Origin of the sequence: Paenibacillus allorhizoplanae (assembly GCF_927798215.1) — a bacterium.
GTDB classification, from domain to species: Bacteria; Bacillota; Bacilli; order Paenibacillales; family NBRC-103111; genus Paenibacillus_E; species Paenibacillus_E allorhizoplanae.
Genome location: NZ_CAKMMW010000008.1, coordinates 1 through 56,169 on the forward strand (window position 1 = coordinate 1; position 56,169 = coordinate 56,169).

Here is a 56,169-nt window from a genome sequence, read left to right on the forward strand (position 1 = left end):
GGTTGGTGGGTTGGTGGGGAGCTGGTTGAGGTTGGGTTAGGACTAGATTAGGCGGCTGGAAGGAAACTCACATCGAAACCCCCCAGTGTCACAAGGCACTGGGGGGCTCAACTATATTTACTTCAACAAAGCTCCGTCCTTCTCAAGGACAGCTTGCAGCTCGGCGACGTCAATCTCCGCTGGCAGCACGCCGTGCTTCACAGCGAGTCCCGCTGCGGAGCCTGCCGCTTGCCCCGTGGCCATGCAGCTAGGCGTGAGGCGCGTCGTAGCGAGTGCTTCATGCGTGGTCGAGATGCAGCGACCTGCGGTGAGCAGGTTTTCGATTTTTCGCGGCAGCAGGCAACGGTACGGGATGTCGTAGGCGCCGTCCCCTTTGACCCACGCTGCGGTTACACCTTTGCCAGACGGATCGTGGATGTCGATCGGATAGCCACTGCGTGCGATAACGTCATCAAAATGACGGCCTTGCACGACATCTTCCACTTGCAGCGCATATTGACCATCGATACGGCGCGTTTCACGGATGCCAATTTGTGCGCCAACATTGGAGATGGAGGCTTTTTCGAAGCCTGGCAAGTTATTGCGCATAAATTCAGCAACCATCAACACCTGTTTGCGCCCAAGCTCCTCGGCCTCTGTCAAGTCCTCTACATTGGTGCCATCCAGCCCCTGCACACGCGTAGTATTGACCAGTACTTCGTCATCTTCAGGACCTGTGAAGAACAGCACTTGATCGCGATTAATCGGAAGATTCGCTTCCTTCCAGTGTTTGAAATAGCCGAGTACACCAGAAAGAGGGAGATCAGCGAGCTCGGAGAAAGGCGTCTTTTTATAAAACTCATCTGGGTGGTCAATCATGTATTGTTTCACGGCAGGCAGATTCACACCGCGCATTCTGAATTTCATCGTCATTGGCTGTGTTGCTTTATCCCCATCACGCCCTTTGAGGCACGGCGCACCAGACAGATACGCGAGATCAGCGTCACCTGTTGTATCGATAAACACTTTGCCACTTACATCAATTCGGCCGGATTTGGACGTCAACTGCACCGATTGTATGCGATTGTCCACGGTCTCCACATGATCGACAAAACTATGGAAAAGCAGCTTAACGCCTGCTTCTTTGAGCATATCGACGGCAAGAACTTTATAGATTTCAGGGTGGTAAGGTGTGATCGTATTCACGAACCCAACCGTATCCCGAAGATGGCCTGGGGATGCATTCATCGCCATGAGGCGGTCAATAATTTCTTGCGCGAGCCCTGCAATAACTTGTTTGCCATCCGTTGTATGAAACGTCATCCAAGGATACACAAGCGCCGCCGTCGACATGCCGCCAATAAAGCCGTATTTCTCTATCAAAACGGTTTTGGCCCCACTTCTCCCTGCTGCAATCGCCGCATTGACACCCGCTGGTCCTCCCCCTACTACAACCACATCTGCTTCTATCTGTTTGATCATCTGACTTCGCTCCCTTAGCTTAATTGTTGGTAAGTCACTTGCCTGTCAGTTGCTTGCTTCTCTCTTAGTGTAGTTTAAAATTAACCTTCTTTTTAGTTTAAATTTAGTTTAAAATTGGAGGTACAGAAGGCAATCAGAAAAGGGGCATCTCAGACCTATGCGAAAAAGAATTACACTCCACGATTTAGCCGCTCAGCTCGGCTTAACGATACAAACGGTATCCAAAGCGCTGCGCGGACTGCCTGGTATGTCAGAGCAGACACGAAGTGAAGTTTTCAAGCTCGCACGCGAGCTTGGCTACATGACCAAAGATCAGAAACAAACACTTCAGCAAGATCTCATCTCACCATATCCCGTTGTACAACGCAGATTCGTACTCGTCCAGAACAAGCAATCCTTGAACTTTAACCGCTTGTTGCTGCAAGGCTTGCATGAACGCTTCATGGAGTTTGGCCACACGGTTCAGCCACTTCTCATTCCGCCTAAATTAAAGCCCTCGCAATTTGACGACTGGGCCGAGGAAGAAGGTTTGTTATATGCGGAGGGGGTGTTTATCGCACCAAGGATGAATTGGGATCTCTTGGAGCAAAAACTGTTAGAACTGCAGCTCCCACGAATTTTGTTGAATTTTCCGCCACCGGAGTCCAAGGTCGATAGTGTCATTTGGGATGTGTACGAGGCTGTTTATCAGGCGGTTCGAAGGCTCGTCCGAATGGGCCACAGGAACATCCTTTATGTAGGAGATACGAAGGATCAACGCGGATTCGTCATCCGGTGGCAGGCTTTTGCCGAGGCGATGAAAGAGGCTGGGGTGGCAGTGGATCCTGGTGAACACGCGATAGAGCGAGATGGATCGGAGGGGTGGTTGGTGGATTTCCAGCAGAAATATCAGCTGCGCCAGCCAACGGCTGTCATTTGTGGCATTGATGAAGAAGCTGCACCTGTGTATCACACCCTTCGTCGATTAGGGGTTAACGTGCCTCAGCAATGCTCGCTGGTTGCGCTTTTGAATGAGCAAAGCGACACGCTGCCGCTCTGCTCTCGCCCTCAGCTGCCGATTCGAGAGGCCGGCTACCGCGCAGCGGATCGCATGCTATGGCGGATTGCCAATCCGCATTTACCTTTTGAGCATGTGCGGCTGCAGGGGGATTTTTTCACAGGAAGTACGATTCAAAAGCTGCAGGGTTAAGTGATAGTTAGATTAGTGGGATAGAATCACCGTTGAATTTTAAAGGTCGATCATTTCATTTGCTTTTATGAACGTGGTATATTGGAGGTCGAATGATCTGACCGGAAGGTAAGCCATCGTACTAGGAGGTATTTATAATATGCAAAAGAAACAAGGTTCACGTCCAAAATCTAACCCCAGCCATAAACCCAAATTCGGTACTCATAAAGCACAAAGCCAGTCATTGCAAGCAGGAGCAGCCAAAGGTGGTCAGGAGTCGAGTACTCGCCAGTATACAGTGAAGGAATCTGCTGAGCTTCTACCCTTTTTGTTGGAAAAGCTATCGAGCCTAGGTCGAAATGCGGTCAAAGCTATCCTTGCTCGTGGACAAGTCGCCGTGAATGGCAAAGCGGTAACGGCTTATAATTTCCCCTTGCAACCGGAAATGACGGTCACGATCAACAAGGATAAAGTCGTGGAGGATATTCCACTAGCAGGCATGACGATTTTGCACGAAGATAACGATGTTATTGTGATTCAAAAGGATGCAGGTCTCCTATCCATAGCCACGGATACGCAGGAAAATCAAATCACAGCCTACCGCCAGCTTACGGCGCATGTACGGAATCATGATCCGAAGGCGCGGATTTTTGTCGTTCATCGCCTAGATCGGGATACATCGGGTGTGATGATGTTTGCCAAAAACGAACAAGCGCAGCAGCACCTACAAAACACGTGGCAAGAGAGCGTCAAGGAGCGGACGTATGTGGCGTTAGTGGAAGGTATGGTGCGCAAGCCTGAAGGAACGATTTCTTCCTGGCTCAAGGAGCACGCGAAATCGCTCAAGATGTTCTCCACACCGTACCCGAACGACGGACAGCATGCGGTCACGCATTACAAAACGCTGCAAGCGAACAAGAGCTTCTCCCTGCTTGAGGTGAACTTGGAGACCGGCCGCAAAAACCAGATTCGCGTTCATATGCAGGATATCGGACACCCCGTTGCTGGGGATAAAAAGTATGGCTCCAAATCGAAGGAGATCAATCGACTTGGTCTGCATGCGCGTGTGCTCGCCTTTTTGCACCCGACGACAGGTAAGTTAATGCGTTTCGAGACGCATATCCCGAAGGTGTTTTTGAACCCTTTTAAAGAGCCTGGTGTGAAGAAGTAAATTGTGCGAGGGAACACCAAGCAAACCGACTGAAGGAGTAGAGAGATTGAAAATACTCTAACCAAACCGACCGAAGGAGTAGAGAGATGAACATTGTTGTACTTGATGGTTATACGTTAAATCCAGGCGATTTGGACTGGAGTGGTTTACAAGCGCTAGGCGAGTTGACGGTATACGAGCGTTCTTCTGAGTCCGAGATTGTAGAACGCGCCGCACAGGCAGACATGGTGCTAACGAACAAAACGCCTCTCTCCGCGCAAACACTGGAGCAGTTGCCTAAACTGAGATATGTCGGTGTTTTGGCGACTGGCTACAATATTGTGGATGTCCAAGCTGCGAAAGAGCGCGGTGTTGTGGTGACCAATGTTCCTGCGTATAGTACGCATTCGGTTGCACAGTTGGTTTTTGCACTCGTATTGGAATTCTGCCATCGGGTGCAGCGTCATAGTGACAGTGTGCTTCAAGGAGATTGGGCTGGGTCGGTTGATTTCAGCTATAGTGTATCCCCACTCGTAGAGTTAAACAATCAAACAATGGGACTGATTGGGTTAGGTCAGATCGGCAAGCAAACGGCTCTGATTGCCCTGGCGATGGGCATGAAGGTCATTGCAACTGGCAGTGGTCGCACAGTGCCTCAACCCGTGGATGGTATTGAATGGGTATCACTTGAAGAGCTGCTGCAGCGTGCTGATGTGATTAGTCTACATTGTCCATTGACACCTGCAACGAATGAGCTGATCAATGCGGAACGGATTGCTAGGATGAAACCGTCGGCTATTCTGATTAATACGGCCAGAGGTGGATTGCTTAACGAAGCGGATGTCGCGCAAGCTTTGAACGAAGGTCGCCTCGCTGGTGCGGGGCTTGACGTACTGACTGTTGAACCGCCAAAGCCAGATAATCCCTTGCTGCATGCGCAAAATGTGATTATTACGCCGCACATCGCATGGGCAACGAAGGAAGCTAGAGCTAGGTTGATGGCTGTTGCGAGCAGTAACGCGCGGAGTTTTGTGGAGGGTCGGCCGGTGAATGTGATCGGGTAGCTAGATAATCAAATCTGGCTTTCTGAACGCCATAGTGATGTTTTTCATCACTATGGCGAGGAAGCTCAGGAATGATAGAAAAACACAAAAAAGGCTGTCATTTCAAGTAGATTTCGTCTACGGGAAGACAGCCTTTTTGTACGTATTGGAGATTACACGCCAATGCTATTTCAATAAAGCCGCATAATCCATCTGCGGCACAAGACCTGTCTCCGCTGCACGCTGGAGCAAGGTTAAGACAGCGCCATAGCCGCTATCTCCGAGATCAGCGGTGAACTCGTTGACGTACAGGTCGATATGCTGCTGCGCGACCTGCGGATCCATCTCCTGCGCGTGCTGCATGACGTAGTCGCGCGAAGCTTCCGGATGCGCCCACGCGTACTCTACGGATGCGCGAGCCCAACCCGCGAGCGCCTGCAAATCCATGGTGCGCCGAGCGATGATGGCGCCCAGTGGGATTGGCAACCCGGTGTCGGACTCCCACCAGCTGCCCAAATCTGTTAGAAGCGCTAACCCGTACGACGGGTAAGTGAACCGCGCTTCGTGAATGACGAGGCCGGCATCGATGAGGCCGTCCCGCACGGCGGGCATGATCTCGTGAAACGGCATGACCACGATTTCGCCAACGCCGCCAGGCACGTTCTGTTCTGCCCACAGGCGGAACAGTAAGTACGCCGTCGAGCGCTCGCTCGGCACGGCAACTCGGCGGCCGCTAAGGGCAGCCGGGTCAGCCGCTCCTTCGCTTGGCTGCGTCAGCACAAGCGGGCCGCAGCCTCTGCCCAAGGCGCCGCCGCAGGGCAGCAGGGCGTAATCCTGCAGCACCCACGGGAGTGCTGCGTAGGAGATTTTGAGCACGTCGGGGCCTGTGCCTTCGGCAGCCAGACGGTTCGTAATATCGATGTCCGCGTAGAGGACATCGAGCTCTGGTGCGCCTGGGATTAACCCATGCGCCCAGGCATGGAAAACAAAGGTATCGTTTGGACAAGGTGAGAACGCTATTTTCATTATTAAAGCACCTCCGCTAAGACTGAACCTGCTGCTTCTAAAGCTTTCAAGGCATCACCGATCCGCCAGGCGTCTCGGTCTCGCGGCCCGACCGCGTTGGAGATCGCACGGATCTCCAGCACGGGCACCCCGCGCTGCTGCGCAGCTGTCGCTATGCCGAAGCCTTCCATGGCTTCGGCGGCAGCGCCAGGCACGCGCGCAGCCAACGCAGCGGCGGTTGCCGCTGTTCCGGTGGCTGTTGCCACCGTCAGCACCGGCGCCGCTTGCGCTTGCAGGCCGGCGGCTTGCAGCGCCGCCGTCACGCGCTGGGCCAGTTCGGCATTCGCGCTGATGCGCGTAGTGCCGAAGCCCAGCTCGTCCAAGCTGCTGAAGCCATCCAGCAGCTCAACACCAAGATCGGCGGCGATGATTTCGCTCGCAATAACAAGCGAGCCAATGTCCGCTTGACCTACGAAGCCGCCTGCAATACCGGCGATAACCAATAGGTCATAATCGGCTTTGGCAAGCTCAAGGGCACCATTCACCGCCGCCGCGGCAAGCCCCACACCGGCTAACGCATATTCAAATCTGCTATCCTGACCAAGACCCCGCTGTATGGCATCTCGTTCAGGAGCGACTGCTGTCATGACGAGTATTCGCATCGTTCTTCCCCTTTAAGCTTTGACTTCTATGCTTCTTTCAATCTTCTCGGTGCTGAAAACCGGACTTTTTGAACACGCACTATATGTGTATTTTACATGACCCCTGTCCAGAAGGAAACTTTCACGCTTGACACGCCAAACTAATTTAATTATCATCTAATTAGATTAATGTCTAATTAGATTGTTAGGAGTTGTTCTCATATGCAATTGGATAAAATCCTCACCTATCACAAAGCAATGTCAGATGCTACGCGTATTCGCATGCTTATTTTGTTAGCGGACGGCGAATCCAATGGGCAAACTCTCGCAGAGAAGCTGAGCGTAACTCCCGCGACCGTTACCCACCATGCCTCAAAACTTCGCGAAGCCAACTTGATTCATGAGCGTCGTGATAAAAACACAATTTATTTCACCTTGAATGACGCTTCCATTCGCAGCTACGGTCAGACGACAGCTGACCTGGTTTTCAAAAACAAAAAGGAGGCTCCCGCATCCATGGAAACGGAAGACAAAAATTCAAACCTTCAGAAGTCTGTTTTACGGAACTTTTTCACGTTAGATGGTAAGCTCAAACATATTCCAGCCCAGCTCAAGAAAAAGCTGATAGTCCTGGAGCATCTAGTTGCTGAACTAGAAAAAGGCCGATCCTACACCGAAAAAGAGCTTAACCTCTACCTCAAAAACTATCATCCAGATTTCGCAACCTTGCGCCGCGAGTTGATTATGCACCAGTTTATGTTTCGGGAAAATGAGGTTTACGAGTTGAACCCTAGGGAAATGTGGGCGAAGTGGGAAACTTTATCTTAATTCGTAACATACTGTTCCCCCTCCACTCACCCTCCTGCAACTTTAACTGTAAAAACTCCAGCTATTTTTGACACTATTCCATTCTTTTGGTATTTAAATGGAAAAACTCCAGTTAATTTTGCCTATTTCTCACCTGAAGAAGGAAATGGCCAATATTAACTGGAGAAAATACAGTTATTTCATAAATTTGCCCAAATGCTCCTCAATTAAATGGAGAAAATCCAGCTGTTTTCCTAAAGGGCCACCTGAAGTCAAGTGTTTCTGCAAAGTCAGATAGATCGAGGGGGGCGAGGTATCGGTTTGCTCAATTCTGGCGGTTGCGGCCATTTGTAAAGCTGTTCCGAACTGTTTCGCTAGTGTCCGCTGTGTCGGTATCTGTTGATCAACTAGTTAACCATCAACGCACCACCCCAAGCCCCAACAACCACTTCTTATACGCCGTCGGTGTAACTCCAAGACATCTCTTAAATTCCTTGGAAAAGTGCGCGAAATCATGATAACCGAACTGGCCCATACAGCTCGCGATATCAATCGTCGGATTGAAGAATATCTGAAGTCGAGCCAAGTTAAAACGGGATACGGCATTTAATCGCTTGGGTGACATGCCAACGAGCTCTGAACAAATCCGTTCAAAATGCCGCTGAGAGTATCCACTCTCGACGACGCTGATGGGAACATCCTGCTCCATTGGGGTTCGATATAGTTTGGACAATATATTAATCATCGCGGTATGCTTGGTTTCTGGTTGGAAATGACGATAGAGATAAGCCGTCAGCAAAGCGATTCCTTCGTCCAAATCTGCCTCCGCCAACTGCGGAACTAGTTCAGCAAGTTCATGTTCGGGAAATAAATCAGAGAGTGGCAGAAATTTATCGATCAACGCACGATGATCCATCTCTTTGAAGGCGCGCAATCCCCATGGCAGCAATCGCACGCCAAATAGACGGATGGGACCTTCTGCGGTAAGCGGATGATAGCGTGAAAGTGCTCCGATAAAAAATGCCCTTGGCAGAACTTGCCCACCGATTGAATAATCGGCTCCATAATGAAAGATCAACTCTTGGCAGCCATCTGGCCACAGAGTTTCCTCCTCTTCCGCCGCGCTATAATCCCGCTCCAAATACCAATAACACTTAATATAGCGCTGCAATGTCTCATCCGGTTGACGTTCTTCGTAACGCATGCGCCTCACTGCCTCCTTTCTCGTTCATGTACCCTCATCACATTTTTGTTCGTTGCCTACCCCCATTCGATATTCCCTTTCCTTTCCTTACCTCCTCAATTATCCTTTTTTCTCCTCCTCCCTACTTTAGGTACATGTCCCCTACCAGTCCCACAAAATGGACACGTTGCCCAATTATTTATTCCGCATCCGGGTCATTCATCCATACACCTTCTAGTCAGATGACATATAGTAATTTTGTGAAGGGAGGGATTGACATGAGTTGTGGTTGCGGAACTGGCGGCGTAGGTTATTCAAGCACTGCAGTAGTCCTCGTTCTATACGTCCTCTTGGTTATCGTTCTTAGTACGTTCGGGTTTGGCTGGTAATATAAATTGTAAGACAGCGGCTGGGACGGTGATTCCGTTCCAGCCGCTTACTTTTTCTAGTCCTTTTAGCTATAATAAAAGCTTAAGCATGAATTTCATCTATTCCCTATTTAGGACGGAGACGAGGTACTGTGTCTAAACCGATTTTGACCATTGTGGTCCCTTGTTATAACGAAGAAGAAGTCCTCCCCGAAACTGTTTTTCAACTCAGTGAAATATTAGATTCTCTCATTACAGATCAATTAGTTGCCTTAGGTAGTACGGTATTATTTGTAGATGATGGCAGTAAAGATGCAACATGGTCGCTAATCGAGCGATTCCACCTTTCCAATCCATTCATTACTGGGCTTAAGCTGGCCAAAAATGCCGGTCATCAAAGCGCTTTACTCGCCGGACTTCTGAAAGCGAAAGCGTATTCCGACTGTGTCGTTTCCATCGATGCGGACCTGCAGGATGATACTTCTGTCATTCGTGAATTTCTAGTGAAATTCCATGAAGGCTACGATATTGTCTATGGGATCCGTCAGGATCGTTCAGCTGATACCTTTTTCAAGCGAGCTACTGCGCAAGGCTTTTATAAACTCATGACCTCACTAGGTGTTAAAATTCAATACAATCATGCGGATTTCCGCTTAATGAGCAAGCGTACGCTTGATAATTTGGAGAAGTTTCAAGAGGTTAATTTATTCCTCCGCGGCTTAGTCCCTCTGCTAGGATTTCCCTCTACACAGGTCTATTATGACCGGAAGGAACGATTTGCTGGTGAATCCAAATATCCGCTGCGCAAAATGCTCGCTTTTGCCTTCGATGGCATCACTTCCTTCAGTGTAACTCCCATCCGTTTGGTTACGGTGATGGGCTTTCTGCTCTTCGCACTTAGTGTAGTTGCTGCTATTTATGCGATTGTAGGCAAATTACTTGGCGAGAATGTTACGGGTTGGACTTCCCTTATTCTCTCTGTCTGGTTCATCGGCGGTGTACAACTTCTTGCGATTGGTTTGATCGGCGAATACATAGGTAAAATTTATAAAGAAGTAAAGCAGCGCCCGCTTTTCGTTATCGAAAAGGAATTAACCGAGCAAGCTCAGGGGCAGGCAACCGTCACTTCGCAGGCGAGCCAACCTGCATCTGCAAGGCGGTAATTGGATGACCTCCACTTCACTCAAATCCTTACTAACAGGCAGCTTTGCACGTTTTTTACTCGTTGGTGTGTTGAATACGTTGGTGGGTTTATCCGCCAGCTTTGCTCTTTTTAACCTACTAAATCTGAATTATTGGTTATCAACCTTTGGCGGCAATACGATTGGTGCGGTAGTGAGTTATCTGCTTAACCGTACGTTTACCTTTCGCTCCAAAGCCAGCATCGGCAGCAGTTGGTGGAAATTTGCACTTGTCATACTCATCTGCTACGGGTTTTCGTATGGGATCAGCTGGCTGCTTGCCGAAGCGATCAGTTCCTATCTCCCTAATGCCAGCACGAACTGGCTCCATAACGGTGCGATACTTGTAGGGAATGGCTTGTACACGATTGGCAATTATATCGGGCATAAATATTTCACCTTCCGTACTCATGATTCGAAAAAAGGCAGGGCATCCTAACACCCAAGAGGTGATTGACGATGTCACGAAGAAGAAGAAACCGGGCTATGGTACCTGGATCCGAACATGGCTTAGGGCTGCTCAAAGCCCACGTTATGCAAAATCAAGGGTATGCCGTAAATCCTGAACGACCAGATCTTGTCAAATACGAGGTTGCCCGTACACTTGGTGTTCCCTTGCAACAAGGCTATAATGGGAACCTCAGCTCAGAAGATGCCGGCAGAGTAGGTGGTCCAATCGGCGGCGCGATGGTGCGAGAACTCGTTCGCATGGCACAGCAGCAGATGGCGAATCAGCGTCCTCCTGGGCAATAAACATGTCCCGCATTTAGATGCCAGCCATAATCCGACGCATCCCCACATAAACTAGTAGCAAGCTGCTTGCAGCTCTACTTTTAATGGTGAAGTCAGGTGATGATGGCAGATGAATCCTCCAGGCAATCGTTCGTCAAAACCCGATTGGAAGGGACTGTCGGCGCAAGCCGGCGATGTGCTAGGCCCCGAGTTCTGGCAGGACATTGCCAGTATTATTCCGCTAACCGGACCCCGAGTTGATATGTATGAAACGCCCCAGGAACTCGTTGTGGTCGCTGAGGTTCCAGGGTTGTCATCCCAAGAGAACATCCAGCTATCCTTCCGCGACCAGTCCCTCTTAATCAGAGGGATGCTCGTCCGCCCTTATCAGGTAAGTGATGAGCAAATGCGGCTGTCTGAGCGCTATTTTGGCACATTTGAGCGAGCGATCCGCTTACCTGGCAGGGCTTTGACCGATCAGATGCGAGCACAGTATCATAATGGGTTGCTGATCATCCGTATTCCGCTTGCTCCACCCGATGGCGAGAAGGTTATTCCCATACAGTTTACTTGAGACAACGGTTAAAGAAAGATTACCGATTCCTTGTATGAAGGAGGAGCCACGGTGATCTTTTTGTTTTGCAAAAAAAGAAATGATTCTGCGTTTGTCCCCATATACATGGGAAGGAGACGCTAAAATTAAGGATTTGGAGGGAATGACCATGGTTCGGATCCAATTTCAATCCATTCATATTGATGACATAACGGAAAATTCTAGCGTTAACAAGGGCAGCAATCGGATCAGTGGAAGGCGGCATTCAGCCAAGACGAATCAAGGGATCGGTGAATTGACAGGCGATCACAATGTGGTGTTAGGCGGGAAGCACACAGTCCTGGATAATGATACATTTGATGTTAAACCGAATACACGAAAGAGCTGACCTAACCTATGTGGTTTCAAAAAAAGAAAACGTCGCCGCCTCCAACTGGACCCTCTAACGCCACTCCCAAACCTTCAATAAGAAACGAGGCTATTCCAAGCCCACAAACGCAATCCATTCACTTATTGGAACAGCGGCTGCGAAAATTGGAGGAACAGTTAGCCGACCTCTCTGCCAAGCATCCGCGCATTCATATCGATAATCTGCACGTCCATCAGCCAGTTCTCGAAAACTTAACGTTTCGACTCGATCATCTCGACATTAAGGAGCTTAGCGGTTCGTTGAACTTGGGCAACAATTTCGGTGCTAAACCGAATGGGAAAGCGCAGGATGAGGCCGTGGATAAGGCATTCCAGCGTTCTCATGTCACCAAAGAACCTCGACAGGAGCGTGCGTCAGACGGTCACTCGCATTCGTCGCCAATGCAAGAGGGTTCCGGTCCTGAGCGAACCTCAACCGGCTACCGCTACACCCCTCCCCAGTCGTCAAAAGTATAAAGATGAGGTGATTGACTGTGTCATCATTCATGTCTCCAACCTTTATCATCGGTTCGATCCGGATTGGATCTGTGGAAAGTGCATCCTGCATCAACATGGGAAATAATTGGCCAACTGATTTTCAAAGTAATCAAAAAACGGTTCAAGGCTTTGGCGCGGTCGAAGGCGACCATAACCAATTGGTCGGTACCCGTTCGATGCTGAACGATTCCGACTTCCTCGATATGCTCAATGTCGGCGATAACGATACGCCAGAGTGGCTGCAAGAGATGATAACGGTGCAAGCGCAAGCGTCGGGCTACACCACAGCAGCTGCCTCTCCACCTTCAACAGATGAAACGACGAAAGCTCCGCAAACGGCCGAGTAAGGCTGCCTGCGGAGCTTTATTTTCAAACACGGCCAATAATCAAATCACCCTTGGTATATGGTGCATCAATAATATCGTTATCGTACACGGTGTTAATATTGTTCCACACCATGTTATGTTCACCACTCACTTCACCAAGTCCACTATTGCTTTTACTGCTCGTTGACCAATTCACTTGTGCGTTCGTACCAATGAATATGCCAGAAGCATCGGCAATCGAATTAACATGAATCGAATCAAATTGAATTAATGGTGGGTCTAACGGTCCGGGCAGATTCAGCATCGCTTACAACCACCCTTCATTTAAACTTGATTCGTTATGGCTGGTTTAAAGTCTTGATCATTAATAGGTGCATCAATAAAGTCATTATCAAAGATGGTATTGACGAAGTTGCAGGCGATCGAATTACCGATGAATTCACCGGTGCCGTAATTGTTTTTGCTATGGGAATCCCAGCTGGATTGTGCATTCTCACCAATCCCGATCGTTGCATTCGTATTCTGATTATTAATATTGATCATGTTAAACACGATGGAACTCGGCATGCTGCTCACTCCCTGTCCGCGATTGGTTCTAGGGCCACTCCCTCATGCACGGGATCCTGCCGTAAACCTGTATCTTAGCCTATTCAGTGAGTAGGGAAATGGTGCCGCCTTTCGTAGATACCTCTCCAAATGAGAAAAGACTCTCCCCAGAAGGAAAGAGTCTTTCATTTCGATCATTCTCAGAACCAGAGTCCTGGACCACCGAAACCGCCAAAGCCAAAGCCAGGGCCAAAGCCACCACCAAAGCCGCCACCATAACCAAAGCCACCGCCGAATCCACCATATGCGTAAGGTGCTGTACCGATTGCTAATAGGTCAAATAAAACCAATGGAATAATCGCTTTTACTTGCACTTTTTTTCCACTTTGTGGAGAAACCATCAACGTGTTACCGCTGATCCGCACCAATTTGCCAGTTACCTGTGTACCATCTTTCTTAACAGCCACTATTTCTTTCCCGATCAATTTACGCACTTCATCTTTACGAATTCTGGATGCCACGAACATCCACCTCCTTCACCCAACAGAGATACATTGCTCTACAGTGTATGGCTTATGGGGTAACATCGCATGGATAGCTGTCCATTTTTATGCAAAAATACGCTCATGTCCTGAAGGGGCTAGTTACTCTACGGTCAGTTTGGTAAGCGCCTTTTTGGCAGGTCCTTCAATCACATCACCTTGAAAGGAATATCTAGAGCCGTGACATGGGCAATCCCATGTTCGCTCCGCTTCATTCCAATCGACTTCACACCCCAAATGGGTACAAGTCGTATCGACCACGTGCAGTTCTCCATTCGGTTCTCTGTACGCACCAGCTCTCTTCCCCTTCACGCTGACGACGGCCCCTTCATCAGGTGACAGTTCTTCAGGTTGCTTATGCAGCAAATCAAACTTACCAGCAACAAACTCTTTGGCGACGTTGGCATTCTGCATGACAAATGTTTTAATACTCGGATCGGCATGGAAACGATGCGGTGTAAATACTTCTTCGTAGGGACTCTTCTCCCCTAGAACAATCTTCGTATTTAGCAGCGCCGCTACCATGCTGGTCGTCATTCCCCATTTGCGAAAGCCAGTCGCCATGAGGAGGTGAGGAGCATCGGAAAATTGCTGTCCAATATAGGGCATTTTATCCAGCGTGAACACATCTTGGGCTGACCAACGATACAAAATCTCCTGTAGACCGAATATGTCCTCACCGAACTTCTGGAGATTTTCATAATACTGATGCGTACATAGACCTTGCCCTGTCTTATGACCCTCACCGCCGATAAGAACCGCAGGTTCTCCATGGATGGTGACAGCACGAAGAGAGCGACTTGGTTGCTCCACGTTGATGTACATCCCCCCAGGGAAAGCTTTCTTCGTGCGCGCTGCAATCACATACGATTTCTCCGCATGCAGGCGAGTGAAATACGCTCCCTTGATGTCGTTAAACGGATAATGGGAGGCTGTGACCACATAATTGCAAGTAACTTGATGCCCTTGCTTTGTTTTGACAATGGATGGCTGCTCATGGGTCGCACCTACGACGGTTGTTCCCTCATAAATATGACCACCCAGCTTCGTAATCTCCTGAAGGAGTCTGATCAGGTAAGGCACAGGATTGAACCTAGCTTGCCCCTTTAGTCGAATGGCTGCTTTCGTCGCGAAAGGCAGAGGCGTTGATTCCAGATAATCACCACCGATTTGCAGTTGCCCATAGGCCATATATTCGTCCTGTAGTTGGTTTAAATAATCATCATCACTCGTATAGAGATAAGCGTCTTCATCAGTAAGCTGACAGTCGATGTCTAGCTCAGTAATCGTTTGTTTAATCAGTATCAGCGCTTCTTGATTCGCCTCATAATAAAGACGAGTCTTCTCCTCTCCAAAATGGGAAAGAAACTCATGATATATAAGTCCATGTTGCGTTGTAATTTTGGCGGTCGTGTGTCCCGTCGTTCCTTCTAGGATTGGACCGGCATTCAGTACAACAACCTTAACTCCTCGCTTTGCGAGTAAATACGCCGTTGTGATTCCAGTAATACCTGCGCCAATGACGACTACATCGGTCTTCAAATCAGCAGCCAGTGAGGGAAACTGAGGGAGCTTGTCGACAGAATCGAGCCAGAATGACTTGGGGAATTGCGGTAAAGTAGCGGCGGAAGCCTCTCCATGATGCATCAATGTTACGTCTCCTTATGTGCCAATTTCTACCTATTTTGTCCTTGGCGGAGGGATTGTATGTATGTGAATTGGATGATGACTTGCCACGGAACATACGTTCCAATATGATGGAGATAACAGCAGAACTCAATTGCTAGATTACTAGGTATGTTAGGAGTGAGAAAATGTCAGAGAAAGTATCACAGGTTAGTATCGTTCCTTGGTCTGAATCGGATCTTGAACTTCTGCGGCTTATCAATGCTCCTGAGATGATGGAACATCTGGGGGGGCCGGAAACAGAGGAGCAGCTGGCAATTCGCCACAAACGCTATCTGGAAATCAGCGGCAAAGGCAAGGGTCACATGTTTAGCATCGTACTGCTGCCTGATCGTGAAGCCGTGGGTAGTATTGGATACTGGGACAGCCATTGGCAAGGGGAATATGTCTACGAAGTCGGTTGGAGTGTGCTTCCCGGATTTCAAGGGCGAGGACTAGCCAGTAGCGCCTTACAGGCAGCTATTTCCCATGCGAGTTCCGAGGCTAAATTTCGGTGGATGCATGCTTTCCCCTCGATTCACAATCCAGCATCGAATGCTGTGTGTCGCAAGCTTAACTTTACGCTGATGAGCGAGTGTGAATTTGAGTATCCACCAGGGCATTTCATGCAATGCAACGATTGGCGGTTGGAGCTCGCTGAATCCACGAGTGCCGATTGATGGGATTAAGCTGTTATAATTAACATTTGGCAGTCACTAGCATCACTGAAAATAGAAGTCGACCTCAGTTGGAACTCGTGGGATCATGCTGGGGTTTGTTGGATCGATTAACTGGATTTCCTACAACTAATTTCGGGGATATCTAGCATTGCTGGAGTTTAACTGGATTTCCTACAGCTAATTTTGCTAAGTATGAGTAGTTCGATAAGATTGTATGAGTAGTTCGATAAGATTTGCTGATATTTACCGGAGAGAATCCAGTTATTTTCCAAAAATCGGAGATTTGGCTTGAAATAGATGGAGAGAATCCAGTTAATCAAGGATGACTGGCGACCGACAAGGGGGGGGGACAGGAAGTAAAGAGAGTAACTAAAGGGTAACTGGAGAGTAGTGAGGATAAGAGAACCTGCCAAAATGCAAAAGAGCACTTGTTAGAATAGGTTTCCCCACCGTAATTGGAAATTGATGCAAATAGGCATCAATTTGGAGTGATTTCAGGAAATTATCCTTAAACACGTTAAAAAAGTTGCCTTTTTGCACGCATTCACCAATTTCAACCATAATTTAGTGATAAAGGTTGTATTTTTGCATTTTTGAGAAAGGTGAGCGATGAGTGAGCGTGATCAATCCAACCCCCGCGCTGTCCCTAGTAGTTCCAAGTTCGAGCTTGGGGCTTCATGCGAAATCACAACAAAAAACCGCTCCTCCAACACAAGGTCAGAAACAGCGGCAGGCTTATGGGGTAAGTTTTTATCTACTAGGCTTTGCGAATTTTCCCAAGTTCAGTTGTAATCGCATCAATCTCGCTAATGCTGAAACGATCCTTGCTCGTGACCATATCGTAAAGATCCTTCAAATCCTCGTACATTTCTTCTTTCACGTTGGAGGCTTTAATAGATCCTCCTGTTGCCATGCGCAGCTTTCTTGTAATACCTTCAAACATAAATTCAACGTTCTCTTCCGACCATACATTCAAATCCAATGTAATCATCCTTCCATCGCTGTCTTTTCATCATTTTAAAGCACATACAGGGTAATGTAAAATACAGTTTGTCCCCTTATGCAAAAAAAGAAGCAAAGACAGATCGTCTCGCTCCCTTATTTCTTCTATATCACGATTGATTTAAGTACATTCGGCCCAACCATTTTGACTAGCGGACGTTGCAATTCAGCTGAATCGACATCCAGGCTAACGCAGATAAGGCGAATATGCTCGTCAGCCAATTTACGTGCATCCTCGTATGATAGCTTAAACTGAATACAATAGGAAATAAAGCCATGTAAAGACATGAACAAATTCCAAGGAAGTGTAAACTTCCGGCTCTCAGCTCCTGGCTGATCTGCCATCACTTCACGAATCACAATGGCAAACATGTCCAAGCACTGCGCTTGTTCGGTACGCGAGTACTGCTGTAGTTCTGGCTCGTTAATCATAAACATCATTTCGTAGTGATTCGGATTACTTAAACCAAACCAGACGAATTCCATCATTAACTTTTGAAGCAAATTCACGCTAAACCCATGCTCACGAACAATCATTTCCCGCTGACGCTGCAGCAGTAAGGCAAAATCGTCTTTAATTAGTGCATAAAATAATTCAGCTTTTTCATTAAAATGGTAATATAACGCACCATGACTGTACCCCATTGCTTTAGCAATGCTTCGCATCGTTAAAGCGCGATAGCCGAAAGTAGCGAATAATTCCCGCGCCTCTGTAAGAATTCGTTCTCTGCTAAGCTCTTGCGCGACTGCTTTCCTAGCCATTCCTATCCCTCCGCATCCTCAGCTCATATGAAATTTGTTGGGTCTTCTGGGAGCCTGCCTATTCAGGCAAGCTCTCGTGAACGATGTATTCGTTCCTACCCGCGACGATCAAGCTTTGACCTTGTGTAACATCAGTTGCCCAATTCATGAATGCTTCCGCTTCAGCAGCTAAAGGATAACAAGGAACGGTTACTTTGTCCGTAAACCCAATATCCCCTAGCAACATCCCTTGATTTCTCAGTTCGTTTTCCAGCTTGCCATACCATGTATAATCGACTTCAATCAGCACGAGCTGATGATTTACTTTATAAATCGGCTTTCCTGCTTCTATGCCTGCCACAGCCCCATCCGTATAAGCGCGAATAAGTCCGCCAGCACCTAACATGATGCCACCAAAATAACGAGTAACTACGACAACGGTATTCTTGAGCCCTTGATGCTTCATCACTTCCAGAATCGGCTTCCCTGCGGTACCGCTGGGTTCTCCATCATCGGATTGCTTCTGGATTTGATCCCGCTCACCAATGATATACGCACTGCAATTATGCGTCGCCGCTCTGTGTTCTTTCTTGATCGCTTCAATAAACTGGATTGCTTCTTCTTCTGACTCTACGGGTTTAGCATGACCGATGAAACGTGACTTCTTGATGATAATCTCAGACGAACCATACGAATGGATTGTGCGATAATGTGCTAGCATAGCCAACCTTTCTCGGTAGAAGGAAACAACTGTTTCACTATATTCTACACACAACATAAGACTTCGACAATATAGAAAGAAAATTTACCACATAAATAATGGAAAAAAAGGTGCAAAAAAACGACCTATCCGATAGGATTGATCGTTTTTATTGTGAGTTGCTAATTACTGCTGCAAACGAGCTTCAAGTTCCGCCTTTTCTTTCTCATAGCCAGGCTTGCCTAAGAGAGCAAACATGTTCTTTTTGTATGCTTCAACACCTGGTTGATCGAACGGATTCACACCCATCAAATAACCACTGATGCCGCATGCTTTTTCAAAGAAATAGACCATGTATCCGAAAGAGTAAGGCGTCATATCCGGCAATGTTACGATTAGGTTCGGTACTTGACCGTCTGTGTGCGCAAGCATCGTGCCTTGGAATGCCTTCTTGTTCACGAAATCCATCGTTTTGCCGCTAAGGAAATTCAGACCATCCAGATCATCTGCATCTGTACCGATTGTGATATGATCAGCGACTTGGTCAACTTGGATAACCGTTTCGAACAAAATGCGATTACCATCTTGAACGAACTGTCCCATCGAGTGAAGATCCGTTGAGAAGTCTACCGAAGCAGGATAAATCCCTTTGTAGTCCTTCCCTTCGCTCTCACCGAACAATTGCTTCCACCACTCCGAAACGAAGTGCAAGGATGGTTCATAATTGACGAGGATTTCGATCGTTTTCCCTTTACGATACAAGGAGTTACGAACAGCTGCATATTGGTAAGCTTGGTTCTCGCTCAGCTTCGGATTCGAGAACTCTTGCTGCGCATCTGCCGCACCTTTCATGATCGCTTCAACGTCAATGCCTGCAGTCGCAATTGGCAGTAAGCCAACCGCTGTTAGCACGGAGTAACGTCCACCAACATCATCCGGAATAACGAAAGTTTCGTAGCCTTCTGCTGTTGCCAAAGTTTTGAGCGCGCCCTTCTCTTGATCCGTTGTTGCGTAGATCCGTTTGCGAGCGGCTTCCTTACCGTACTTCTTCTCCAATAGTTCGCGGAAAATACGGAAAGCAATCGCTGGCTCAGTTGTCGTACCGGATTTGGAAATCACGTTCACGGAGAAATCTTTGCCCTCAAGCAATTGAAGCAAATGTGTTACATATGTGGAGGAAATGTTATTTCCAACGAAATAAATTTCAGGTGTTTTACGCTTATCTTTTGGCAAAATGTTATAAAAAGAATGAGACAACATTTCTAGTGCAGCACGTGCACCTAGATAGGAGCCACCAATACCGATCACGACAAGCACGTCGGAATCCGATTGAATTTGTTTCGCAGATGCCCCAATGCGGGCAAACTCTTCACGATTGTAGTTCTCAGGAAGATCTACCCACCCTAAATAATCAGAGCCTGCACCTGTTTTGTTATGCAGTTGGTCATGGGCTAGCTCCACTTGAGCCGACAAGTAATCGACCTCATGCTGGGATAAGAAGGATAATGCCTTGCTGTAATCAAATTGTAGTTTTTTACTCAATAGGTTCGCCTCCATCTCTATTTTTTACCTTTTCCTAGCATACTTATTTGCTTGTCTAAAAGCAAGCGAGAAAGGAATTCACAGGTATTAATTCCCATGCTAAAATGAAGTCAGAGGTGAGGACATGAAACGTATCGGCTTTATTGGACTTGGCACAATGGGTAGACCCATGGCTGCTAACCTTATTCAAAAAGGGTTTATGGTAACTGTATATAATCGGACTGCTGGAAAAGCGGACGAGCTTGGGCAAATGGGGGCTGAGGTTGGCCTCACACCTGCGGAAGTCGCTCGCAGCTCAGATGTCCTATTTACGATGCTCAGCAATGATGCTGCGCTTCTCGAAACATTTTACAGTGAGCAAGGTATTCTGAGCGGTATCCACCCGGCACTCACGATTATTGACACCAGTACCGTATCTCCCCAAACAAGTCAAAAGCTCGCGGAAGAGCTCTCAGCGCATTTCGTCGACTTCATCGACGCGCCTGTTACAGGTACGAAGCCCGCTGCTGAAGCAGGAACGCTTACGTTCATGGTTGGCGGCAGCCGAGAAGTATTCGAGGAGCAGCTAGAATTGTTCCACGTTCTAGGCAGCAAAGCTCTTTACCTAGGGCCGAGCGGTTCTGGTTCCTATGCCAAGCTCGCTCACAATACCATGGTCGGGATTAATCTTGCAGGACTTGCCGAAGGCTTATCTATTGCAACAAAAGCTGGTATTCATCCTAGCCAATTCTTAGAAATCGTCCGCTCTGGCGGAGCCAATAGCAAGCAAGTCGAGCTCAAAGGCGATAAAATTCTCGATCGCGATTTCAGCAATCAATTCTCCTTGAAGCTGATGCTGAAAGATTTGCTGCTCGCGCAAGAAATAACGGGTAAATTTCAACTACCGACGCCAATGCTGCAGTCCGCCACCAATCTGTTCCAGATCGGCCTAAGCAAAGGCTTAGGTGAAGAAGATCTTAGCGCTGTCATTAAGTGCTACGAGGAATGGATGGGGCAAGAGGTTGTTAAGCCTAGTGAGCTTGTTGTTACGGAATCGGTGAAAGCCGCTTCTCCTCTCTCTGGTCGCGAACGTCGTAAAAATACACGTGTGCAGCTGGATATTAACTTGAAGCTGTCCATTTACCAATGGGAGCAAGAAGGTTCTTTCTCCGGGCAAAATATTGACGGAACTCTGTTCGATTTATCCGAAAGCGGGCTTCAGATCACAACGGATGTGCTGCTTGCACCAGATATGTTCGTCGTCATCCACTTCCCTCAGGAAGCTGGATTACCTCCGATCACGGGTCGTGTCATTCGCATCGTGACCGAAGGACGCAGCTTCCGCTATGGTTGTATGCTATCAGGCTTGCCGCCGTATGTGCGGATTAAGTTGGAGCAGTATATTGAGGATCATATTGCGAGTGCGGTATAAGGGATCAAAGCGTCACTCCATATAACGTATGTCACAAAACGTCTTTCCCCATTAAGGGGAGAGGCGTTTTTTAGCGTTAACCTGCCAAAGAGCCGTCCTAAAGGGACAGCTTTTGGGGAAACCGTTATTTCTTCTTCGCTTTTGCATAAGACTCTTTGAATTCTTGGATCACTTTGTCTCCGCCAGCTGTTCGCCACTTCTGAATCTCAGCCTTCCAGCCCGCTTCGTCAATTTTACCCATAATGAATTTCGTTTCGGCATCTGTAATCATTTGATCCAGCTCTTTGCCCTTCTCTGAGATCGTAGCCGAATCTAGCGTAAGCGCTGGGTTTACCACGATATACTTCTCATTTTCTAGACCAATCTTTTTGTTCTTATTGAACAGATCTGGCTGTTTCATAGGCTTCGCTATATTGTAGGCCTCGCTACGTTGAGGCAAGTTATCACGATAAGGCTTCACTTCTTTGGCATCCGCATCACGATCAAGCGGCTCAGTAAATTCGCCTTTATCCGCCCAATGCTTTCCTTCAATCCCTTTTACCAATAGCATTGCCATCGTCGGATCCATGAGCTTATCCACAAAGGTTAATACCTTCTTCATCTCAGCTTCGGTCTTAACGGATGACTTTGGAATCGCCAAGAAACCGTTGTTCCCACTCTCGCTCGGCAATTTGATGCCGTTCGGGCCCTCTAGAGGTCCTGCATCAATAACCGCTGTCGGCACAACTTTAATGAGTTTATCATACCAAGACTGCGCATTGCCTCCGCTAATCGTGATACCTCCGCGTCCTGATTGATATTGTTTATCAACTTCTGTCACGTCGACTACTGCAAAGTCTTGGTTAATCAACTTCTCTTCGTACAGCCGCTTAAACAACTTCATCGTTTCGAAGAATGGCTCCGTGACAAATTCTGGTGTAAAGCTGCCGTCCACGACTTGCCATTTGTTCGGCCCGCCTTGGGAAACGGTAATTCGCGTTAACAAGGAATCCGCGTCTTGATTATATCTTTTGGATAAAATGAGTCCGTACGTATCGTTCTTGCCATTTTTATCAGGGTCACCTGTGGTCATCCCTTTGGCAACGTTATACCAGTCTTCCAACGTTTTCGGTGCTTTAAGACCTAGTGCATCCATCCAATCTTTGCGGAAATGAACAACAGACCGTCCTAAATCACGAAATAAAGGAACACCATACACCTTACCGTTAACCGCAATATTGTCATAGAACTGCTGATTTTGAGCAGCCAGGTTTTTGTAATCTTTGAGATAGGGCCCGATTTCCCAGAACAAATCCGATTTGACGGAGCTAATGATACTCGGGTTATTGTAGTTTAGTTTGATCAACTTAGGCAGCTCATTCGAAGCAATCATGACATTAACCTTTTCATCATAGGCAGCCTGAGGTATCCATTGTATTTGCAGATCCGTGTTCGTATAGGCTCTAATCGACTTCTCCATTTCACTGTCTTTCGAAGGCACTTCACCAACCTGGTTCACCACAAGTGAAAGTGGAAAAGGCGTGTTGTCCGGAACCTTCGTCGTGCTTGCCGAGCCTGTATCTCCCGTACTCGAACAAGCTGTTAATACGGTCGTTGTCAACAAAGCTGTTCCCATAAGCGTCGCAATCTGTTTTCTTCTGTTCATGCTAGTTACCCCTCCAATGAATGATTATACGCTAAATGAAGCTTAAGCCGTTACTTGTTGGCTGAAGATCAATTCGTATCGAGCTCAACGTACTCAAAATAATCAAAATCCGCTTGGTTCTTGCACTGTCCGCCATTACTCTCCGCAAACAGGCCGATGTATGCGCCAACAAATCCACCAGCTTTATCCGCGCTCAAAATGGTAGCGTCGACATGATCACATAACAGCGTCCAAGCTTCCGCTATTTCAGCGTAGTCAAAGCGCAAGCTCTGTTCGAGCGCCTCCACCTTCAGATAGACGCGATCGGCATGGAGCTTACAAGAGGCAAGCACAGTCTCGATGCCATTCTCCCTTCTGACGAGTCGCAGGATCGTTTGGGAACTTTCATTCATGCTGATTTCCAGCCTGAATTGGAAGTCATTGTTCTGCAGCAGCACTAAACCTGCGGCTTCATGAGGGCTTCCCGGCGTGAACGCCACCGAAGTTCGCACGGCAAATGAGAAATGCTGCTGGCGCCGCCCTACGAAGCTTGGATTCTCAAACTTCGTGATGGAATCCGGCTTAAGCCGCAGCCTGAGATGCCCAGGCCGCTCCGTGAGGCTCCAGAAATCACCTCGCGGTGTCCGCAGGAAGCTCCACCGTTGATCCAACTCAGGTGCGTCGAAGTGATCGCACGCTGGCTTCGAAGACCAACGATGTTGTGGTAAATCTGGCCGACGCAGTTCCAATTCCACGATGCCTTTGCCTGGATTGACAACCGGCCAACCTTCTTCCCATATAAACGGAACTAGGAACGTTTCACGCCCCATATTCCGGTAATGCCCTCCATAAGGCCGGGAGGCTAGACAAACCATCCACCACTCCCCGTTTTGCGTTTCTACAATATCCGCATGCCCGACATTTACAATCCCGTAGGCTTGCCCTAAATGGCGATGCGTCAGTATGGGATTCGTTTTGCCGACCTCGTAAGGTCCCGTCAATGTCTCAGATCGAGCAATTGTCACGGAATGTGTATGACCAGTTCCACCCTCTGCGATGATTAAGTAGTAATAGCCGTTGATGCGGTACAAATGCGGCCCTTCCTGCGCATGAATGCCCTTCAATGCGCCATCCCATAAGCTGAAGGTTGGACCGACGAGTTGTTTCGTCTCCAGATCAAGCTCCTGCAGCCATATTTCCATATGCTTCGGATACTGCTGCCCAGCAGGCGGCATACGGTTACCGGTGTAATACGCCTTGCCGTCTTCATCGAAAAACAACGATGGATCTATTCCTGGCGCACCTTGAAGCCAGAAGGGGTCCGACCAAGGACCTGCTGGATTGTCGGCCGTAACGAAGAAATTCCTGCGCTCGCCTGTCGCACTCACCACGAATGTCGTGATCATATAGAAGACACCATTCGCATAGCGAATCGTAGGCGCATAAATTCCTCTGGAGCATGGCGTTCCGTCTAAGTTCAGCTGAGAGGGACGATCCAACACATGCCCTAACTGCTGCCAATGAACAAGGTCCTTACTGTGGAAAATAGGAACCCCTGGGTAATACTCAAACGTAGACGTCACCATGTAATAGTCATCCCCGACCCTACAAATTGAAGGATCAGGATAAAAACCAGGCAATATCGGATTACGAAATGTAGACATGTGTACGCTCCTCCTCTTCATAAAAGGGCTAATTATCGTGTGTTATCGCACCTAGCACCTAGCATCTAGCTCTAACCTTTAACCGAGCCTAACATAACGCCTTTTGTGAAATGCTTTTGCAAGAACGGATACACAATCAAGATTGGCAATGTTGCAAATACAATGACCGCCATGCGGATCGTCAAAGGTTGAATTTCCGTCTCATCGAATCCCGTGTCGCCAATCCGGCTTTGAGCCAGCATAATAATCTCTCGTAGGAGCACTTGAATCGGCCACTTCGCATTATCATTGATATAAATAATCGCATTGAAGAATTGATTCCAGTGTGCCACCGCATAAAATAAACCAAAGGTAGCCATGGCTGGCATGGAGAGCGGCAGCACGATTCGGAACAAGACACCGAGGTCTGTACAGCCATCAATTTTAGCTGAATCTTCTAACCCGTCCGGAATCTCTTGGAAGAAATTTTTCAAAACGATAAGATTAAAGGCACTAATGGCACTTGGAATCATCAGCGACCATAACGTATTCGTCAGATGCAAGTCCTTGACTACAAAATACGTGGGAATCATACCACCGCTAAACAACATGGTGATCAGAACGCCAAGTAAAATCGTTTGTCGTCCTCTTAGCTTCTTTTTCGCTAATGGATAGGCCATAAGGGCTGTGAATAATAAGTTGATAAACGTCCCGACGACCGTAATATAAATGGAAACCATCATGCTGCGAATCAAGGTATTCGTGGATAAAATATAGGTATAAGCAGAGAGCGACCATTCCTTGGGAAATAAGAGGATGCCGCCCTTGGCCACCTCGGATGGGCTTGTAAACGAAATGGCTAATACATATACAAATGGCAAGACACAGACAAGTGCGACAATGAGCAGCACCGTATAGTTAATTGCGTCAAAGATGCGGTTTCCAAGCGTTTTATCATAAGACATTGCAGTCATTCCTCCATTTATGAGCTATGATCAGTAGACGCCCTCTTGCCCAAATCGTTTGGCGAGCCAATTAGAGCCTAGAACAAGAAATAATCCAACTGTAGACTTGAATAAACCGACAGCCGCGCTGTATCCGAACTGCCCTTGCTCCAAGCCTTTCATATACACGTACGTATCAAACACTTCGCCAACCTCGCGGTTTGTCGGTGCAAGCATCAAGAAGATATGCTCGAAGCCCGCATCGAGAAAGTTACCTAGACGAAGGATGAAGAGAATCACAATCGTAGAGCTGATCGCTGGCAGTGTAATGTGCCACACTTGCCGCCACCGAGAAGCACCATCCATTCTTGCAGCTTCATATAATTGCATATCAACGCCAGCAAGCGCTGCCAAGAAGATGATGGTCCCCCAGCCAACTTCCTTCCAAATCGATTGCGTGACGATCATCGTTCGGAACCATTCTGGCTCCATGAGGAAGGCAATCTTTTCACCGGTCAACTTAAACAATAATTCGTTGAGTATACCGTTCTCTGTCGTAAGCAGAATGTAAAAGATACCAACGACCACGACCCAAGAAACAAAATGGGGGATATAGACTAACGTTTGTACAAACCGTTTGAACTTCTCCCTGCGTATCTCATTCATCATTAAGGAAAGTACGATCGGTAAGGGGAAGAAGAAAGCAATATTGTATAGGGCAAGTAATACTGTATTCCGGAATAATCCCCAAAACTGCGGTTCATTAAAGAAACGATGAAAATGCTTTAAGCCTACCCATGGGCTCCCCATATATCCCAAATGAGGCTTGTAATCCTGAAAAGCCATTAGGATGCCATACATCGGAATATATTTGAAAATAATGAAATACGCGACGCCAGGCAACAACATATAGTAAAGCCATTTGTCACGAATAAAATCTTGCATCCATATCGCCTTGCGCTGTTTGATTTTCGCTTTTTTGATTGGAGCCGCCTTCAATCCTGTATCTAGCTTCATGTCCATTCTCTCCTTCTGCTATCCATCCGATATGGGATATGACTCGAGTATGTTTGATCCCCCTATGTAAGGAAATACCTTGCAGATAACTTGATTGAAAGTTAGGAAGAGAACCATCTATCTATGGCCAATTACGGTATAACATAGCTTTCACACAACTTGGCGTATGCCGTAAGAAACCTCCATGTAACACGGCAAAAGGAAAAAGACTACCTCATTTACCGGTATCTAACCGTTATGAGATAGCCTTTATGATCTTAGGTGGTATCTACTTCTGATCGAGCAGCTCCCTATAGCTGCCTGGTGTCATACCGAAGGTTTTGCGGAAGGTTCGGATGAAGGCACTAATATTTTTATACTGCAATTTCTCCCCGATTTCTGAAATCTTCAGGTTCGTTGTCTCTAGCATCACTTTCGCCATGTTCATGCGGTACTCCGACAAATAATCGCTGAACGACACGCCAATTTCTTTCTTGAAAACACGACTTAAATAAACAGGATGGAAATTTAGGGCAGATGCACACGATTCCAACGTCATTTCCTGATCGTACTGCTCATGAATCATTCGCATTAGACGATCAGCAATATTTAGGAACTGAGTATCCGCCTTTTCCGTGAGAATACGGACAACCGGCGCGAATAACCGCGATTGAAACCATAAGGAAATTTCCTCGCGCGTCTGCAGTTTGAGGAAGCGCTCAATATCCCCATCTCCGTCCAATACCTTTTTCACAGATACGCCTCGGTCCTGCACAATTAATAAGATACGAGCCATCACCTGCATTAATAAAATATGATGCTCATGTAGAAACCCATCTTTATGCAGAATGGAAGATAAGTATTGGTTAAAGATGTCTACCGCCTTGGGTAACTGAACATCCTTCAACGCCTGAATTAACTGATCTTCAACGACCTTCAGATGCGCATATACGGCGGTTTCCGTATTCCCGTTCTGCTCCATGTCCTCATAATGAACAATGATATCGGGCCCCAGACTAATCCGAGATTTCAACGCCGTTAAACTTTCGCCATAGGCCTTAACCGTATAGGAAAGCTTATCGAACGACGCGCTAATGCCAATGCTCACTTGCAGTTGAAGGTACTGTTCCACAGTCGATTTAATCAACTCAGCGGTTTGGTAGAAATACGTTTTCAGATCCTGTGTTTGATCCGTAGACACTGCCAGCAACGTAACTTGGGATTCATTCAATAGAATGGGACTAAACCTGGATTGCTGTGGAAGAAGCTCCCCAACAATGTTATTAATAGCGAATAGCAGCAGTTCTCGATCCTGCTCCTGATAACGTGTATCCTGAAGATTATCGATTTGTACCGTAAGAACACCCAGATGATCCCACTCTATCGGAAACCCATACATTCTAGAACGGTACAAGAAATCACTATCGGAGATTTGACCCGTAAATAGCTTCAGCACAAAAAATTCCTTCAAATGAGCCGACTGCCCCTGCATTTGTTTCTCGAGCCGGCCTCTTGATACGAATAAAGATTGCAAGCTTTCCTTGATATAACTCCATTCATCTGTACCCAAACGTTCTGGATTGGCATCGGTATCCATCTTCTTCATAAATTCAAGCAGGCTGCGGATCGGTGTATACATGCGTCGGCTTCCATAGAAAGCAAAGATAAGCACAAGTAGTAAGATGAACCCACACACACCGGCAGTGAGTATGGCAATTTTCTTGCTTCCCTTCGTAATTTCCTCGATCGAAACAACATTTACAAAGGTCCAGCTATTGTTCCCAGAGGAAAGATACGATACTCCCATGTTCTTATCACCGATTTTCGCTTTGAAAAAGCCTTGCTTTTGCAGTTGATTACTCACACGATCCTGAATGATATGATTAATTTCACTGTTAGCTTCTTTGTCACTAGCTGTTGATAGGAAAGCCATTCCCGTTTTATCTAGGACATAATTGTTTCCTAGTGTGTTTTTGGCTGTCAACCCGCCATGGATTTCAGAGGTCGATATTTGTACGACGAGCAGTCCCTTAGGTGTATTTGTCTTTGGAGCAAGCGGGATTTTGTACACGAGACTGATTGTTTCGCTAGGGGCAGAAGTAAGTTCCGATGTCGTATCACTCTCAAGTGCCGTATTAACACTCCCTATATCCCTTGTATTCCAAAAAATACTTTCTGGTTGCTTCGCATAGGCTAGAAATTCCTTCTTATTGTCCATACTGTCTGCTAGCTTCAGCCCATTCAAAGAAACCGCCCAATCTTTCTCAATATTCATGAGATAGGCTTGCTTAACGACGGCTTTGGACTGCATATTATATAATCCTGTCATGAGTTCTCGAACTTGTATGAAGTCTTCACCGGTCAATGATTCATTCATACTCCCTTTAACGAGTGAGGAATTGACGAACTGTAAGGCGGACAGTTCCATCGATCTTAAAGTTTGTTCTACACGCATTTGCGTTTGCTGCAATAGCTGCAGATTACCCTCATTAACCTTTTCTTCGATATCTTGTGTGGCAATATAGTAAGAAGCAATACCAATGATGACTGTTGGAAGCGCACCGAGGATAAGAGTGAAACCGAGTAATCGAAGTAAGTATTTTTGCATGCCAGCACGATTCCCTTCCTAAGTATTGAAGACCAGCATGCGGAATCCTCGACGCCTCCACCAGTCTTAGTTACTCCACATGAAACCAGTCAATATCCACATACCCTTGGCTTGCAGCTTCACCTTTGGTAAGACAAAATAATCCAAGCTTGGCACCTACCCAGCCGCCGGGGACAGCTTCGAAACCCCTGCCAATTGGCAAGTAATTCGCCCCATCCCAACTATAGCTAAACGTGCAGGATGCCTCTAATTCTACGTCCACACGCAAACAGATCTCGTGAACGCCATGCGGTACAGCTACACTTTCCGTCATCTCTTCACTAGAGGATTCCTTATTCCCGCTGCCTTCACCAAAAACTAGCTTAAACCCTGTATCCGTTTTTTGCAACGCTGTGTAACGGTACGAATGCCCAAAAACAGTTAATCCCGCCAGATTTTGTTCATCGATGTGCTGGAAGGAAACCTTGGCTGTAGCTGCAAATACAGGCGCAGGAAACTTCTGACAGAGCACATTCGGAGCCTCATATAGCGTTGCTGCGTGCTCAGGGAGCCGTTGGGCGTAGAGGCGTAGGCTCCCTGGATTCACTGTGAGTGAATACCATTCACTTCTGCCATTGCAGCCCTAAGGATGGATCATCGAATTCGTCGCTGGTTTCCGGCACTGCAAGTGGATAGTCCCTGCCTACGTTAGGCTTAGCGTGAATAAGAACAGGCTCGCCAATGCCATCGCCGTTCGTATCTATGCCCATAACTGGCCAATCCTTCTCCCAGCTCATTGGCTGTAGATGCACAATTCTTCCGTATGCTTCGCGATCCTGAAAATGAAGAAACCAAGCCTCACCTGAATCCAGTTCAATAAATCCGCCTTGATGAGGCCCGTTGATCGGAGAATCTCCTTGATGCAGGACTATCTTATCCTCATAAGGGCCCATAATCTGTTTGGAACGTAGAATCGTCTGCCAACCAATCGGCACGCCTCCGGCAGGGGCAAAGATATAGTAATAGCCATTTCGTTTATATAGCTTAGGGCCCTCAATCGTTGGGTGATGCTCTGTTCCGTCAAAGATAATCTCACCATCACCTAGAAGTGCTGTTCCATCAGGACGCATTGGGCAAATTTTCAGCTTACTCTTAATACCCGTACGACTCTTTGCAAAAGCATGAACCAAATAGGCATTGCCATCTACATCCCACAATGGACATGGATCTATCCAACCCTTCACCTCTTTGACCAGATGCAAAGGTGACCAAGGACCCGCCGCATTCTCGGCAGTTGTCATATAAATCCCCTCATCCGGCGCGCTGAAAAATATCCAAAACTTGCTGTCGTGATACCGAATGCTCGGAGCCCACACCCCTTCCCCATGGCGCACCGCTTCATAACTATCTGGAAGACGATCTATCGCATGGGCGATTACGGTCCAGTTCACCAAATCCTTCGAATGTAAAATGGGTAAGCCAGGGGAGCTGTTGAAGCTCGAAGCTGTCATATAGAAATCTTCCCCGACACGCACGACATCTGGATCCGAATAATCGGCGTAAAGGATGGGGTTGCGGAATTGACCATCCCCTAAATCAGCATACCAGACTGGTTTCGGATGACGATCCATAAGTCGGATATGACTGCAATTTTTTTGCGTCAGCACGTCACCTGATTTCGCGTGTGATATGAACGTCCTGAAATAGAATATTTTGCGCATCGATACAGACGATACCTGTCTCTGCGGCAACGGTTACCCGCTCAAAATGCAGATCGTGAATCGGCATTTCCGGTAGCCCTCGGATGAAAATGCCCTTGGACGAGCCCTCACTTACCGTATCCTTAATCGAAATATGACAGAAACAAGGTGTTTCATCTGTGACCTCGACCCTATCCACCTCATCCTGTTTGATTTCATAATACATATCAAAAACAATCGCACTGTGGATGATATCCTTCATTTGAATATTTGCAATCTGGATATGCTCGACGATGCCGCCGCGACCTCTCGTGCTCTTGAAACGAAGTCCGTTGTCTGTGCCTATGAACGTACAATCTGAGACATCAACATGACGGATATCACCTGACATTTCACTCCCCACCGTAAAACCACCATGTCCGTGATACACGGTACAGTTTCGGATGGAGACATACTCCGTAGGCGCAGCCGCCTCGCGTCCTTGTAGGTTTTTACCGGATTTCAGGCAAATCGCATCATCTCCTACATCAAACATACAATCATGAATGTTCGCGAATCGGCATGATTCAAGGTCCAGCCCGTCTCCATTGACGGAATACCATGGATTCCGCACCTTGACGTTGCGAATCGTCACATGTTCGCATAGACGTGGGTGCAAACACCAGCTGCCTGAATTTTGAAAAGTAGGTCCATCCAATAGGACCTCTGTGCAAGCTGTTAACCCTAGCAGAACAGGGCGCAAGTAAACTTGATAGGGCTCATATTGAGCAATTTCGTAATTCCCTTCAGCCTGAAGTGCTTCTGTGCGCTTTCTCCCGATCATTGCTTCCTCGGTTGGCCACCACAAGTCATTGTCGTCCACTACGCCGCCAGATTCCACGATATCGTTCCATACCTGCTCAGTCATTTCATACTTCCTAACTGGACGCCACGCATCTCCTGAACCGTCGAAAATACCTTTCCCTGTGATCGCCACTTGATGCAGCTGCTCGCCATACAGGGCAGGCATGGCACGTACCGCTTTCAGGCCTTCGTAGTTGCTCAGTATGAGCGGATACTCCTCCCATTTTCGGCTAAACGTAACTAAGGCTCCCTCTTCCGTATGCAGCCGAACTCGGCTTTTCAGTTGAATGGGACCTGTTAACCAAATCCCGCGCGGGATGACAACCGTTCCTCCTCCCGCTGCTGCACAAACCTCAATTGCCTTGTTGATCGCTGCTGTGTTGGAGTGGATTCCATCCCCCAAAGCTCCAAACTCAGTAATCACATAGTGTCTATTCGGAAAATCAGGTACTTGCACGGTTTGAACTTTCTCTGTCATGATGTGCGCTCTCCTTACCTAATATTGTTTATTTTATTATTAAGGAAAAGTGTCTGATCAGCTATGCACTCCAGACAACCAAATTGCTAGATGAATTCAAATAGCTTGCTGTATAAGGGCTCTCGGGTTTCTTCAGCAGCGCAGATGAAGAAAGAAGTTGTCTCCTGCACATTGGTTACATGCTGCATATGACGGTTCACATCTGGCCTGACACTTTACGGAGCTCATTGGCTAAACGTTGGAATTCTTCCCTAGCTTCGACATCCTCCGTGCTTGTCCAAGCGGCAGATAAAAAGTTAATAATTTAATTGGCTTCCTTACTCACAACCCTTCCCCCTTGCTTCGCAAAACTTGAATCATTTGCTTCAAAAAGACTGGAAGAGGCAGACCTAAACGTCCGTAATTTTCCGTAATTGAAATAAACTCATTCGCTAAGTAAAAATAGATTGCGCCTGTCATCATGAGGTCTGTATCCAAGAGAATATCCATGCGATGTGCCAGCATAATGACAAGCAGCATCAGTCCTTTGCGTGCAAGTCTCCAAAAACCAACTTGACTGATAGACCCTTGCTGTTCTTTCATCGAGGCGGCAATGCCCGTAACATATTCGACGGTTATCGCCATTAAGAATAGACTGATAATCTCACTCCACTCACCCAAAGTGTAAGTCACAACGGCTCCAAACGTGTCTGAAAACAGGTTAAATCCAAAATTGTTCATGTGTTGCTCCTTTCTTTTCTTTTGTTTTGAATTTCAAAACATTTTTTTCTTTTCAAAACATTTCTTCACTCCTTACACCTCCGCCGGAACGGTTTCTTGTGCATCTGCTCAGCGACATCACCTCCCTTGCTTGGCTACATAACGATTATACCACGCCATATTTTAGGTGAACTGCCAATAAATGGCCAACTTTCAGTCACCCTTGTTGTAGCTTCACTTCCAACCGCAGCATGTACGCTAGCTTCTCGATCGCTCTAGCCTTCATCCGTCGATACGTACGCTCACTCAAATTAAGCTCATGAAACAGCAGAAAATCGAACGTCTTGTCCCTTTTTAAATAACGTTCCCGGATAATTCCCTGCTCTTGCTCGTCCAGCCGAGATATGGCCTGCTCCACTTCCTGACATATACCTCGCATGTGTTCATCTGATCCCGTCTGGTAAGGAGCTGTGTGCTCTGCCACTTTGAACCACTGATTCCTAGCGGAAATAGCTTCATTTCCTTTTCTTAAATCCCCCATCGCTCGGTACATACGTAAGGTTTCAAGCACAGTCTCCACCCTTTTGCGTGTTGCTCGGCGATCAATCTGTTCCTGCTCTATATTCAAAATACGTTTTACCATCCCTTGATCATCTCCTAAAATTTGTCGTTTTGAAATTCTAAACACATCATACGATCTCTTGTTTAAAATTTCAACACAAAAAGTTTTGATATTCAAAACTTTTTAGTGATCTCCCCCTTGTTTTTTGCACCGCTCACCATTTACAATAGAACCAGGTGATCAAACGATGAAAGATATGGTGCAATTCGGCATCCGAATCCGGGATCTGCGAAAGATGAATAATTATTCCCTCAGAGAGCTTGGCGAACGGTCCGGTGTTAGTTATTCATTTATTAACTCCATAGAAAATAACCGCTTTAGCCCCTCAAGGGAAACGGTTATCGCCTTAGCAGATGCGCTTAGCATCGCTGAGAAGGACGAGCTTCTGCTGCTTGCTGGATTTGCTCCAACGGAAGAGGAGTCACTCGATGGCTTATCTGGAGACGGTCTTGACGAAGTCGATGACCCTGATGTGAGCTTATTTTTTAAAGACTTCAAAAGTGCTCCCAAAGAGCGCCGCGACGAGATGCTCCGCTTCTGGAACTTTATCAAGGAGCAGCAGCAGAACCGAACACCTGACAGCCAGCAGTAATCTAGGTAATCTTTTAATAACGCAAAGCTAAGCCCTGACGGGCTTTTCTTTACCACAAATAAGCGAACATACATTCTTAAAGCGAGGTGTTTCACCTGTTCACTCATTACCAATCGACCTCTCTTGAGCAATGGGTTGAGGCTTTATATAGTCAACTTAGCATCACATCACCAGCTCAACTCACTATGACGAACTTGGCTGCTAAGCTGCATATTTGGGTTTATACGATGGATATGAACAGTATGGCCATCGAGAAAGATGGACTATTCACCATCAATGTTGACCGCCGCTTATCCGCCAAAGAACAGTGGGAAGACTTTCTCCATGAGCTTTGTCATGTGCTTCGTCATTCCGGCAACCAAATGGTGATGCCTGATCGCTATGTCGATTGGCAAGAGCAGGATGCATCTGCGTTTCAACTCTACGCGGCTATTCCTATGTCTATGCTGAAGAAACTTTCGCTACCTGAACAAAAGAATGAAATGGTCGCCTTTCTTTCTGAAGAATTTCAGGTGACGTATCGGCTTGCCAATGAACGGATTGAACAAATCCAGCGACGCGTCCTGCAAGGGATATTGGATCATGAATACCAACAATTCTCACAGAGTCAAGTGAGGACGTACGACTCAGCCAACTGGTCTGACGCAACCCGCGCCATCATGAACAAGCTCGAGCAATTGCAGCGAAAAGGAGGAATGGCTGATCGTCAAGCTAGCCGTCTTTTATGACTTTCATGAAGAGCGCATACAACCATCGATCATGGCGCTGCGTTTTCAGCCTAACGAACTCGACTTTAGTAAGACAACCCTTTACATTCCAATAAGCGCTCCTTTTCAGCAGCTTCATATGGAAGAAATCCCCGAGCTAGAAGCCGGAATAACCGTGCTGATCGAAGACCTCATCGTCAATCCTGCACGTCCTGCGTCTTTTGGGATCAGCCTCTCACGAATAAAGCAACGACATACGCTCCTACTCGATGAGCACCCTTCAATCCAGCAACTATGGATACGCATGACCGACATCGAAGAAGTACTGCAGATGGAGATCCGCTCCTTCTATAGCTGGTCTTCCAAATAAAAAACCATACATCCATTGAACATATTGTTCAATTACGATGTATGGTTTTTTTGTCTTTAAAGCGTTCGACTCACCGCGTGATTACTCAGCGATATAAGAACAAATATAGTCGCTCACGGTTTTCACTTCGAGCTTGAATTTCGCGTTCGCTGGCACGGTGAACTCACCTTGACCACTGATTGTAATCCACTCTGTGCTGCCTGGAAGCAATACGTTCAGCTCACCAGCTTGGATTTCCATAATTTCTTTCACATCTGTTCCGAACTCATATTCACCTGGAAGCAGGATGCCTAGTGTTTTCTTCGTTCCGTCTGCGAATTGCACAGTGCGGCTTGTTACTTTTCCATCGAAATAAACATTGGCTTTCGTAAGTACGGTTACATTTTCAAAGCTGGACATGGTTAAAAGTTCCCCCTCTAAAATGACTATGAATAAGTACAAGCCGAGGCTCAGACGAGCTGAGCCCCTGCCATTATTTTAGCCTAACAAAGCTTTTACGCGTGCTGCAACGTTCTCTGGTGAGAAGCCGTATTCTCTAAGAACGGTATCCCCTGGCGCCGATGCTCCGAAAGTGGAAATGCCTAGGATTGAACCCTCATCGCCTGTATAACGCTCCCAGCCAAGTGGGTACGCCATCTCAACAGCGAGACGCTGCTTCACGCCTGGTAAGATAACGGAATCTTTGTATTCTTTGGATTGCTTCTCGAATAGTTCCAAGCTCGGTAAGCTGACAACGCGAACGTTGATGCCTTCGGCTTGCAGCAATTTTTGAGCAGCTACAGCCAGTTGTACTTCGGAACCAGTTGCTAGGATTTGTGCATCCGGTTGACCGTTTGCAGCGTCAGATACCACGTATCCGCCTTTGCTTAGGTTCGCTTTAGCTCCTTCAACCGTACCTGGAAGGATCGGCAAGTTTTGACGAGTCAAGACAAGCGCAACTGGACCTTTCGCTTCGGAAATCGCATAACGCCAAGCTTCGGACGTTTCGTTACCATCAGCAGGACGGATGACTGTGATGCCTGGAATCACACGAAGTGCCGGCAATTGCTCGATCGGCTCATGCGTCGGTCCATCTTCACCAACAGCGATACTATCATGCGTTAGAACATAAATAACAGGAAGCTGCATAAGTGCTGCAAGACGGATAGAAGCACGCAGGTAGTCGGAGAATACGAAGAATGTTGCACCGTAGACTTTAACACCACCATGAAGCGCCATACCATTCATTGCTGTACCCATACCGAACTCACGAACACCGAACCATACGTTGCGACCAGCATAGTTGCTAGCGCTGTAGTTGGATTCGCCTTTGATCATCGTGTTGTTGGAGCTCGCTAGATCCGCGGAACCACCAATCAATTGCGGCAATTTGCCTGCAACAGCATTGATCGCATTACCAGAAGCAACACGCGTAGCCATAGGCTTGTCTTCTGTTGTGTATTTAGGAAGATCAGCATCCCATCCAGCTGGAAGCTCACCATTCACAGCAGCGCTGAATTGGTTGCCAAGCTCTGGGTACGCTTTGATGTAATCGTTCAACAGGTTGCTCCAAGCTTCTTCAGCAGCAGCACCTTCTTGCCCAATTTCAGCATAGTGTGCACGAACTTCATCTGGAACAAGGAAATCCGGCTCTTCTGGCCAGCCATAAGCTTGCTTCGTCAATTTCACTTCGTCGCCGCCAAGTGGTGAACCGTGTGGTCCAACGTGACCGCCTTTACCACCTTTGTTCGGGGAACCGAAACCGATTGTCGTTTTCACTTCAATCAACGTAGGACGAGTTGTATCAGCTTTCGCTTCAGCAATCGCCTTGGAGATTGCTGCAAGGTCATTCTGCTCTTCTACGCGAATCACTTGCCAGCCGTAAGCTTCGAAACGTGCTTGCACGTTTTCAGAGAACGCCATATTCAATTCGCCATCAAGCGAAATATCGTTGGAATCGTACATCATGATCAATTTGCCCAGTTTCAAATGAGCTGCAAGGGAAACCGCTTCAGAGGAAACGCCCTCCATCATATCGCCATCGCCGCAAATTGCGTACGTGTAGTGGTCGATAACTGGGAAGTTCTCTTTGTTGTAAGTCTCTCTCAAGTGAGCTTCAGCCATCGCCATACCTACTGCCATACCAACGCCTTGTCCAAGTGGACCTGTCGTTGCATCAACACCTGCCGTGTGACCATACTCGGGGTGACCAGGGGTTTTGCTTCCCCATTGGCGGAAGTTCTTGATCTCTTCCATTGGCAGATCATAGCCACATAGGTGAAGTAAGCTGTATAGAAGCATGGATCCGTGTCCTGCAGATAGAACAAAACGGTCACGGTTTACCCATTTAGGATTCGAAGGATTGTGTTTCATATGCTGTTTCCACAGCACGTAGGCCATTGGTGCAGCTCCCATTACCATACCTGGGTGGCCTGATTTGGCTTTCTCAACCGCGTCGATACCAAGCGTACGGATCGTGTCGACGGCTAATTGTTCAATTGTTTTGTTTGATGCTGTCATTCGATATTTCCCTCCATGATTTCTGTATTTTCATCAGCCAATTAACTTGTACATACAAGTGACTTTACTCGCTTGCATTATTGTACCATTTGCTTTAAGGCTTTGCCACAATAACCCGTTAAAACGTTATACTTCTCGCCTATATATAAATAGGCTGTACCCATAACTGGGTACAACCTGCTTTATACTAGTTAAAAACAACCGTTTTATTATTGTGAACGATAATCCGATCCTCCACATGCCACGCTACTGCGCGTGCAAGAACGATTCGTTCGATGTGACGACCAATTCTTTTCAAATCCTCAACATTATCTCGGTGACTCACACGCTGCACATCCTGCTCAATAATCGGACCGGCGTCTAGCTCGTCCGTCACATAATGCGCTGTCGCACCAATAATCTTGACTCCGCGGTTATGCGCTTGCGCATAAGGCTTACCGCCTACAAAAGCAGGTAAGAAGGAGTGGTGAATATTGATGATGCGATTTGCGTAATTTTGGATAAATGATGGGGAAACGATCTGCATATAGCGCGCAAGCACAATCGCATCGACGCCATCACCAATAACCTCAAGCTGGCGCTGTTCCGCCTCTGCTTTGGTTGCCGCGGTAACTGGAATGTGATGAAATGGAATCCCGAAGGGCTCCACTAGAGAACGCATATCATTGTGGTTAGAGATCACCATCGCAATATCCGCATTGAGATCCCCTGCACGCCAATGCCATAACAATTCGAGCAAGGCATGGTCTTCCTTCGAAACGAAGATCGCAATCCGCTTCTTCTGACTTGCCAGGGCAAGGCTCCAGTCCATCGAGAACTTCTCAGCAACGGTGGAGAAATCCGCTCTTAATGTCTCTACGCGACTCGCCAATTCCGTTAAATCGAATTCAATTCGGATGAAGAACATCCCGCCTTCTGGATCCATCGTGTACTGATCCGATTGCACAATATTGGCACCATATTCAAATAGGAATTGTGATACTGCTGCTACTATACCCGGCTGATCCGGGCAAGAAATTAGCATTCTTGCTCTATTCACCAAATCGCTCTCCCGGCGATTTGAGCTGTTCGTGGTTCCCGCTTCCATCTGTATCCCCCTAGCAATTTCTGTCTATGTGAAACTTAAGCCTTCTTCAAGATGTCATTTCCAGCAAGCCAAACAATCAATCGTTGATTGATTTGTTCTTCACTTAGATCAGCGAAAAGGCGTTCCTCATGAAGCATATCATATAAACGTTCCAGCGGCTCACGTCCATCCGCTTTCTTCGCTTTGGCATCATTTTTGAGCAATTCCCATGTTTTAAGAACGAAGTCACGGTAGTGAATATCTTTTTTGTTCATCAAAAAGTCAATTCGCTCCACTTGGTCCAGGAACTCGCCGCCAAATCGGCCACTTAAGTTGCCGGAAAGCAAGGCGATTTCCGCTTCATACATCGGACGTTGTGTTTTGTCTTCTTTTCCAATCCAAGGCGTCTCTAAGATCATAGGCAAATGCTGCAACTTCTCATGATTAGCAATATTATTCATCGCTTCGAAGCCAATCCATCCTGAACCTAGTGGTGCGTGGCGATCCTTGCTAGCTCCGCGAGGATTCTTACTGTCATTCAAATGAATGACACCGAGCTTCTCAAGTCCGATCGTACGATCGAAATGGTGCAGCACGCCGTCCAAATCATTCACGATATCATACCCCGCATCGTGAATATGGCAAGTATCCATACATACAGTCAACTTGTTGTTGAACTCTACGCGCTCCATGATTTCTGCGATTTCCTCGAAGCTACGGCCAATTTCGGTCCCTTTACCAGCCATCGTTTCCAGCGCAATGTTAACATTCGTATCTTTAACCCCAGCAAGCACTTCATTCAAGCCATCAGCAATTCTTTCAATCCCATAGTCGGCATCCTTGTCCGTGTAAGCACCAGGATGAAGTACGATATTGCGAACACCGATGTAATCCGTCCGGCGGATTTCTTCTTGAAGGAAACGCACTGCGAGTTCAAAGGTATCATCTTTATAAGAACCCAAGTTGATAATGTATGGTGCATGAACGACGATTTCATTCATGGCATGCTTGTCCATTACAGCTTTGCCTTCTTCAATATACTGCTCTTCGATCGGTTTACGGCGCGTATTTTGCGGTGCGCCTGTGTATATCATAAACGTGGATGATCCGTAGGAAACGGCTTCTTCTGCTGCATTTAGTAAGCCTTTATCTGAGAAGGAAACGTGTGATCCAATTTTCGGCATAGTTCATAACTCCTTTATTAGTAGCTGCTACCCTCCTATTTTACTCGTATTGTCGCAAGAAATCTAGAAATAAGGTATAATTCTTACTATCTATTTGAAGCAAATTAGTGAGGTGACAAATAAATGGCGAATGATTTCTTTATGTATTTCATCATTTTCTGGGTATGCGTGTTACTTGCATTCATGTCCATCGGCGGGTTCTTCATGTTCCGCAAGTTTATTAAGGTCCTTCCCAAAGAGGACGGCAAGTCCAAACTCGATTGGCAAAATCATTATGTGGACACGTCTCGTCATCTATGGACAGCGGATTCCAAAGCATTTCTCGACCAATTAGTATCACCTGTCCCGACAGCGTTCCGTGATATTGCCAAGCATTCCATCGCCGCGCGCATCGGACAAGTAGCTCTAGAGGGCAATGCGAATGAGGTCACACGAGAACACTGTATCGAAGGTTACATACTTGCAACGCCGAAACGAGACTATCGGAGCTTGACGAGCTTTCTCGAAAAGCAAAAGATTGATTACAGCGCGTTCAAGCATTTATTGAACTAGAAAATGAAGAAAACACGCCCTCTCTCATCCAGAGGGCGTGTTTTTTGAGTCTATTCCCATCCCTTGTAACTAATAATTTTGGCTGGCACACCTGCAACAACAGCGTTATCAGGCACATCTTTCGTTACGACCGAATTCGCACCAATCATCACATTATTACCAACAACTATTTTTCCAATAATTTTGGCTCCAGGTGCGATATATACCTTATTTCCTATTTGTGGAACCCCCTTCTTTTCCCCCCTGCCGGCAATCCCGATCGTAACGCCTTGTCCAATATTGCAGTTCTCACCGATGATGGTATCCCGATGAACCACGATCGTGCCATAATGAGGCAAATAGACCCCTTTGCCAATTTGGGTTCCGAGCGGAATTTGAATGCCCATCACAATTGAAACGAATTTATGAAGGATAAACAGGATGATATATAACAATTGTTTAATAACTGGAATCCTAAAATGATCTTTCACATAACTCCCTGCTCGATAGATGATGAGATACCACATAGGCTCATGCAGAAATAGCATTTTCATTTTCGATAATAAACTAACGTGGTTTCCTACTTTTACATAACGATGAATGTCAGCTCTTAAATAAGTAATCAAGGCATCTCACCCCTTTATATCCATTTGGTTTAGCCCATTTATAACACTTTAAGAATTTGGGCTGGCAACTCTGCTTCTTCCACAACAAGCGGAATTTCCTTAGCAAGTTTAGCCCTTACTTCCTGCCTATTCAGCCAACAATGATGGATCATTTGTATGAAGGACTCGGGTTCAATATCCGAGATATCCACCACATAGTCATGTAAACCAAGCATTTCCATAATGCCTCTCGTTTTATGTTCATAATTGATGGCGACAGTCGGTATATGATTGGAGAGAGCAAAAATATTGGAGTGCATTCTAGTCCCAACAAACATATCCATTTTAGAATATAAATATTTCAATTCCCTGGGGTGGAAATCAAACGCCAACAACTCAGCATGCCCGGCGTCTATTCCTTCTAGCACTTCTCTGCTGATGATCCTATCATCATTAAAGGCATTGGGCCCCAGCACTTGAGGCATTAACAATACCTTCCCCTTATAGTTCTGATGAATATACTGAATCGCATATCGGATACTTGCAATATACTTGGACCTATAAGCTTGCGTATCCTTCATCTCTGGAAAATTCCAATCCCTAACCGTGAACCCAATAATGGGGCCTGCATGTGACTCCTTAATTCCCTCCATTATGCTATCTACCCGTGGAGAGCTAACTTCCTGCATTGAAAAAGCTGAATCAGGAACTAATACTACGTTCTTATTGCTGCACCCTATTTTCTCAAGCCATCGTTTGGATACAGCTTCTCTCAGGAAGATTCGATCTACCTGGTCGAGAATCTCCTTCGCCAGCTTTTGCATATAGGAATTATAAAAAGGGCCAATGGATTGCGAATAAATAACAACTGGCTTGCCGTAGTTAAAAGCGGTTTTAATTTGAACCAAATGCTGCATAAGCGCTACACTAAATCTGTGTGAAAGTAAAAATCCCCCTCCACAACTTACCACCACATCCGCCCATTCATAATCATCTGATTTTATTTTCCTTAGATTCTTCAAATAAGGCAGCAGCCTCAATACCGATCCAATCTTTTCTATTTTCGAAGTATCTGGGTCAATCGAAACATTATCCACACAAGAAGTAACCTGTTCTTCATAAAATTCATTATCGATTTCCGGGAATCTACTATGAATGCGAATACTGCAATCGATATTGTGTTTTTTGATCGCATCAATCATCGAAAGAACAATACCTGCATCTCCTTTATTCTTGGAGGAATGAGCATTAATAATTAAGATATTCATCCTAGCTTCATCTCCTTTTTCCTATGAAAGAGTAGCTTCTTCATGAAGATGATAAGGTCATCTTCTTTCATGACAAGTAATAGAGCAATAAAAGTGAAGTAGGCTAACAGCGTGTATAAACTTAATCCAATGACCGTGTAAAATGTATTCATTACGAATAAGCTGCCGAACACATGAACCAGCTTTAGCAAATAGATAGCTAATCCACATCCTCCCATGGCCACGGAAAGCTTAATCATTTTTCGGATAAAGTCTTTCGACCATACGAAATCTTGTTTCTTTTTGAGTAAAATGGCCGTAATAACTGCTGTGATGATAAACGCCATACTTGCTGATAACCCGAGCCCTATAATGCCCATCGTTTTCACTAAAATGAAACTGAGAACAATGTTCACCACTGTGCCAGAAATCATAATATAGGTTGGTGTTCTCGTATCTCCGTAACTATAGAAAGCTCTCAATGTGACCTCTCTAAACCCAATGGCAATGATCCCTATGGAATAGGCCCAAAAAATAGCTGAAGTCATTGCCGTGGCTTGCGCATCAAAACTTCCTCTTTCTAACAGTGTTTGGACGATGACATGACTAAAAGACATGAATATGACGGTTAGAGGCATTAAGAGAATGAATAGTGAAAACAAACTATTGTGCGTTAGTGTACTAACTTTCTCGTAATCTTGGTTATGTGAAAGCCGTGATAGTTCAGGGAACGTAAGTGTAATTACGGGGGTAATACAGATGCCGGTCGCTATCCCCCTTAAATTAAAGGCATAGGACAGAGCAGCAATTGCTCCCTCAGAAATGCCTGACGCCAATATCCGGTCTACGACGGAACTAAATTGCGTGAAGCCAGAGCTAATCAGGATCGGATAGAGCAATAGCAAGAATGTCTTAGAGTTTGAACTCCAAAGCTCCACATTTCTGACGACTTTATAGTGATGACCCTTAATCAGGAAGTAAAGTATGATAAGTTGTAGGACATAGGAGACCAGCGTTGTAACGGCGACACCAACAATCCCATACTTATCTGCGAATAACCAGAGATAGGCAATAATGATGAGGTTATTGGGAAGGATGCTTGCTGCTGAAGCCATATAGTCATGAAATGTATTCAACATTAAGGTATAGATCTGAATGGCGATGACAATAAATACGAGAGGAAATAATATTCTCACCAGCGTGATGGCCATGGCTTCCGCTTCCTCTGTTAAGCCAGGCGCAAGTAGATGAATAAAATGTTGTGTAAATACGATTACCAACGTATAAGCCACAATAAAAATAGCAAAAAATAGGAATAACACATTGTTCGTAAATACATTCGATTTTCTTTTATCCGAAGCAAAATTAACAAATAAGGGGAGAAACACGCTGCTGAGTGTAAAGGAGAATGTGATAGCTAACATAGTTGGCGTTAACGCAACGTAGTAAGCATCTGCCAGTGAAGAAGTCCCGTAATTTTTGGCTATCAATATTTCCCTTGTAAATCCGAGTATCTTACTTACTATTGTGATCAAAAATAAGACTAGCCCCGTTTTAAACAGTACTCGAGTCATAGGAATACTTCCTTTTGGCATAGAGTTGTACGCTTGCCTGACTGCTTAGTAAGTGATCTCCTTTTTCAACTTGAGAGGCTGCCATGCCCATGACCGCAAAAATAAAAATATACTGTGGAGAGCCATTAAATATTTGCTCCCCTAACGATTCTACCAAGCTCTGAATTATGATAAATAAAGAAAAGAGGAGAAATACTTTCCCATTCTTGCTGACTCTTGCGTCATGCAATTTCACATAAATCCCTCTCATAACGTAGATAAAGAAAGTAACAAATAGGATGGTTCCCAGAATGCCAACCTCGCCAATAATCGATGGCCAGTACGTATCGGTTGCCCACTTCGGATCATCTGGGCTCAAACCGTATACGCTTTGTAAACCATATTCATAATAAACAGGACTGTAGTCCACTCTGGCTATCCAACTCCCAAATCTCCCAAATCCCTCCCCTAACGGAAAATCATGAAACCCAATTGTAAATCCCGTGTGATACAAGGCTTTACGAGCCGAGTCCATATAATCTACGGAGATGTATCTGTCTATGGTTAACATGGTCAGATTGTTTATCATGTCTCCAAAAAACAAGTAGATGATGATGCCTACGCACGCAAGTGCTGCCGTATAGATGCGTTTCTTCATGGCAACTAAAGTTAAGATAACGGCTATTGCCAGCAACACCTTAAATCGCAGCGAAAGAAAAGCAAGGATAAAGAAAACAATCGTATAGATGAGTGATTTTTTGGGTTTGTGAACGAGATAATGCGATAAATAGTACAAACCTACAAATACCATAAACCAGCCATAGGTACCTGGATGAATAAAAAAGGATTGCACACTGACTAAATTAGATCTCGCATCCAATAAATTGTTCGTATGCAAGAGATTTCGAAACTGCTCATGGAACAAGAGATCAACAAGCGCAAAAACAGCTGCCAGCCCACCAAGAACCTTAAAAAAACGCATCAGTTGCCGAATATTATTTTCGTTCATCGTTAGATTTTCAAATATAAAAAACAGTAAGAACCCTTTTATGGTTAGTAATCCACCGGCTAATGTCGTACTTAAGGGCACTTGATTCATGGCACTAGACAGCAACCCGAAAAACAGCACCCCTATCGTGACTAACGACAAGATCAATGTACTTTTCTTAATTCTAAAATTAGATTTAACAAGGATGATACCAATGCTTCCTATAATGAAGAATTCGTCCACGTAAGATAAATAGCTGCCTAAAGTGCTGTTCATTTGGATGGTTATCAGATCCTGAGCAAACATGAATAAAAAAAAGCACAAGATACCTCTCATCGTTAAGCTCACTATGAATCATTCCTTTTAGATGCTATTTGTCATTTTAAAATAAGCCTTTGATACATGTGTGATAATTCTTTCATCAGCATATTGATATCGAATTGATTATGAATCAATTTCCTGTTCTTCTCTCCCATTTTAATAATCGTGTGCTGGTCATTTATTAGCATTTCCAATGATTTCGTCAGTCCCTCGATGTCACCGGGCTCAACCAGATAACCATTTTCCCCATGTTGGATAAGCTCAGGTATTCCCCCTACGTAAGTTGAAATAACCGGCAATGAAAAATTCATAGCTTCTAAGATGGCCATTGGCAACCCTTCATGGTAGGAGGGCAGCACTAGCATATCTGCTTTTCTTAGCAAGTCTTCCTTCTCATGTACATTTATCCAACCTAGCACTTCAACCGTATCCTCGATTTGATAATCTTTTAGTAGTTGTTTCACTTCCGTAATTTCGCCATCACCAGCTAACAGGAACTTACTTTTAACTCCTTTTTCTTTCAATTTTTTAATGGCTAGAAGCAGATCATATACTCCCTTTCGCTCTCCCAATCTCCCTAGGAAAAGACAAGTCGGTGTAGAATTCGTCCGGCTAAACTGCTCCTCCATTTTAAAAACCCCATTATAAAGAATCTCTATTTTCCTAGGAGGAACAATGGTAGAGAAATATTTTTTCCATTCTTGCGATAAAACCACTAATAAATCAACGCTATTTAGTATGAACTGACAATATCTCTTCTGAACCCAATTGTGATTATAAAAATCATCGAAGCTTGCTGCATGTATGTGCAGGATGATGGGAACTCTGACTATTTTACCAATCATCACCATCATGGATTTCCTGTAAAAGCTCCCACCATTGGACATATGAATATGGACGATATCTGGCCGATACCATAACAATTGATAGAGATAGCGAATCAGACCTACTATGAAGATGTGCAATCGCGCTAGTACGCTCCCCGTAATGTAAGTTTCCACTCTGGTTAACTCATACTGTTCTGTGAGATTCGATTGTTCAATATTTCTAATGACCGTAACGATTCCACCCATATCCTTTAACGATGAACCTACCACAAGTATCTTAGATTTCATCTTAGTTCCCCTCCTAACCTAAAGTTTGAATATAGGCTTTAATTGCGTAAAGGAGGTTGGATTCCTCTTGTATGTATGTGTTAAATGGTAGATCATTGATCCCTGACATAAGAAACCGTAATTGATCCACATTTTCTGCAACCTGAATGTATCCTTTTTCTTGAAAGGCAGATGAAATTTCGGATTGATGATCATCTACATGTTCGCCTAATATCTTTTTTCTAGGCATAACAATAACTTTTTTCCCACAATTGAGCGCGTTTAGAATCGATCCGATTCCACCATGCGTAATGCATGCGTCGCACTCTTTGGTTAATTTAGCTATGTCATCTTGTTTGTAAAAGTCGGAATACGGATAATGCTTGGGCTTATAATCCGAATATCCAATCTGAGCGATAACGGAATCTGTCAGTACGCCTTCCTCTACTAATTGATCTACTGAACGTAATAATCGATTGAATTGAAACCTCTGCGTACCTACCGTTACTAAAATCAATATAAGCTCCCCCTGTACGTCCCTTCGGGATAAACTTCTCTTAATTGCTCCCATTGAATATAAAATTGATCTGCAATTTTATAAATGAACCTACCGGTTACACTCGACGTATACACTTTAGCAAAGCTTTCAATGTACACAATTTTCGACCCGAACATTTTCCCTAGAAAGCAGAGTCCAAGTACAGCACCCGCTCCCGTAGTTATAATGACCTTGGGCCTCTCCTTCATTAAGATATACATGGACATCAACAAATTCAGGAGTAAATGGATGATGAGAAGTAGATTTTTTCTTTCCTGCTGCGCTAAGAAATAAACCCTTTCTTGGTCCTTCAGACTCCGACTCATCTCACTTTGCTCTGTAATAATAAAGTAGTTATGTTCAGCAACTGCTGGAATGATCTTCTTCAATTCACCCAAGTGTCCTCCTGTGGAACTAGCTAAACAGATCTTCATCTAAGCTCTCTCCTTTTTGATGATAACTGGGGAATGTACGTCACACCCCAGTTATCATCAATCAAATGGACGAATTCAGACTTCAATTAATAAGCATTTTTAGAACCGAGCAAGGCGCTGAATGTTTTCAGAATGATTTTTAATTCAAATGAGATTCTCCGTTCACGAATATATGTCAAATCCAATTCCACCATTTCCTCAAACCCAACATCGTTTCTCCCACTAACCTGCCATAACCCTGTACACCCAGGAGTAACTTGCAAACGTTGCTTATGATAGGAGCTGTACTGTTCAACCTCACGAAGAAGTGGCGGTCTAGGCCCTACTAAACTCATATCTCCTTTCAACACATTCCATAATTGTGGAAGTTCATCCATACTTGTTTTTCGCATAAATTTCCCGACCTTGGTAATACGAGGGTCTTCTTTCATTTTAAACATATGACCTTCCACTTCATTTTGATCGAGTAGATCCGCAAGAAGCTCTTCTGCATTCGATACCATCGATCTAAACTTGTACATGTTGAATACTTTCTCATCTTTACCTACTCGCTGCTGATAAAAGAATATGTGTCCCTTAGGATCTTCCAACTTCATACGTATAGCTAGCACAATGAACAAGGGTAAACAACAAAGAAGTCCAAAACATGCACCTATAATATCCAATACTCGTTTAGCAATTAAATAGTAAACCATGGAGCTATCTGCGTTTTTCCATCTCGTTCTAGGATAGTATTGGTTTGCTTCGATCACCGATGAATCGTTGGATAATTTAGACATTCGCTTCCCTCCTAACCAATCGCGCGAGGTGACTTTTCACGTTTCAGCACTTCATTGAGCGCCTGCAAGAGTGGCACCCTAAGCTCATTGTTCCGAAGAGCGAAATCTAACGAAGTAAGGATAAACCCGAGCTTTTCACCAACATCATACCTAATCCCATTAAAATGATAGGCATACACATTCTGTATCTCATTCAGTTTCGAAATGGCATCCGTCAGTTGGATTTCTCCTCCTGCACCACGTTCCTGAAGGTCGAGAAATTCAAATATTTCCGGCGTAAGAATGTAGCGTCCCATAATGGCAAGCTTGGAAGGTGCTGTCCCCGGTTGTGGTTTTTCCACAAGATTGCGAACTTGATATAATTTCCCGTTCCTGTTCACAGGATCTATAATGCCATATCGTTTGGTTTCTTCCTCAGAAACAGGCTGTACGCCAATTACGGAGCATTGCGTCCTTTCATATTGATTCATCAATTGTTTTAAACAAGGTACGTCCGCCGTTACAATATCATCACCTAGTAACACAGCGAAGGGCTCGTTACCAATAAAGCGACGCGCACACCAAACGGCATGACCAAGTCCTTTCGCTTCCTTTTGACGAATATAATGAATGTCTACTTTGGCAGGCCTCAGAATTTCCTCAAGAAGCTCCAACTTCCCTTTCTCCGCTAAGCTGTATTCCAATTCAAAAGCATTGTCGAAATGGTCCTCGATGGCGCGCTTTCCTTTCCCCGTCACAATGATGATGTCCTCAATTCCTGATTCAACGGCTTCTTCAACGATGTATTGAATGGTCGGCTTATCGACAATGGGCAGCATTTCTTTCGGCATCGCTTTCGTTGCGGGTAAAAATCGGGTCCCTAAACCAGCTGCAGGAATAATTGCTTTCCTTACTGTTCTCTCCATCCAATACTCCTCCTAATATCTCTTCTCTATTTAGCTTCTTTTGTTGGTTTTAAAAAAACCAGGCATGCTGTCTTCTTGATGAAAACAACACGACTCGATCTTTTAACTAGCTATTCCTTATCTCCATAATAGTAATAATAGGCAGCGTCACTTTTCCTATGACGTTTGTTGTTGAGGACGACACCTAGAATCTTTGCCTGGACCCTTTCCAAGTTATGAATAGCCTTTCTTGCCATATCTCGTTTGACTTTCCCATCACTAATGACCATGACAACACCATCACATTTGGTTGCTAAAATTTGGGCGTCTGCCACAGCTAATGTTGGCGGTGAATCAATAATGATGACATCGAATCTGGCTGTCATTTCTTCCAGGAAAGCGGTCATTTTCTGCGACATTAGCAATTCAGAAGGGTTAGGAGGAATGGGACCTGAGGTAATCAGCGATAAATTCTCAATCGACGTCTCACTGATAAACTCATCAAATTGCGTTCGATTCACAATGGCGCTAGTCAAACCATACCGATTCGATACCCCAAAATAATGATGAATGGTCGGCTTGCGTAGATCAGCATCAACAATAAGTACCTTCTTCCCCTCTTGTGCGTAGGCAACGGATAAGTTAGCAGCTGTTGTTGATTTCCCTTCTCCAGGCTGCGCCGATGTAACTAAAATCGTCTTCATGATCCGATCAATCGATGAAAACTGAATGTTCGTTCTTAAGGTTCGATAAGATTCGGACACTTGAGATTTAGGATGCAATTCTGTAATGAGTTGATGCTTATTGATTAGCGTTCGCATAGACCGTATCGCCTACCTTTCTATGTGATTTAGAAGGAGCTTTGCTTAGCATGTCTTCTGGCTTTACTCTTGAAATGGTTGCAAGTGTAGGTAAGCCAAGATATTGGTCAATGTCGACTTCCGACTGGATGGAATCATCCAAATAATCTAAGAGAAACACCAGGCCAACAGCAAACATGAGGGACAGGACGAATGCGATCGCCACATTCATGATCATATTGGGTGAAACAGGACCTTGATTATTCTCGGGCTTTGCTTCATTCAAAATAACAACATTATCCACCTTCATAATCGAAGGTATTGTATTCTTGAATACTTCGGAGACGGCATTCACTGTCTTAGCTGCCTTCTCTGCTGATAAACTTCTAATCGATATGGTCATCACTTGCGTATCCACCGTTGAACTCACAAGAATCATGTCCATGAGGTCAGCGCTTGTCACACCAAGCTCAGGATACTTCGCAACCACATTATCGAGGATGGCAGGGGTTAGAATAATTTCCTTATAGGTCTTAATCAACAACGCATTCGTCCGTATGGAATCGTAATCGAGATTATCCCTGCCTTGAATATCCGTCGATTTATTGACGATGATCTTAGAACTCGCTTCATACAGCGGAGCAATCAAATAGTAGCTCACAAGTCCAGTAACTACACTTGCCAGGAGCACAATGCTTGCAATCAATCCGATCTTTTTTTGAACAATGGTCAAATATTGTCTGAGTTCAATTTCCATTGTGACCTCCAATAGTTAATGTAATGGTAGAGACCACAACCTCCGTTTATATGGAATGGTCTCTGTCACGATCGTCTCGTTTCGTATGACACATGCCGCGTTAATGGAATACCGCTCCAGAGCTTTACGACCCTGAACCTTTTCCAAATACGAAAAAGCTTCTGCTAAATGACTCCTTCTACTGGCCAAATTATGCGCATCCGAGGCGATCAAATGAGCTAATTGCGATTTGCAAACATACATGGCGAACTTTTGTATTTTGCGACCAAATCGTCCCATCAAGGACTGTGAAGTAATCTGGCACAGGCATCCCTGTTCCACGTAGCTGTGAAGCAAGCGGGGATTTACTATAAAATCAAGCTGCCTTTCCGGATGTGCGAGGATAACTGTTAAACCAAGTACTTGCAATTCATACAAGACCTCGTCAAAATAACTAGGAATACCTGTTGGAGGCAGCTCAAGCAAAACATACTGACTATGATTCAGTGTTCGAATGCATCCTGCATCCAAGTCAAGAAGAAGTCCCTTAGTGACTCTAACTTCTTGGCCTGGAAGGATACGAACGGGAATACGACGTGTCTCAAGCTCATCATTCAACTCTTGGACAGCAAGATCAACCTTCTCTGCAATATTGTCGTGTCTTCCATCACCATGGTGAGGCGTGGCCACGATTGTATGAATACCTTCACTTAAAGCAAATTGGGCCATTTCGATGGCTTCATCCCATGTTCTAGCGCCATCATCCATACCAGGTAAGATATGACAATGTGTATCAATCAGCATGAAACATCCATTGTTGTCTTACTAGTCAGCTCCATGGCATTGAGATAGCCACGCACGGCCTTCTCAAATTCATTCTTAAATTGATGCTCCCAATAACGGAGAGTTTGTAGCACGATGGCCCCTGTCAGGGTTTCTTCCTCCAACCATTCCACGGCATAGACATAGCCATTCTCAAACTGGCTTCTTACACGAAGCACGCCGCATATCGATATGTCTTCGTTATGAAACTTAAATTGGAAACACCAAATCACATTTTCATTTATGGGTAGACTTAAATAAGAAGTGAAGCCCATTTGCGAAGGGCTAATGTCGATCACTTTGAACGGCGTATACTTGGATTCCAGCATTCGCCCGTCAATCTGTCTAATATTCATCAAACCATAACAAGGGTATCTCAAAACCATTTCTGATCCTTCAACAAACGATGTAGTCATCTATTCCCCTCCTTAATGTTACGATATGTATCATCTCGAGCCTGACTACAACAGATGCTGACTTCCATGTGCGACTAGTGTGGCGTACGTTAATGAGTTTATAGGGGATTGTTTGGACGCCGATGCGATGTGTGTTATCGCTCGGGAGTGAGGGGAGCATTGTTGGGATTAGCTTGGAGGGGTTTCTTCGACTGGCCTTCTTTCCACAACAGAAACTGTTGCAAATCCAGTCCCAAATGTCTTAAAACATCTTTAATCTCAAGTGTAACTGGCTTATCTTTTTCCATAAAAGAGCACCACTCCTGATCATGTTATGTTTTATGACATTTCGCTTTAATTCTGCTTTCAATTTATGATACATCTCGTATCTTGTCAAGAGGATTTCATAAATTAGAAAGTTCGATAGATCCTCAAAGTCTTGCATAGCACGTGTGAAAATTCAATCATCTGTTTTCAAAGTTATGCCCGGAAACCCTAGGATATGATTAGAATCCTGTATGGATTTAAGCAAGAATTCTTGTAAGCGCACCCAAGTCTGATAGAATCAGCGGCTCTCGTACGATGTTCATTTTTTAAAAAAATAATTCCGATCACCCAGATACGAAACGTATCGAAAGTGCGAAAGTTGGTTCTTTTTTGACTGCATAACTTTAATCACTAAACAACGTAGCGCTGATTTCCTTCACCTTCACCATATCCGGAATCCAATAATATAACCGTGAATGGACTAATGGATCCATTTCATAGCCACTTTGGCCAGGAACTTGCTTGGTAGTAAAATCATCCGCTGTCATTCCTTTAAATAGCCAGGCTAAGCTAATGATATCGTTATCCTGGAAATTGGTATCCACCATATCTTTTTTGACCTTTGATAACAAACCTGCGATTTCTCCAATATGCTCTGGTCTTAATATTTCTGTCGCAACCGTTTTTAATAGCTGTGTTTGCTCGCTCTGCCTGTCGAAATCTCCATTCGCAAAAGCATATCGTTCTCTTGCTAAGCTCAGCGCCAATTTGCCATCAATATGCTGCATACCTTGAGGTAGTGTCACCCCAGAATGAAGTAAATAAATATCTTTTTTAACCTCTACATTTACGCCGCCAATGGTATCGATGAAATCCTCAAAACCTTTAAAATTCGTCTTCATGTAATAATTGATCGGTACATCTAGAAAATTGGATACGGTTTGAAGCGCTTCTTTCGTCCCCTCCTCGTTACCTCCCCGCATCTCACCAAGGATATGAGCATGGTTTATTTTGGTGTATCCCACACCTTCTATGTAGACGCGACTGTCTCTGGGGATGGAAATCATATTGATTTTACGCGTGCTGGGAATAATGTGCATAACGATTACAACATCCGATCTAGCGTTCTCATCACCTCTGGCATCTGTCCCAAGAAGAAGCACATTGAATGATTTAATCGGTTTAGCAGGTACTTGCTGCGTGACTTGAAGTGTTGGCTCTACAGCAACTTTAGGCTGAATGACCGTCACTCCTTCCTCAATAGGAACCGATGGTTGGCTTAAAACGGGCACATCTACTTGCTCAAAATGATGAACGGGCTCATATTTCCAATAAACACCTAATCCCCCCCCGATGATTCCAACAAAGAGACAGCCTGCAGTGTACACTACCCAACGACGCATGTAGTCACTCCTTTAACTTCCCTATTTATTAGATACGTATTGTATCATCGAGATTGTAGAAATACAAGAAAGAAAACAAATAATAAGCCACGTCTCTTATCCAACTAAGAGAACGTGGCTTATTGGTGATCACAAGTCCATTTCATGTCTCTCATGTTGCTCCCGCCTTATCCGATCAAATCCAACTCGCAACAGCCATTCCTTCAACATAGCTCGGAAAGTAAATAGGTTGCATAGTCTCGCATTTCATACAATGGGCCAATGGAATTGTTGTATGGTAGTAGCCTGTCTTAAAAATTTTTTTGGCATAGCACTTATCCATCATTGCATTGCATTCGACACAAAATACTTTTTCATAATTAATCATCTATTCCCACCCCTTAATGTATGACTAAATGTCGTAACCTGTTACAATATGTATATAATATTCATTATATGATACATTTCGTAACTTATCAAGAGGTTATTAATTATTTCAAATACATTTTGTATCTAGTCAAATGAATCTCTGCTTTGTTATAATTATCTTCTGGTATATTTCGTTAATGATAGTGGATATAATAATTGAATGATTATGAACAGTGAGGACTGATCAAGCTGAAATACGGAGATCGAATTGCACTCTTACGTGAAAAAAGAGGACTAACCCAAGAGGACTTATCCGTCAAAATAGGTATTTCCAGAGCATCCCTGTCTCACTATGAGACCAATCGCCGGGAACCTGATTATGAAACTATTAATAAGATTGCAAATTTTTTCAATGTTTCTATTGATTATTTGCTAGGCCGTACGAACCATCAACAAACGGTCTTGGACGAAGATGTGCGGGACTTTGTCGAAAATCTCGATTTAACAGACGAGGGAATACTACAGAAGTTTTCATTAACAGTGGATGGAAAACGATTATCTGCCGAGGAAGCAAGAAGATTTATTGCTTTTGTTAGGGCTGAGCGTTCATTAGAGTAATTACTAGCTGCTCTCAACGCTCAGCCTTCCATTAGTTGTTAACACCAATATACTTTAAAGTCACGGATGGTGCTGACTGATTAAACAAATCTCTAAGTACAGAGACATTTCTCGTTTTGAGGTAGTAATGATAGCCATAGGTCTTACGAAGGGTATGCGTACCTATATCTGTTAAGCCTACCTGCTTTGCAGCCTGATTAAGAATCCGATAAACACGAATTCGCTTAATAGGGTGACCCGTACGTTGGGAAGGAAATAAGTAATTGTCTTCATCCATATATTGGACATATTCCTTAATATAAGCCTTCAGCTGCGAAGAAAGGTGGAATGTCTTTACTTTCCCCGTTTTCTCCTCTCTTACACTCACAATATTTCGATCCGTTACATCTTTTACTTTTAAATAGAGAATATCACTAAGATGGAGTCCTGAATTAATTCCAATTGTGAAAAGCAGCCAGTCACGAACCGATTGTTCTTTCAACACTTCCTGAATTTGCTCAATCTTCTCTTGTTCTCTAATTGGTTGAACAACTTGCATGAGTAGCACCTCACATGACCTTAATTAGTTTCATAGAATATGTTACGATATGTATCTATTGATATGTGGAGCTATCATATTATTGGCATACCACTCCCTTTTCATCTATTATGTTACATATTGTATCATAAATTTAAGAAATGATCTATGCTTTCACCGTTCTCAAAACCTATTATTTGCTGTATAATTCTTAATAAAGAACAATTTCAGTTACTATTCAAGAAGGGAGGTCATAAGAATGTTTAAATTCCTAAAAATACCTTTCATCCTTCTACTCTCTAGCGCAATTATGTTTCCTGCCTATTCGTCAGCATCATCAAGTACTAGTAACTCTGACAATCATTTACAAAGTAGCCCTTCTAGTTTTTATCACTTTTTCACAAATTTTTTCAACAATCCCACAGAACTGAATGCCGAATTAAATGATTTTATGGCAAGCTGGAATCATCAAGATTTTAATGATGTCGACTGGGAATCGGATGAAGCTATTAGTTCGCTGGATATTTGGAAAAAATGGTTCTGTTATTAAGCAAATAAAACCTCCGTTGCTTCATTCTCATAGCAGCGGAGGTTTTACGTTTATATGAGCTTCGTCTCCAGGACGAATACAGTAATTTCGGGTCGGCAATTGAATCGAATCGGTAATAAGGTCGTACCAATACCGCGATTGGTGTACACATGGAACTCCGTTCCGTCAAAGTTATACAAACCTATCGAGTACTTCTGGCCTAGGTCTGGTGTGAATACACTTCCATAGAAAGGGATACGAATCTGCCCACCATGACTGTGGCCGGAAAGTTGTAAATCGACAGCGTAGCTCGAAGCCAAGTCGGCAAAATCAGGCTCATGTGCGAGCAAGAGGACGAATTCATCTTGGTCTATCCCTTTTAGGGCGAGTGGTAGATTAGGTTTACCATGGAACATCTCATCCACACCGACGATATGAATACTCTCATCTCCTCGGCTGATTCTCTGGCTTCCATTGACGAGTACTTTAAAACCAGATTGCTCCAATACCTCCGTTATTCTTGCCGCATCCATACGCAGATCATGATTTCCTAGTACCGCAAATTTCCCATACGTCGCATGAAGCTGAGATAGAATTGGAATCACGTCATTCGATATTTCGCCTTGTCTGGAATCAAATAAATCGCCAGTAAAAACAAGGATGTCAGGTTCTTGTCGCTGCAGCAGCTGGGCCAATCTAGTTAAATGAGCTAAGCCATAATACTTGCTAATATGCGTATCGCTGAATTGCACGATTCGCATACCCGCGAACGAAGCTGGGTAACGCTTGTATGCTAGTTTGACCGTCGTTGTCTGGATCCAATTCGGCTCACCGAAAATACCATATACACCGC

The 56,169-nt window shown here is 45.2% G+C and carries 61 protein-coding genes and 1 pseudogene (1 of these 62 only partly in view); 20 read left to right on the plus strand and 42 right to left on the minus strand.

Annotation, left to right across the window (positions count from 1 at the left end; genetic code table 11):
- Positions 1–117: 117 nt before the first annotated feature.
- On the minus strand, positions 118–1,461 hold the full coding sequence (locus L6I86_RS14955) for an FAD-dependent oxidoreductase (RefSeq protein WP_236288284.1): 1,344 nt from the start codon (positions 1,459–1,461) through the stop codon (positions 118–120).
- 157 nt (positions 1,462–1,618) lie between these two features.
- Between L6I86_RS14955 and L6I86_RS14960 the strand changes: the two genes are divergently transcribed.
- The 3 genes from L6I86_RS14960 (at position 1,619) to L6I86_RS14970 (ending at position 4,843) form a co-directional block, all read left to right on the plus strand.
- Positions 1,619–2,650, plus strand: coding sequence for a LacI family DNA-binding transcriptional regulator (locus tag L6I86_RS14960; protein ID WP_056609077.1), 1,032 nt, complete (start codon positions 1,619–1,621; stop codon positions 2,648–2,650).
- Positions 2,651–2,789: 139 nt separating this feature from the next.
- Complete coding sequence (locus L6I86_RS14965; RefSeq protein WP_236288286.1) at positions 2,790–3,800, plus strand: RluA family pseudouridine synthase; 1,011 nt, start codon at positions 2,790–2,792, stop codon at positions 3,798–3,800.
- Positions 3,801–3,886: 86 nt separating this feature from the next.
- Positions 3,887–4,843: a D-2-hydroxyacid dehydrogenase gene (locus tag L6I86_RS14970; protein WP_236288288.1), complete on the plus strand. Its 957-nt coding sequence runs from the start codon at positions 3,887–3,889 to the stop codon at positions 4,841–4,843.
- A 165-nt stretch (positions 4,844–5,008) separates the two neighbouring features.
- On the opposite strand, the gene L6I86_RS14975 is transcribed toward L6I86_RS14970, so the two are convergent.
- Entirely contained in the window at positions 5,009–5,848 is an 840-nt protein-coding gene (locus tag L6I86_RS14975; protein WP_236288290.1) for a 1,4-dihydroxy-6-naphtoate synthase, read from the minus strand.
- Between the two features lie 2 nt (positions 5,849–5,850).
- Positions 5,851–6,489, minus strand: a complete 639-nt coding sequence (locus L6I86_RS14980) for a futalosine hydrolase (protein ID WP_236288292.1) — start codon at positions 6,487–6,489, stop codon at positions 5,851–5,853.
- Positions 6,490–6,690: 201 nt separating this feature from the next.
- On the opposite strand from L6I86_RS14980, the gene L6I86_RS14985 reads away from it, so the two are divergent.
- Positions 6,691–7,296: a DUF2087 domain-containing protein gene (locus L6I86_RS14985; protein WP_236288294.1), complete on the plus strand. Its 606-nt coding sequence runs from the start codon at positions 6,691–6,693 to the stop codon at positions 7,294–7,296.
- A 397-nt stretch (positions 7,297–7,693) separates the two neighbouring features.
- Here L6I86_RS14985 and L6I86_RS14990 read toward each other — a convergent pair whose 3' ends face one another.
- On the minus strand, positions 7,694–8,479 hold the full coding sequence (locus tag L6I86_RS14990; protein WP_236288296.1) for an AraC family transcriptional regulator: 786 nt from the start codon (positions 8,477–8,479) through the stop codon (positions 7,694–7,696).
- Positions 8,480–8,736: 257 nt separating this feature from the next.
- On the opposite strand from L6I86_RS14990, the gene L6I86_RS14995 reads away from it, so the two are divergent.
- The 8 genes from L6I86_RS14995 (at position 8,737) to L6I86_RS15030 (ending at position 12,545) form a co-directional block, all read left to right on the plus strand.
- The gene (locus tag L6I86_RS14995; protein ID WP_200962405.1) at positions 8,737–8,847 is read left to right on the plus strand and encodes an MYXO-CTERM sorting domain-containing protein; all 111 of its coding nucleotides are present in this window, start codon (positions 8,737–8,739) and stop codon (positions 8,845–8,847) included.
- A gap of 131 nt (positions 8,848–8,978) precedes the next feature.
- Positions 8,979–9,989: a glycosyltransferase family 2 protein gene (locus tag L6I86_RS15000; protein WP_236288298.1), complete on the plus strand. Its 1,011-nt coding sequence runs from the start codon at positions 8,979–8,981 to the stop codon at positions 9,987–9,989.
- A gap of 4 nt (positions 9,990–9,993) precedes the next feature.
- Entirely contained in the window at positions 9,994–10,446 is a 453-nt protein-coding gene (locus L6I86_RS15005; RefSeq protein WP_236288300.1) for a GtrA family protein, read from the plus strand.
- 20 nt (positions 10,447–10,466) lie between these two features.
- Positions 10,467–10,760, plus strand: coding sequence for an alpha/beta-type small acid-soluble spore protein (locus tag L6I86_RS15010; RefSeq protein ID WP_056609050.1), 294 nt, complete (start codon positions 10,467–10,469; stop codon positions 10,758–10,760).
- 109 nt (positions 10,761–10,869) lie between these two features.
- Entirely contained in the window at positions 10,870–11,313 is a 444-nt protein-coding gene (locus L6I86_RS15015) for an Hsp20/alpha crystallin family protein (RefSeq protein ID WP_056609049.1), read from the plus strand.
- 148 nt (positions 11,314–11,461) lie between these two features.
- Entirely contained in the window at positions 11,462–11,680 is a 219-nt protein-coding gene (locus L6I86_RS15020) for a hypothetical protein (protein ID WP_157256771.1), read from the plus strand.
- A gap of 8 nt (positions 11,681–11,688) precedes the next feature.
- Positions 11,689–12,177 carry a hypothetical protein gene (locus L6I86_RS15025; RefSeq protein ID WP_236288302.1) on the plus strand — a complete coding sequence of 163 codons (489 nt, stop codon included), beginning with the start codon at positions 11,689–11,691 and terminating at the stop codon, positions 12,175–12,177.
- Between the two features lie 17 nt (positions 12,178–12,194).
- Complete coding sequence (locus tag L6I86_RS15030; RefSeq protein WP_236288304.1) at positions 12,195–12,545, plus strand: hypothetical protein; 351 nt, start codon at positions 12,195–12,197, stop codon at positions 12,543–12,545.
- 22 nt (positions 12,546–12,567) lie between these two features.
- On the opposite strand, the gene L6I86_RS15035 is transcribed toward L6I86_RS15030, so the two are convergent.
- The 4 genes from L6I86_RS15035 to L6I86_RS15050 all read right to left on the minus strand — a co-directional run bounded on the left by L6I86_RS15035 (position 12,568) and on the right by L6I86_RS15050 (position 15,259).
- Positions 12,568–12,828: a hypothetical protein gene (locus L6I86_RS15035; protein ID WP_056609044.1), complete on the minus strand. Its 261-nt coding sequence runs from the start codon at positions 12,826–12,828 to the stop codon at positions 12,568–12,570.
- Positions 12,829–12,848: 20 nt separating this feature from the next.
- Complete coding sequence (locus L6I86_RS15040; RefSeq protein ID WP_056609042.1) at positions 12,849–13,091, minus strand: spore germination protein; 243 nt, start codon at positions 13,089–13,091, stop codon at positions 12,849–12,851.
- A 179-nt stretch (positions 13,092–13,270) separates the two neighbouring features.
- Entirely contained in the window at positions 13,271–13,597 is a 327-nt protein-coding gene (locus L6I86_RS15045) for a hypothetical protein (RefSeq protein ID WP_420851893.1), read from the minus strand.
- Positions 13,598–13,714: 117 nt separating this feature from the next.
- A complete protein-coding gene (locus L6I86_RS15050; protein ID WP_236288307.1) occupies positions 13,715–15,259 on the minus strand; it encodes an FAD-dependent oxidoreductase in 1,545 nt (514 codons plus the stop codon).
- Between the two features lie 167 nt (positions 15,260–15,426).
- Here L6I86_RS15050 and L6I86_RS15055 point away from each other — a divergent pair, with 167 nt between their 5' ends.
- Positions 15,427–15,957, plus strand: coding sequence for a GNAT family N-acetyltransferase (locus L6I86_RS15055; protein WP_236288310.1), 531 nt, complete (start codon positions 15,427–15,429; stop codon positions 15,955–15,957).
- 757 nt (positions 15,958–16,714) lie between these two features.
- Here the strand turns inward: L6I86_RS15055 and L6I86_RS15060 are convergent.
- The 4 genes from L6I86_RS15060 to L6I86_RS15075 all read right to left on the minus strand — a co-directional run bounded on the left by L6I86_RS15060 (position 16,715) and on the right by L6I86_RS15075 (position 19,942).
- Entirely contained in the window at positions 16,715–16,939 is a 225-nt protein-coding gene (locus L6I86_RS15060; RefSeq protein ID WP_236288657.1) for a DUF1128 domain-containing protein, read from the minus strand.
- A 125-nt stretch (positions 16,940–17,064) separates the two neighbouring features.
- A complete protein-coding gene (locus L6I86_RS15065) occupies positions 17,065–17,721 on the minus strand; it encodes a TetR/AcrR family transcriptional regulator (protein WP_056609034.1) in 657 nt (218 codons plus the stop codon).
- A gap of 58 nt (positions 17,722–17,779) precedes the next feature.
- Positions 17,780–18,421 (minus strand): YigZ family protein, encoded by a 642-nt coding sequence (locus L6I86_RS15070; RefSeq protein ID WP_236288312.1) that lies wholly within the window; start codon positions 18,419–18,421, stop codon positions 17,780–17,782.
- Between the two features lie 165 nt (positions 18,422–18,586).
- Positions 18,587–19,942, minus strand: a complete 1,356-nt coding sequence (locus tag L6I86_RS15075) for a glucose-6-phosphate isomerase (protein WP_236288314.1) — start codon at positions 19,940–19,942, stop codon at positions 18,587–18,589.
- A gap of 124 nt (positions 19,943–20,066) precedes the next feature.
- Here L6I86_RS15075 and L6I86_RS15080 point away from each other — a divergent pair, with 124 nt between their 5' ends.
- The gene (locus L6I86_RS15080) at positions 20,067–21,353 is read left to right on the plus strand and encodes an NAD(P)-binding domain-containing protein (RefSeq protein ID WP_338113412.1); all 1,287 of its coding nucleotides are present in this window, start codon (positions 20,067–20,069) and stop codon (positions 21,351–21,353) included.
- 124 nt (positions 21,354–21,477) lie between these two features.
- Here the strand turns inward: L6I86_RS15080 and L6I86_RS15090 are convergent, their stop codons facing one another.
- The 9 genes and pseudogenes from L6I86_RS15090 to L6I86_RS15130 form a co-directional block, all read right to left on the minus strand.
- Positions 21,478–22,998 (minus strand): type 2 periplasmic-binding domain-containing protein, encoded by a 1,521-nt coding sequence (locus tag L6I86_RS15090; RefSeq protein WP_236288316.1) that lies wholly within the window; start codon positions 22,996–22,998, stop codon positions 21,478–21,480.
- A gap of 68 nt (positions 22,999–23,066) precedes the next feature.
- A complete protein-coding gene (locus L6I86_RS15095) occupies positions 23,067–24,641 on the minus strand; it encodes a glycoside hydrolase family 43 protein (RefSeq protein ID WP_236288318.1) in 1,575 nt (524 codons plus the stop codon).
- A 71-nt stretch (positions 24,642–24,712) separates the two neighbouring features.
- Positions 24,713–25,585, minus strand: coding sequence for a carbohydrate ABC transporter permease (locus L6I86_RS15100; protein WP_236288319.1), 873 nt, complete (start codon positions 25,583–25,585; stop codon positions 24,713–24,715).
- Positions 25,586–25,615: 30 nt separating this feature from the next.
- Entirely contained in the window at positions 25,616–26,509 is an 894-nt protein-coding gene (locus tag L6I86_RS15105; protein WP_236288661.1) for an ABC transporter permease, read from the minus strand.
- 340 nt (positions 26,510–26,849) lie between these two features.
- Positions 26,850–29,168 (minus strand): helix-turn-helix domain-containing protein, encoded by a 2,319-nt coding sequence (locus tag L6I86_RS15110; RefSeq protein ID WP_236288321.1) that lies wholly within the window; start codon positions 29,166–29,168, stop codon positions 26,850–26,852.
- A 70-nt stretch (positions 29,169–29,238) separates the two neighbouring features.
- Positions 29,239–30,778: pseudogene (locus tag L6I86_RS15115) on the minus strand (glycoside hydrolase family 43 protein).
- 37 nt (positions 30,779–30,815) lie between these two features.
- Positions 30,816–32,168 (minus strand): glycoside hydrolase family 28 protein, encoded by a 1,353-nt coding sequence (locus L6I86_RS15120; protein WP_236288324.1) that lies wholly within the window; start codon positions 32,166–32,168, stop codon positions 30,816–30,818.
- Positions 32,169–32,489: 321 nt separating this feature from the next.
- A complete protein-coding gene (locus L6I86_RS15125; RefSeq protein ID WP_236288326.1) occupies positions 32,490–32,888 on the minus strand; it encodes a phage holin family protein in 399 nt (132 codons plus the stop codon).
- A 196-nt stretch (positions 32,889–33,084) separates the two neighbouring features.
- The gene (locus L6I86_RS15130) at positions 33,085–33,510 is read right to left on the minus strand and encodes an ArpU family phage packaging/lysis transcriptional regulator (RefSeq protein ID WP_236288328.1); all 426 of its coding nucleotides are present in this window, start codon (positions 33,508–33,510) and stop codon (positions 33,085–33,087) included.
- Positions 33,511–33,676: 166 nt separating this feature from the next.
- Between L6I86_RS15130 and L6I86_RS15135 the strand changes: the two genes are divergently transcribed.
- From L6I86_RS15135 to L6I86_RS15145, 3 genes are all read left to right on the plus strand, one after another.
- Positions 33,677–34,081: a helix-turn-helix domain-containing protein gene (locus tag L6I86_RS15135; RefSeq protein WP_236288330.1), complete on the plus strand. Its 405-nt coding sequence runs from the start codon at positions 33,677–33,679 to the stop codon at positions 34,079–34,081.
- 86 nt (positions 34,082–34,167) lie between these two features.
- The gene (locus L6I86_RS15140) at positions 34,168–34,809 is read left to right on the plus strand and encodes an ImmA/IrrE family metallo-endopeptidase (RefSeq protein WP_236288332.1); all 642 of its coding nucleotides are present in this window, start codon (positions 34,168–34,170) and stop codon (positions 34,807–34,809) included.
- Between the two features lie 31 nt (positions 34,810–34,840).
- Positions 34,841–35,158, plus strand: a complete 318-nt coding sequence (locus L6I86_RS15145; RefSeq protein ID WP_236288334.1) for a hypothetical protein — start codon at positions 34,841–34,843, stop codon at positions 35,156–35,158.
- A gap of 81 nt (positions 35,159–35,239) precedes the next feature.
- Here L6I86_RS15145 and ppnP read toward each other — a convergent pair whose 3' ends face one another.
- The 4 genes from ppnP to L6I86_RS15165 form a co-directional block, all read right to left on the minus strand.
- Positions 35,240–35,557, minus strand: coding sequence for a pyrimidine/purine nucleoside phosphorylase (ppnP, locus tag L6I86_RS15150; RefSeq protein WP_056609015.1), 318 nt, complete (start codon positions 35,555–35,557; stop codon positions 35,240–35,242).
- 78 nt (positions 35,558–35,635) lie between these two features.
- The gene (gene tkt / locus L6I86_RS15155) at positions 35,636–37,657 is read right to left on the minus strand and encodes a transketolase (protein WP_236288336.1); all 2,022 of its coding nucleotides are present in this window, start codon (positions 37,655–37,657) and stop codon (positions 35,636–35,638) included.
- Positions 37,658–37,844: 187 nt separating this feature from the next.
- Positions 37,845–38,744 carry a formyltetrahydrofolate deformylase gene (gene purU / locus L6I86_RS15160; protein ID WP_236288338.1) on the minus strand — a complete coding sequence of 300 codons (900 nt, stop codon included), beginning with the start codon at positions 38,742–38,744 and terminating at the stop codon, positions 37,845–37,847.
- Positions 38,745–38,779: 35 nt separating this feature from the next.
- Positions 38,780–39,907, minus strand: coding sequence for a deoxyribonuclease IV (locus L6I86_RS15165; protein WP_236288340.1), 1,128 nt, complete (start codon positions 39,905–39,907; stop codon positions 38,780–38,782).
- Between the two features lie 123 nt (positions 39,908–40,030).
- Here L6I86_RS15165 and L6I86_RS15170 point away from each other — a divergent pair, with 123 nt between their 5' ends.
- Entirely contained in the window at positions 40,031–40,459 is a 429-nt protein-coding gene (locus L6I86_RS15170) for a DUF2621 domain-containing protein (RefSeq protein ID WP_236288342.1), read from the plus strand.
- A 50-nt stretch (positions 40,460–40,509) separates the two neighbouring features.
- On the opposite strand, the gene L6I86_RS15175 is transcribed toward L6I86_RS15170, so the two are convergent.
- The 15 genes from L6I86_RS15175 to L6I86_RS15245 form a co-directional block, all read right to left on the minus strand.
- Complete coding sequence (locus tag L6I86_RS15175; RefSeq protein WP_236288344.1) at positions 40,510–41,064, minus strand: serine O-acetyltransferase; 555 nt, start codon at positions 41,062–41,064, stop codon at positions 40,510–40,512.
- 38 nt (positions 41,065–41,102) lie between these two features.
- Entirely contained in the window at positions 41,103–42,311 is a 1,209-nt protein-coding gene (locus tag L6I86_RS15180; RefSeq protein ID WP_276574864.1) for a polysaccharide pyruvyl transferase family protein, read from the minus strand.
- Positions 42,308–43,864, minus strand: a complete 1,557-nt coding sequence (gene murJ, locus L6I86_RS15185; protein ID WP_236288348.1) for a murein biosynthesis integral membrane protein MurJ — start codon at positions 43,862–43,864, stop codon at positions 42,308–42,310. The genes L6I86_RS15180 and murJ overlap by 4 nt, the downstream gene beginning before the upstream one ends.
- Positions 43,845–45,137, minus strand: a complete 1,293-nt coding sequence (locus L6I86_RS15190) for a hypothetical protein (RefSeq protein WP_236288351.1) — start codon at positions 45,135–45,137, stop codon at positions 43,845–43,847. The genes murJ and L6I86_RS15190 overlap by 20 nt, the downstream gene beginning before the upstream one ends.
- 71 nt (positions 45,138–45,208) lie before the next feature.
- Positions 45,209–46,267, minus strand: coding sequence for a glycosyltransferase family 4 protein (locus L6I86_RS15195; protein WP_236288352.1), 1,059 nt, complete (start codon positions 46,265–46,267; stop codon positions 45,209–45,211).
- A 13-nt stretch (positions 46,268–46,280) separates the two neighbouring features.
- On the minus strand, positions 46,281–46,763 hold the full coding sequence (pssE, locus tag L6I86_RS15200; protein ID WP_236288353.1) for a PssE/Cps14G family polysaccharide biosynthesis glycosyltransferase: 483 nt from the start codon (positions 46,761–46,763) through the stop codon (positions 46,281–46,283).
- Positions 46,760–47,218: a PssD/Cps14F family polysaccharide biosynthesis glycosyltransferase gene (gene pssD, locus L6I86_RS15205; protein ID WP_236288355.1), complete on the minus strand. Its 459-nt coding sequence runs from the start codon at positions 47,216–47,218 to the stop codon at positions 46,760–46,762. The genes pssE and pssD overlap by 4 nt, the downstream gene beginning before the upstream one ends.
- Before the next feature lie 86 nt (positions 47,219–47,304).
- Complete coding sequence (locus tag L6I86_RS15210) at positions 47,305–47,997, minus strand: sugar transferase (protein WP_236288356.1); 693 nt, start codon at positions 47,995–47,997, stop codon at positions 47,305–47,307.
- Between the two features lie 11 nt (positions 47,998–48,008).
- Positions 48,009–48,902 (minus strand): UTP--glucose-1-phosphate uridylyltransferase GalU, encoded by an 894-nt coding sequence (gene galU, locus L6I86_RS15215; protein WP_056608988.1) that lies wholly within the window; start codon positions 48,900–48,902, stop codon positions 48,009–48,011.
- Positions 48,903–49,012: 110 nt separating this feature from the next.
- Entirely contained in the window at positions 49,013–49,702 is a 690-nt protein-coding gene (locus L6I86_RS15220) for a CpsD/CapB family tyrosine-protein kinase (protein WP_236288358.1), read from the minus strand.
- Positions 49,683–50,438, minus strand: a complete 756-nt coding sequence (locus tag L6I86_RS15225; protein WP_236288361.1) for a YveK family protein — start codon at positions 50,436–50,438, stop codon at positions 49,683–49,685. Before L6I86_RS15225 ends, L6I86_RS15220 begins: the two co-directional genes overlap by 20 nt.
- Before the next feature lie 15 nt (positions 50,439–50,453).
- Positions 50,454–51,221, minus strand: a complete 768-nt coding sequence (locus tag L6I86_RS15230; RefSeq protein WP_236288363.1) for a tyrosine-protein phosphatase — start codon at positions 51,219–51,221, stop codon at positions 50,454–50,456.
- Positions 51,215–51,655, minus strand: a complete 441-nt coding sequence (locus tag L6I86_RS15235; RefSeq protein ID WP_236288365.1) for a hypothetical protein — start codon at positions 51,653–51,655, stop codon at positions 51,215–51,217. Before L6I86_RS15235 ends, L6I86_RS15230 begins: the two co-directional genes overlap by 7 nt.
- Positions 51,656–51,789: 134 nt before the next feature.
- Positions 51,790–51,942, minus strand: coding sequence for a hypothetical protein (locus L6I86_RS15240; RefSeq protein WP_157256765.1), 153 nt, complete (start codon positions 51,940–51,942; stop codon positions 51,790–51,792).
- Between the two features lie 363 nt (positions 51,943–52,305).
- The gene (locus L6I86_RS15245) at positions 52,306–53,304 is read right to left on the minus strand and encodes an LCP family protein (protein WP_236288367.1); all 999 of its coding nucleotides are present in this window, start codon (positions 53,302–53,304) and stop codon (positions 52,306–52,308) included.
- A 597-nt stretch (positions 53,305–53,901) separates the two neighbouring features.
- Between L6I86_RS15245 and L6I86_RS15250 the strand changes: the two genes are divergently transcribed.
- Entirely contained in the window at positions 53,902–54,270 is a 369-nt protein-coding gene (locus L6I86_RS15250; protein ID WP_082595196.1) for a helix-turn-helix domain-containing protein, read from the plus strand.
- Positions 54,271–54,301: 31 nt separating this feature from the next.
- Here L6I86_RS15250 and L6I86_RS15255 read toward each other — a convergent pair whose 3' ends face one another.
- Positions 54,302–54,808, minus strand: coding sequence for a tyrosine-type recombinase/integrase (locus L6I86_RS15255; RefSeq protein ID WP_236288369.1), 507 nt, complete (start codon positions 54,806–54,808; stop codon positions 54,302–54,304).
- A gap of 238 nt (positions 54,809–55,046) precedes the next feature.
- Here L6I86_RS15255 and L6I86_RS15260 point away from each other — a divergent pair, with 238 nt between their 5' ends.
- Positions 55,047–55,337: a hypothetical protein gene (locus L6I86_RS15260; RefSeq protein ID WP_236288372.1), complete on the plus strand. Its 291-nt coding sequence runs from the start codon at positions 55,047–55,049 to the stop codon at positions 55,335–55,337.
- Positions 55,338–55,387: 50 nt separating this feature from the next.
- On the opposite strand, the gene L6I86_RS15265 is transcribed toward L6I86_RS15260, so the two are convergent.
- Positions 55,388–56,169, minus strand: the 3' portion of a protein-coding gene (locus L6I86_RS15265; RefSeq protein WP_236288374.1) for a metallophosphoesterase. Its footprint extends 85 nt past the window's final position; 782 of the gene's 867 nt are visible here — the last part of the coding sequence; the start codon falls outside the window, past its right edge — the gene reads right to left on this strand; it ends in the stop codon at positions 55,388–55,390.

What these genes read in the sequence shown, in the direction of transcription:
- L6I86_RS14955 (WP_236288284.1), bottom strand. Translation starts at nt 1,461, where the DNA reads ATGATCAAACAGATAGAAGCAGATGTGGTTGTAGTAGGGGGAGGACCA.
- L6I86_RS14960 (WP_056609077.1), top strand. Translation starts at nt 1,619, where the DNA reads ATGCGAAAAAGAATTACACTCCACGATTTAGCCGCTCAGCTCGGCTTA.
- L6I86_RS14965 (WP_236288286.1), top strand. Translation starts at nt 2,790, where the DNA reads ATGCAAAAGAAACAAGGTTCACGTCCAAAATCTAACCCCAGCCATAAA.
- L6I86_RS14970 (WP_236288288.1), top strand. Translation starts at nt 3,887, where the DNA reads ATGAACATTGTTGTACTTGATGGTTATACGTTAAATCCAGGCGATTTG.
- L6I86_RS14975 (WP_236288290.1), bottom strand. Translation starts at nt 5,848, where the DNA reads ATGAAAATAGCGTTCTCACCTTGTCCAAACGATACCTTTGTTTTCCAT.
- L6I86_RS14980 (WP_236288292.1), bottom strand. Translation starts at nt 6,489, where the DNA reads ATGCGAATACTCGTCATGACAGCAGTCGCTCCTGAACGAGATGCCATA.
- L6I86_RS14985 (WP_236288294.1), top strand. Translation starts at nt 6,691, where the DNA reads ATGCAATTGGATAAAATCCTCACCTATCACAAAGCAATGTCAGATGCT.
- L6I86_RS14990 (WP_236288296.1), bottom strand. Translation starts at nt 8,479, where the DNA reads ATGCGTTACGAAGAACGTCAACCGGATGAGACATTGCAGCGCTATATT.
- L6I86_RS14995 (WP_200962405.1), top strand. Translation starts at nt 8,737, where the DNA reads ATGAGTTGTGGTTGCGGAACTGGCGGCGTAGGTTATTCAAGCACTGCA.
- L6I86_RS15005 (WP_236288300.1), top strand. Translation starts at nt 9,994, where the DNA reads ATGACCTCCACTTCACTCAAATCCTTACTAACAGGCAGCTTTGCACGT.
- L6I86_RS15010 (WP_056609050.1), top strand. Translation starts at nt 10,467, where the DNA reads ATGTCACGAAGAAGAAGAAACCGGGCTATGGTACCTGGATCCGAACAT.
- L6I86_RS15015 (WP_056609049.1), top strand. Translation starts at nt 10,870, where the DNA reads ATGAATCCTCCAGGCAATCGTTCGTCAAAACCCGATTGGAAGGGACTG.
- L6I86_RS15020 (WP_157256771.1), top strand. Translation starts at nt 11,462, where the DNA reads ATGGTTCGGATCCAATTTCAATCCATTCATATTGATGACATAACGGAA.
- L6I86_RS15025 (WP_236288302.1), top strand. Translation starts at nt 11,689, where the DNA reads ATGTGGTTTCAAAAAAAGAAAACGTCGCCGCCTCCAACTGGACCCTCT.
- L6I86_RS15035 (WP_056609044.1), bottom strand. Translation starts at nt 12,828, where the DNA reads ATGCTGAATCTGCCCGGACCGTTAGACCCACCATTAATTCAATTTGAT.
- L6I86_RS15040 (WP_056609042.1), bottom strand. Translation starts at nt 13,091, where the DNA reads ATGCCGAGTTCCATCGTGTTTAACATGATCAATATTAATAATCAGAAT.
- L6I86_RS15045 (WP_420851893.1), bottom strand. Translation starts at nt 13,597, where the DNA reads ATGTTCGTGGCATCCAGAATTCGTAAAGATGAAGTGCGTAAATTGATC.
- L6I86_RS15050 (WP_236288307.1), bottom strand. Translation starts at nt 15,259, where the DNA reads ATGCATCATGGAGAGGCTTCCGCCGCTACTTTACCGCAATTCCCCAAG.
- L6I86_RS15055 (WP_236288310.1), top strand. Translation starts at nt 15,427, where the DNA reads ATGTCAGAGAAAGTATCACAGGTTAGTATCGTTCCTTGGTCTGAATCG.
- L6I86_RS15065 (WP_056609034.1), bottom strand. Translation starts at nt 17,721, where the DNA reads ATGGCTAGGAAAGCAGTCGCGCAAGAGCTTAGCAGAGAACGAATTCTT.
- L6I86_RS15070 (WP_236288312.1), bottom strand. Translation starts at nt 18,421, where the DNA reads ATGCTAGCACATTATCGCACAATCCATTCGTATGGTTCGTCTGAGATT.
- L6I86_RS15080 (WP_338113412.1), top strand. Translation starts at nt 20,067, where the DNA reads ATGAAACGTATCGGCTTTATTGGACTTGGCACAATGGGTAGACCCATG.
- L6I86_RS15090 (WP_236288316.1), bottom strand. Translation starts at nt 22,998, where the DNA reads ATGAACAGAAGAAAACAGATTGCGACGCTTATGGGAACAGCTTTGTTG.
- L6I86_RS15095 (WP_236288318.1), bottom strand. Translation starts at nt 24,641, where the DNA reads ATGTCTACATTTCGTAATCCGATATTGCCTGGTTTTTATCCTGATCCT.
- L6I86_RS15100 (WP_236288319.1), bottom strand. Translation starts at nt 25,585, where the DNA reads ATGTCTTATGATAAAACGCTTGGAAACCGCATCTTTGACGCAATTAAC.
- L6I86_RS15105 (WP_236288661.1), bottom strand. Translation starts at nt 26,509, where the DNA reads ATGCAAGATTTTATTCGTGACAAATGGCTTTACTATATGTTGTTGCCT.
- L6I86_RS15110 (WP_236288321.1), bottom strand. Translation starts at nt 29,168, where the DNA reads ATGCAAAAATACTTACTTCGATTACTCGGTTTCACTCTTATCCTCGGT.
- L6I86_RS15120 (WP_236288324.1), bottom strand. Translation starts at nt 32,168, where the DNA reads ATGACAGAGAAAGTTCAAACCGTGCAAGTACCTGATTTTCCGAATAGA.
- L6I86_RS15125 (WP_236288326.1), bottom strand. Translation starts at nt 32,888, where the DNA reads ATGAACAATTTTGGATTTAACCTGTTTTCAGACACGTTTGGAGCCGTT.
- L6I86_RS15130 (WP_236288328.1), bottom strand. Translation starts at nt 33,510, where the DNA reads ATGGTAAAACGTATTTTGAATATAGAGCAGGAACAGATTGATCGCCGA.
- L6I86_RS15135 (WP_236288330.1), top strand. Translation starts at nt 33,677, where the DNA reads ATGAAAGATATGGTGCAATTCGGCATCCGAATCCGGGATCTGCGAAAG.
- L6I86_RS15145 (WP_236288334.1), top strand. Translation starts at nt 34,841, where the DNA reads ATGGCGCTGCGTTTTCAGCCTAACGAACTCGACTTTAGTAAGACAACC.
- ppnP (WP_056609015.1), bottom strand. Translation starts at nt 35,557, where the DNA reads ATGTCCAGCTTTGAAAATGTAACCGTACTTACGAAAGCCAATGTTTAT.
- tkt (WP_236288336.1), bottom strand. Translation starts at nt 37,657, where the DNA reads ATGACAGCATCAAACAAAACAATTGAACAATTAGCCGTCGACACGATC.
- purU (WP_236288338.1), bottom strand. Translation starts at nt 38,744, where the DNA reads ATGGAAGCGGGAACCACGAACAGCTCAAATCGCCGGGAGAGCGATTTG.
- L6I86_RS15165 (WP_236288340.1), bottom strand. Translation starts at nt 39,907, where the DNA reads ATGCCGAAAATTGGATCACACGTTTCCTTCTCAGATAAAGGCTTACTA.
- L6I86_RS15170 (WP_236288342.1), top strand. Translation starts at nt 40,031, where the DNA reads ATGGCGAATGATTTCTTTATGTATTTCATCATTTTCTGGGTATGCGTG.
- L6I86_RS15180 (WP_276574864.1), bottom strand. Translation starts at nt 42,311, where the DNA reads ATGAATATCTTAATTATTAATGCTCATTCCTCCAAGAATAAAGGAGAT.
- murJ (WP_236288348.1), bottom strand. Translation starts at nt 43,864, where the DNA reads ATGACTCGAGTACTGTTTAAAACGGGGCTAGTCTTATTTTTGATCACA.
- L6I86_RS15190 (WP_236288351.1), bottom strand. Translation starts at nt 45,137, where the DNA reads ATGTTTGCTCAGGATCTGATAACCATCCAAATGAACAGCACTTTAGGC.
- L6I86_RS15195 (WP_236288352.1), bottom strand. Translation starts at nt 46,267, where the DNA reads ATGAAATCTAAGATACTTGTGGTAGGTTCATCGTTAAAGGATATGGGT.
- pssD (WP_236288355.1), bottom strand. Translation starts at nt 47,218, where the DNA reads ATGAAGATCTGTTTAGCTAGTTCCACAGGAGGACACTTGGGTGAATTG.
- L6I86_RS15210 (WP_236288356.1), bottom strand. Translation starts at nt 47,997, where the DNA reads ATGTCTAAATTATCCAACGATTCATCGGTGATCGAAGCAAACCAATAC.
- galU (WP_056608988.1), bottom strand. Translation starts at nt 48,902, where the DNA reads ATGGAGAGAACAGTAAGGAAAGCAATTATTCCTGCAGCTGGTTTAGGG.
- L6I86_RS15220 (WP_236288358.1), bottom strand. Translation starts at nt 49,702, where the DNA reads ATGCGAACGCTAATCAATAAGCATCAACTCATTACAGAATTGCATCCT.
- L6I86_RS15225 (WP_236288361.1), bottom strand. Translation starts at nt 50,438, where the DNA reads ATGGAAATTGAACTCAGACAATATTTGACCATTGTTCAAAAAAAGATC.
- L6I86_RS15230 (WP_236288363.1), bottom strand. Translation starts at nt 51,221, where the DNA reads ATGCTGATTGATACACATTGTCATATCTTACCTGGTATGGATGATGGC.
- L6I86_RS15235 (WP_236288365.1), bottom strand. Translation starts at nt 51,655, where the DNA reads ATGACTACATCGTTTGTTGAAGGATCAGAAATGGTTTTGAGATACCCT.
- L6I86_RS15240 (WP_157256765.1), bottom strand. Translation starts at nt 51,942, where the DNA reads ATGGAAAAAGATAAGCCAGTTACACTTGAGATTAAAGATGTTTTAAGA.
- L6I86_RS15245 (WP_236288367.1), bottom strand. Translation starts at nt 53,304, where the DNA reads ATGCGTCGTTGGGTAGTGTACACTGCAGGCTGTCTCTTTGTTGGAATC.
- L6I86_RS15255 (WP_236288369.1), bottom strand. Translation starts at nt 54,808, where the DNA reads ATGCAAGTTGTTCAACCAATTAGAGAACAAGAGAAGATTGAGCAAATT.
- L6I86_RS15260 (WP_236288372.1), top strand. Translation starts at nt 55,047, where the DNA reads ATGTTTAAATTCCTAAAAATACCTTTCATCCTTCTACTCTCTAGCGCA.